Annotated in this window: 49 protein-coding genes and 2 tRNA genes (1 of these 51 running past the window's edge); 33 read left to right on the forward strand and 18 right to left on the reverse strand. The window is 34.9% G+C overall.

Annotation, left to right across the window (positions count from 1 at the left end):
• The first annotated feature begins 97 nt into the window (after positions 1-97).
• From LF845_RS04585 to LF845_RS04655, 15 genes are all read left to right on the forward strand, one after another.
• Positions 98-1,180 (forward strand): TRAP transporter substrate-binding protein, encoded by a 1,083-nt coding sequence (locus LF845_RS04585; RefSeq protein WP_242819825.1) that lies wholly within the window; start codon positions 98-100, stop codon positions 1,178-1,180.
• Between the two features lie 66 nt (positions 1,181-1,246).
• The gene (locus tag LF845_RS04590) at positions 1,247-1,741 is read left to right on the forward strand and encodes a TRAP transporter small permease subunit (protein ID WP_242819826.1); all 495 of its coding nucleotides are present in this window, start codon (positions 1,247-1,249) and stop codon (positions 1,739-1,741) included.
• Position 1,742: 1 nt separating this feature from the next.
• Positions 1,743-3,068, forward strand: coding sequence for a TRAP transporter large permease (locus tag LF845_RS04595; protein ID WP_242819827.1), 1,326 nt, complete (start codon positions 1,743-1,745; stop codon positions 3,066-3,068).
• A gap of 20 nt (positions 3,069-3,088) precedes the next feature.
• Entirely contained in the window at positions 3,089-4,465 is a 1,377-nt protein-coding gene (locus LF845_RS04600; RefSeq protein WP_242819828.1) for an FAD-binding oxidoreductase, read from the forward strand.
• Entirely contained in the window at positions 4,466-5,692 is a 1,227-nt protein-coding gene (locus tag LF845_RS04605) for a (Fe-S)-binding protein (RefSeq protein ID WP_242819829.1), read from the forward strand.
• Positions 5,692-6,399 carry a FadR/GntR family transcriptional regulator gene (locus tag LF845_RS04610; protein ID WP_242819830.1) on the forward strand — a complete coding sequence of 236 codons (708 nt, stop codon included), beginning with the start codon at positions 5,692-5,694 and terminating at the stop codon, positions 6,397-6,399. The genes LF845_RS04605 and LF845_RS04610 overlap by 1 nt, the downstream gene beginning before the upstream one ends.
• Before the next feature lie 78 nt (positions 6,400-6,477).
• A complete protein-coding gene (locus LF845_RS04615; protein ID WP_242819831.1) occupies positions 6,478-8,307 on the forward strand; it encodes an amino acid permease in 1,830 nt (609 codons plus the stop codon).
• 116 nt (positions 8,308-8,423) lie between these two features.
• On the forward strand, positions 8,424-9,206 hold the full coding sequence (locus tag LF845_RS04620) for a ParA family protein (protein ID WP_242819832.1): 783 nt from the start codon (positions 8,424-8,426) through the stop codon (positions 9,204-9,206).
• Complete coding sequence (locus LF845_RS04625; RefSeq protein ID WP_242819833.1) at positions 9,184-10,038, forward strand: ParB/RepB/Spo0J family partition protein; 855 nt, start codon at positions 9,184-9,186, stop codon at positions 10,036-10,038. Before LF845_RS04620 ends, LF845_RS04625 begins: the two co-directional genes overlap by 23 nt.
• Positions 10,031-10,402, forward strand: a complete 372-nt coding sequence (locus LF845_RS04630) for a bactofilin family protein (RefSeq protein WP_242819834.1) — start codon at positions 10,031-10,033, stop codon at positions 10,400-10,402. Before LF845_RS04625 ends, LF845_RS04630 begins: the two co-directional genes overlap by 8 nt.
• A 1-nt stretch (position 10,403) precedes the next feature.
• On the forward strand, positions 10,404-11,153 hold the full coding sequence (tpiA, locus tag LF845_RS04635) for a triose-phosphate isomerase (RefSeq protein WP_242819835.1): 750 nt from the start codon (positions 10,404-10,406) through the stop codon (positions 11,151-11,153).
• A gap of 8 nt (positions 11,154-11,161) precedes the next feature.
• Positions 11,162-11,482, forward strand: coding sequence for a preprotein translocase subunit SecG (gene secG, locus LF845_RS04640; protein WP_242819836.1), 321 nt, complete (start codon positions 11,162-11,164; stop codon positions 11,480-11,482).
• Positions 11,482-13,122 (forward strand): peptide-binding protein, encoded by a 1,641-nt coding sequence (locus LF845_RS04645; RefSeq protein ID WP_242819837.1) that lies wholly within the window; start codon positions 11,482-11,484, stop codon positions 13,120-13,122. Before secG ends, LF845_RS04645 begins: the two co-directional genes overlap by 1 nt.
• A gap of 7 nt (positions 13,123-13,129) precedes the next feature.
• Positions 13,130-14,113, forward strand: coding sequence for an ABC transporter permease (locus tag LF845_RS04650; RefSeq protein WP_242819838.1), 984 nt, complete (start codon positions 13,130-13,132; stop codon positions 14,111-14,113).
• Positions 14,113-14,934 (forward strand): ABC transporter permease, encoded by an 822-nt coding sequence (locus LF845_RS04655; protein ID WP_242819839.1) that lies wholly within the window; start codon positions 14,113-14,115, stop codon positions 14,932-14,934. Before LF845_RS04650 ends, LF845_RS04655 begins: the two co-directional genes overlap by 1 nt.
• Here LF845_RS04655 and LF845_RS04660 read toward each other — a convergent pair.
• Positions 14,931-16,523: a LysM peptidoglycan-binding domain-containing protein gene (locus tag LF845_RS04660; RefSeq protein ID WP_242819840.1), complete on the reverse strand. Its 1,593-nt coding sequence runs from the start codon at positions 16,521-16,523 to the stop codon at positions 14,931-14,933. The genes LF845_RS04655 and LF845_RS04660 overlap by 4 nt on opposite strands.
• 144 nt (positions 16,524-16,667) lie before the next feature.
• Between LF845_RS04660 and LF845_RS04665 the strand changes: the two genes are divergently transcribed.
• Together LF845_RS04665 and LF845_RS04670 are read left to right on the forward strand one after the other, a co-directional pair.
• On the forward strand, positions 16,668-18,134 hold the full coding sequence (locus tag LF845_RS04665) for a hypothetical protein (RefSeq protein WP_242819841.1): 1,467 nt from the start codon (positions 16,668-16,670) through the stop codon (positions 18,132-18,134).
• A gap of 15 nt (positions 18,135-18,149) precedes the next feature.
• The gene (locus LF845_RS04670) at positions 18,150-19,622 is read left to right on the forward strand and encodes a DNA recombination protein RmuC (RefSeq protein ID WP_242819842.1); all 1,473 of its coding nucleotides are present in this window, start codon (positions 18,150-18,152) and stop codon (positions 19,620-19,622) included.
• On the opposite strand, the gene LF845_RS04675 is transcribed toward LF845_RS04670, so the two are convergent.
• Positions 19,593-19,931, reverse strand: coding sequence for an AzlD domain-containing protein (locus LF845_RS04675; protein WP_242819843.1), 339 nt, complete (start codon positions 19,929-19,931; stop codon positions 19,593-19,595). The genes LF845_RS04670 and LF845_RS04675 overlap by 30 nt on opposite strands.
• Positions 19,915-20,601, reverse strand: a complete 687-nt coding sequence (locus tag LF845_RS04680) for an AzlC family ABC transporter permease (RefSeq protein WP_242819844.1) — start codon at positions 20,599-20,601, stop codon at positions 19,915-19,917. Before LF845_RS04680 ends, LF845_RS04675 begins: the two co-directional genes overlap by 17 nt.
• Positions 20,602-20,700: 99 nt before the next feature.
• On the opposite strand from LF845_RS04680, the gene LF845_RS04685 reads away from it, so the two are divergent.
• Positions 20,701-21,252 (forward strand): helix-turn-helix domain-containing protein, encoded by a 552-nt coding sequence (locus LF845_RS04685; RefSeq protein ID WP_242819845.1) that lies wholly within the window; start codon positions 20,701-20,703, stop codon positions 21,250-21,252.
• Here the strand turns inward: LF845_RS04685 and LF845_RS04690 are convergent.
• The 3 genes from LF845_RS04690 to serA are packed head-to-tail and all read right to left on the reverse strand — an operon-like array spanning position 21,238 to position 26,033.
• Positions 21,238-23,988 carry an ATP-binding protein gene (locus tag LF845_RS04690; protein ID WP_242819846.1) on the reverse strand — a complete coding sequence of 917 codons (2,751 nt, stop codon included), beginning with the start codon at positions 23,986-23,988 and terminating at the stop codon, positions 21,238-21,240. The two genes, LF845_RS04685 and LF845_RS04690, sit on opposite strands and share 15 nt — an antisense overlap.
• A gap of 30 nt (positions 23,989-24,018) precedes the next feature.
• Complete coding sequence (locus tag LF845_RS04695) at positions 24,019-24,411, reverse strand: secondary thiamine-phosphate synthase enzyme YjbQ (protein WP_242819847.1); 393 nt, start codon at positions 24,409-24,411, stop codon at positions 24,019-24,021.
• Positions 24,411-26,033, reverse strand: a complete 1,623-nt coding sequence (serA, locus tag LF845_RS04700; RefSeq protein WP_242819848.1) for a phosphoglycerate dehydrogenase — start codon at positions 26,031-26,033, stop codon at positions 24,411-24,413. Before serA ends, LF845_RS04695 begins: the two co-directional genes overlap by 1 nt.
• Before the next feature lie 118 nt (positions 26,034-26,151).
• Between serA and LF845_RS04705 the strand changes: the two genes are divergently transcribed.
• Together LF845_RS04705 and gdhA are read left to right on the forward strand one after the other, a co-directional pair.
• Complete coding sequence (locus LF845_RS04705; protein WP_242819849.1) at positions 26,152-27,006, forward strand: DMT family transporter; 855 nt, start codon at positions 26,152-26,154, stop codon at positions 27,004-27,006.
• A gap of 229 nt (positions 27,007-27,235) precedes the next feature.
• Complete coding sequence (gene gdhA / locus LF845_RS04710) at positions 27,236-28,582, forward strand: NADP-specific glutamate dehydrogenase (protein WP_242819850.1); 1,347 nt, start codon at positions 27,236-27,238, stop codon at positions 28,580-28,582.
• A 25-nt stretch (positions 28,583-28,607) separates the two neighbouring features.
• Here the strand turns inward: gdhA and LF845_RS04715 are convergent, their stop codons facing one another.
• The gene (locus LF845_RS04715) at positions 28,608-31,184 is read right to left on the reverse strand and encodes a PEP/pyruvate-binding domain-containing protein (RefSeq protein WP_242819851.1); all 2,577 of its coding nucleotides are present in this window, start codon (positions 31,182-31,184) and stop codon (positions 28,608-28,610) included.
• A 260-nt stretch (positions 31,185-31,444) separates the two neighbouring features.
• Between LF845_RS04715 and LF845_RS04720 the strand changes: the two genes are divergently transcribed.
• From LF845_RS04720 to LF845_RS04730, 3 genes are read left to right on the forward strand one after another with little or no spacing between them, the layout of a single operon-like run.
• Entirely contained in the window at positions 31,445-32,551 is a 1,107-nt protein-coding gene (locus LF845_RS04720; protein ID WP_242819852.1) for a class II glutamine amidotransferase domain-containing protein, read from the forward strand.
• Positions 32,539-34,182 carry a glutamate synthase-related protein gene (locus tag LF845_RS04725; RefSeq protein WP_242819853.1) on the forward strand — a complete coding sequence of 548 codons (1,644 nt, stop codon included), beginning with the start codon at positions 32,539-32,541 and terminating at the stop codon, positions 34,180-34,182. Before LF845_RS04720 ends, LF845_RS04725 begins: the two co-directional genes overlap by 13 nt.
• A gap of 14 nt (positions 34,183-34,196) precedes the next feature.
• A complete protein-coding gene (locus LF845_RS04730; protein ID WP_242819854.1) occupies positions 34,197-36,527 on the forward strand; it encodes an FAD-dependent oxidoreductase in 2,331 nt (776 codons plus the stop codon).
• Positions 36,528-36,536: 9 nt separating this feature from the next.
• Here LF845_RS04730 and LF845_RS04735 read toward each other — a convergent pair whose 3' ends face one another.
• Positions 36,537-37,367 carry a PHP domain-containing protein gene (locus tag LF845_RS04735; protein WP_242819855.1) on the reverse strand — a complete coding sequence of 277 codons (831 nt, stop codon included), beginning with the start codon at positions 37,365-37,367 and terminating at the stop codon, positions 36,537-36,539.
• Positions 37,368-37,519: 152 nt separating this feature from the next.
• Here LF845_RS04735 and LF845_RS04740 point away from each other — a divergent pair, with 152 nt between their 5' ends.
• Positions 37,520-38,914, forward strand: a complete 1,395-nt coding sequence (locus tag LF845_RS04740; RefSeq protein ID WP_242819856.1) for a PAS domain S-box protein — start codon at positions 37,520-37,522, stop codon at positions 38,912-38,914.
• A gap of 17 nt (positions 38,915-38,931) precedes the next feature.
• Here the strand turns inward: LF845_RS04740 and LF845_RS04745 are convergent.
• From LF845_RS04745 to metH, 6 genes are all read right to left on the reverse strand, one after another.
• Positions 38,932-39,017: transfer RNA gene (locus LF845_RS04745), tRNA-Leu, on the reverse strand.
• A 103-nt stretch (positions 39,018-39,120) separates the two neighbouring features.
• Positions 39,121-39,534 carry a (deoxy)nucleoside triphosphate pyrophosphohydrolase gene (locus tag LF845_RS04750; RefSeq protein ID WP_242819857.1) on the reverse strand — a complete coding sequence of 138 codons (414 nt, stop codon included), beginning with the start codon at positions 39,532-39,534 and terminating at the stop codon, positions 39,121-39,123.
• A gap of 33 nt (positions 39,535-39,567) precedes the next feature.
• Positions 39,568-40,338 carry an EFR1 family ferrodoxin gene (locus LF845_RS04755; RefSeq protein WP_242819858.1) on the reverse strand — a complete coding sequence of 257 codons (771 nt, stop codon included), beginning with the start codon at positions 40,336-40,338 and terminating at the stop codon, positions 39,568-39,570.
• A 29-nt stretch (positions 40,339-40,367) separates the two neighbouring features.
• Positions 40,368-40,441, reverse strand: a tRNA-Arg gene (locus LF845_RS04760).
• Entirely contained in the window at positions 40,441-41,214 is a 774-nt protein-coding gene (locus LF845_RS04765) for a patatin-like phospholipase family protein (protein WP_242819859.1), read from the reverse strand. The genes LF845_RS04760 and LF845_RS04765 overlap by 1 nt, the downstream gene beginning before the upstream one ends.
• A 2-nt stretch (positions 41,215-41,216) precedes the next feature.
• Positions 41,217-44,570: a methionine synthase gene (gene metH / locus LF845_RS04770; protein WP_242819860.1), complete on the reverse strand. Its 3,354-nt coding sequence runs from the start codon at positions 44,568-44,570 to the stop codon at positions 41,217-41,219.
• Between the two features lie 162 nt (positions 44,571-44,732).
• Here metH and xerA point away from each other — a divergent pair, with 162 nt between their 5' ends.
• From xerA to recO, 8 genes are all read left to right on the forward strand, one after another.
• Positions 44,733-45,626 (forward strand): site-specific tyrosine recombinase/integron integrase, encoded by an 894-nt coding sequence (gene xerA, locus LF845_RS04775; RefSeq protein WP_242819861.1) that lies wholly within the window; start codon positions 44,733-44,735, stop codon positions 45,624-45,626.
• Positions 45,623-48,253 (forward strand): CBS domain-containing protein, encoded by a 2,631-nt coding sequence (locus LF845_RS04780; RefSeq protein ID WP_242819862.1) that lies wholly within the window; start codon positions 45,623-45,625, stop codon positions 48,251-48,253. Before xerA ends, LF845_RS04780 begins: the two co-directional genes overlap by 4 nt.
• 6 nt (positions 48,254-48,259) lie before the next feature.
• Complete coding sequence (locus tag LF845_RS04785) at positions 48,260-49,222, forward strand: PhoH family protein (RefSeq protein WP_242819863.1); 963 nt, start codon at positions 48,260-48,262, stop codon at positions 49,220-49,222.
• Positions 49,212-49,667 (forward strand): rRNA maturation RNase YbeY, encoded by a 456-nt coding sequence (gene ybeY / locus LF845_RS04790; protein ID WP_242819864.1) that lies wholly within the window; start codon positions 49,212-49,214, stop codon positions 49,665-49,667. Before LF845_RS04785 ends, ybeY begins: the two co-directional genes overlap by 11 nt.
• 84 nt (positions 49,668-49,751) lie before the next feature.
• A complete protein-coding gene (locus LF845_RS04795) occupies positions 49,752-50,450 on the forward strand; it encodes a diacylglycerol kinase (protein WP_242819865.1) in 699 nt (232 codons plus the stop codon).
• A 9-nt stretch (positions 50,451-50,459) separates the two neighbouring features.
• Positions 50,460-51,746, forward strand: a complete 1,287-nt coding sequence (locus LF845_RS04800; protein WP_242819866.1) for a hemolysin family protein — start codon at positions 50,460-50,462, stop codon at positions 51,744-51,746.
• Positions 51,739-52,620, forward strand: a complete 882-nt coding sequence (era, locus tag LF845_RS04805; RefSeq protein WP_242819867.1) for a GTPase Era — start codon at positions 51,739-51,741, stop codon at positions 52,618-52,620. Before LF845_RS04800 ends, era begins: the two co-directional genes overlap by 8 nt.
• 21 nt (positions 52,621-52,641) lie before the next feature.
• On the forward strand, positions 52,642-53,334 hold the full coding sequence (gene recO / locus LF845_RS04810) for a DNA repair protein RecO (RefSeq protein WP_242819868.1): 693 nt from the start codon (positions 52,642-52,644) through the stop codon (positions 53,332-53,334).
• Here the strand turns inward: recO and LF845_RS04815 are convergent.
• Both LF845_RS04815 and lysS read right to left on the reverse strand, forming a co-directional pair.
• Complete coding sequence (locus LF845_RS04815; RefSeq protein WP_242819869.1) at positions 53,326-54,228, reverse strand: GGDEF domain-containing protein; 903 nt, start codon at positions 54,226-54,228, stop codon at positions 53,326-53,328. The two genes, recO and LF845_RS04815, sit on opposite strands and share 9 nt — an antisense overlap.
• A complete protein-coding gene (lysS, locus tag LF845_RS04820) occupies positions 54,221-55,693 on the reverse strand; it encodes a lysine--tRNA ligase (RefSeq protein ID WP_242819870.1) in 1,473 nt (490 codons plus the stop codon). Before lysS ends, LF845_RS04815 begins: the two co-directional genes overlap by 8 nt.
• 89 nt (positions 55,694-55,782) lie before the next feature.
• On the opposite strand from lysS, the gene LF845_RS04825 reads away from it, so the two are divergent.
• On the forward strand, positions 55,783-56,271 hold the full coding sequence (locus LF845_RS04825) for a metallophosphoesterase (protein WP_242819871.1): 489 nt from the start codon (positions 55,783-55,785) through the stop codon (positions 56,269-56,271).
• Positions 56,272-56,277: 6 nt separating this feature from the next.
• Here the strand turns inward: LF845_RS04825 and leuB are convergent, their stop codons facing one another.
• Together leuB and LF845_RS04835 are read right to left on the reverse strand one after the other, a co-directional pair.
• On the reverse strand, positions 56,278-57,354 hold the full coding sequence (gene leuB / locus LF845_RS04830; protein WP_242819872.1) for a 3-isopropylmalate dehydrogenase: 1,077 nt from the start codon (positions 57,352-57,354) through the stop codon (positions 56,278-56,280).
• Positions 57,355-57,432: 78 nt separating this feature from the next.
• A protein-coding gene (locus tag LF845_RS04835; protein ID WP_242819873.1) for an LptF/LptG family permease crosses the window boundary here: on the reverse strand, positions 57,433-57,671 show its end. It continues 841 nt past the right edge of the window; 239 of the gene's 1,080 nt are visible here — the last part of the coding sequence; its start codon lies off the right edge, out of view — the gene reads right to left on this strand; the stop codon is at positions 57,433-57,435.

Below are 57,671 nucleotides of genomic sequence, written 5' to 3' on the forward strand. Positions count from 1 at the left end.
ATAGTTTAATAAAAAAATATTGACATTATATAAAAACATATTTAAATGGTAATACCAATTGGTAGTAATACCAAAAAAATAAAACTGGGAGGTCAGTATGAAACGTTTTTTAACTCTTTTAATGGCTGTGGCTTTATGTGTATTTATGACAACTTCAGCCTTTGCCGCAAAAACTTACAATTGGAAAATGGTAACAACTTGGTCAACTGGTATTCCTTGGCATCAAACAGTTTTACATTTTGCTGATACTGTCAAAAAAATGACAAATGGTGAGATGGAAATCAAAGTTTTTCCTGCTGGGTCTATCGTTCCGGCATTTCAGGTTTTTGATGCTGTAAGAAATGGTGTGGCTGAGATGGGGCACGATTGGCCAGGGTATTGGAAAGGTAAGGATGAGGCTTTTGTAGCTTTTGCATCTGTTCCTTTTGGATTAAACAATATTGAATATACTATTTGGCTTATGAATGCTGGTGGGATGCAGCTTGCTGAAGAGATATATGGTAAATATGGTCTTGTTCCACTTTTAGGTGGTAACTCAGGTCAGGAAATGGGATTTTTTACCAAAAAACCATTAACCAAAGTTGAAGACCTTAAAGGGATGAAAGTAAGAACAGTTGGTTGGGCTGCTGACATTTTAAAAGATATGGGAGTTTCTGTTAGCCCTCTTCCTGGTGGTGAAATATATTTAGCATTTGAAAGAGGAGTTCTTGATTCTGCTGAGTTTTCTGTGCCTTTTATTACCTATCCAATGGGCTTTCAGGAGATAGCTAAAAATGTGATGGTTCCTGGATGGCATCAGCCTGGGGTACAGCTTATGTTTACAGTGAATAAAAAGGCATGGGACAGTCTACCTGAACACTTAAAAACAGCATTAAAAGTTGCATCATATGAGACCCAACTATGGGATATCGCCAGAAGCGAAGCAGGTAATGCAGAGGCTATTAAAAAGTATAAGCAAGAAGGTGTTACATTCAACAAGCTTGATGACAATTCCCTTAATGAGCTTAGAAAGACTACAAAGAAATATTTGGACGGGTTAAGAGCAAAAAATCCTAACCTTGATAAAGTGTTAGGTTCACAGGATGAATTTGTTAAAAACTACTCAGAGTGGAAAGATTTGAGAAGCGGCGTTTCTGCCTATCCTTATGAAGACTATATAAAAGGTAAACATTACGAATAATTGAAAGATGGGGCTTATTGCCCCTCTTCTATTTAGAAAATTCATTAAAACTTTGGGGTAAATATTATGAGAAGTTTAATAAAACTTATTGATGGCTTAACTGAAATTGTAGGTAAACTGGTGTCATATATTGTGTATGCTCTTCTTATTGTTGTGGTTTATGAGGTTATAAGTAGAAAAATTTTTAACAGTCCAACAGTTTGGGCATTTGAATTAAGTTATATGCTTTATGGCGCTATGTTTATGTTGGGCTTTGGGTATGCTTTAAAGTATGGCTCTCATGTTTGTATAGATGTAATTAGTAACAAATTCCCTCCTAAAACTAAAGCAGTATTAACTATGTTTACCTATTTGATATTCTTTTTTCCATTTGTGTATTTTGGTGTTAAATCTTCCTGGCAGTTTTTTAGTCAGTCTTGGGTTATGAGGGAGTTAAGCCAATCTCCCTGGGCTCCACCTATATATCCATTTAAATTTCTAATGCCTTTAGGTTTTTTTCTTTTAGGCCTACAAGGGATATCCGAATTTATTAAGCAAATTTATAACTTAAAAGGTGAGTAATATGAGTGCTGATTCTATTTCATTTGTAATGTTTGGGGTTTTACTTGTTGCTGTATTTTTAGGCCACCCTTTGGGAATAACTCTTGGCGGTTTAGGTATATTTTTTGGTGTAATTAGCTATGGCCCGGGTACATTATTTATTCTTGCAAATAAGACATACGGTTTGATGGAAAATTATGTTTTAGTAGCTATACCACTTTTTATATTAATGGCACAATTTTTAGACAAATCAGGTATTGCAGAAGAACTATATGAAACCATGTATGTCGTTCTTGGTCCTGTTAAAGGTGGGTTAGCGCTTGCTACAATTGTAGTATCAACTGTTTTTGCTGCTACAACAGGGATTATTGGTGCTTCAGTTGTTGCTATGGGTTTGATGGCTGCACCTACGATGCTGGCAAAAGGTTATCAAAAAGAACTAACTGCAGGTGTAATAACGGCTGGTGGGACACTTGGTATTTTAATCCCTCCTTCAATAATGCTTGTAGTTTATGGCGGACTTATTGGTATGTCTGTTGGAAAGTTATTTTTGGCAGCATTTATTCCGGGTTTTCTTCTTTCAATGCTGTATCTATTATACACGTTTATATATGCTACAATAAAGCCTGAAGTTGGGCCACCACTCCCTAAAGAGGATAGACTTGCCATCAGTTTAGGGAAAAAAATTGCAATGACCTTAAAGTCAATTATACCTCCAGTTTTTCTTATTTTAGCTGTGCTTGGAAGTATTGGGGCAGGTATAGCTACACCCACTGAAGCTGCAGGGCTTGGTTGCGTTGGTGCCTTGATATTGGCATTCATAAATAAAAGAGTGAACTTTGAACTCTTTAAATCAGCTGGTGCTGCAACATTAAAGATAACATGTATGGTAATGCTTATTTTTGTTGGGGCAAACTTTTATACATCTATTTTCATGGGTATTGGTGGAGGAGAAGCATTTACAAATATTTTATTTTTAATAAGTGATAATAAATGGGTGATTTTATTTGTAATGATGTTTATATTATTTTTACTAGGTATGTTTGTTGACTGGCTTGGTATATTACTTTTGTGTGTACCTATATTTACTCCTATTGCAGTCGACCAATTAGGGTTTGATCCACTTTGGTTTGCGCTAATAGTTTCAGTTAATTTACAGATGTCCTTTTTAACACCACCTTTTGGGTATGCTTTATTTTATTTTAAAGGGGTAGCCCCTGAGGGTGTAACAATGGGGCATATTTATAGAGGTATTATTCCTTTTGTTATAATACAAATGATAGGACTTGCACTTTGTATAATTTTTCCTGAAATAATTACATGGTTACCTAATGCAGTATTTAAATAGTAAAAATTAAAGAGGTTTATATGCTTAACAAATCTTTGGTAAAAAAGTTTGAAAGTATTTTAGGTACAAATAATTATTTTACTGAGCCTGAAGATACTATGTGTTACAGCTATGACGCATTTTCAGCAGAGCCCGTGCAGCCCGATATAGTCGTGAAGCCTGAAAATGAAGAGCAGATAAAATATATTATTAATATATGTAAAGATGAAAATATCCCAATTGTCACAAGGGGTGCAGGGACTAATTTAAGCGGTGGCACTGTGCCTGTTAAAAAAGGGTGCGTGCTGCTTACCACAGGCCTTAATAAAATTTTGGAAATAAATGAAAACGATATGTATGCTGTTGTCGAGGCAGGTGTTGTGACAGCTAATTTGGCAAATGCGGCCATAAAAAAGGGGCTTTTTTACCCGCCTGACCCGGGTAGTATGAATATCTCAACGATAGGTGGCAATGTGGCTGAAAATGCCGGGGGGTTGAGAGGTCTAAAATACGGTGTTACCAAAGATTATTTGATGGGTGTTGATTTTTACGATATGGATGGCAATTATGTGAAAGGGGGAGGCAAAACAGTTAAGCTCGTCACAGGCCTTAATCTGCCAGGCTTAATGATTTCTTCGGAAGGTTTGCTTGGTATAATGACAAAGTTTGTTCTAAAATTAATCCCTAAACCAAAATTCAGTAAATCTATGTTGGTCATTTACGATGACATAATCAAGGCATGTGAAACGGTTTCAGAAATTATTGCTGCTAAAATTTTGCCTGCGACCCTGGAGTTGTTAGACAGCTTTACAATAAAAACAGTGGAAGAGGCCACAAAAATAGGTTTACCAACTAATGCTGATGCACTTTTGCTCATAGAGTTAGATGGTCATGAGGCTGAAGTGTTGGAAGATTTTGAAGTAGTAAAGGGGATATGCGGCAAATTAGGTGGCAATATCAAAGTTGCTGAGACTAATGAGGAAAGGGATAAATTGTGGGAAGCAAGAAGAAAGGCGCTAAGTAGTCTTGCAAGGCTTAAGCCAACCTTGATTTTAGAGGATGCTACTGTTGTTAGAAGTAAAATCCCTGAAATGATGAAAGCTATTAACGATATTAAAAATAAATATAATCTTGTTATCGGTACATTTGGACATGCCGGGGATGGTAATTTGCACCCTACAATTTTAACTGATAAAAGGGACAAAGAGGAGATGGAAAGGGTTGAGAAGGCTATTGATGAAATATTTACAAAAGCCCTTGAGCTTGATGGGACTTTAAGCGGTGAGCACGGTGTAGGGTTTGCAAAGGCAAAATATCTTGAAATGGAAGTGGGTAGTGGGACTATAGAGTATATGAAAAAGCTAAAAAAAGGGGTTGACCCGCAAAATCTTTTAAATCCGCATAAGATGGGGTTATAAATGGATGATTTGATTAAAGAGTTAAAAGAGTTGGAAGAGCTTGTACTTCAATGTATGAAGTGCGGTACATGTCAGGCTCATTGCCCTTTGTATCAGAAAGATTTACTTGAAAGTACTGTTGCAAGAGGCAAAATTTCTCTTATCGAATCGGTATATGAGGGGCGTCTTGACAAGGCAGGCAGTATTTTAAAACACCTTGATTACTGTATATTGTGCGGAAGATGCAAGGAAAATTGCCCAAGCGGAGTGAAAACAGATGAGATATTTTTAAGAGCTAAAGCAGTATTGAGGAAAATAGAAAAACTGCCATCTTGGGGGAAGGTTGTTTTAAAAATAGTTATGGAAAAGCCGGATCTTCTGGCAAGAGTTGCTCCGCTTATGCACATTGGACTTAAATTTGGAGCCAAAAGGGTAAAAGATGATATTTTTAAACCACTATTGGGCTCTTTTTCCAAAAGAAACATAAAACAGGTGGCATCAAAACCTTTTACAAAGACCCATGGGGGATTGCACAAAGCTGATAATGAAAAGATGAAAGTTTACTTTTATCCAGGCTGTGCAGCTAATTTTCTTTTTCCTGAATGGGGAGAAGCAATTATAAGTGTTCTTAATCATTTTGGCGTTACTGTTTATGTACCGGAAATAAACAAATGTTGCGGTATACCTGCTGCTACACTTGGCGAGCTTGAAACTTATAAAAAAATGGTTAACGAAAATTTAGATGAAATAAATAAGAATGACAGCGAATATGTGATTACCTGCTGCCCTACCTGTCAATATGCTCTTAGCGAAATGGGACCTAAACTTACTGATAAAAATCCTGATAAACCATTTTATGATATTTTAATGTTTCTTAATGAAATTTTAAAAGTAAAGTTTAATGTAGATTTAAATGAAAAATTTTCACTTCATACGCCCTGCCATTATCTAAGTTCAAAAAAAGCTAATTTAAAGAAACATTTGGAAGAAAATTTTAAAGGGGATTTTGTTGTACTTGAAAATCAAAGCTGCTGCGGTTTTGGTGGGACTTTTAATATGAAAAAATATGATGATTCAAAGGCAGTGGGAATGAGCAAGGCTGAGGAAGTTAACATTAAGAATATTAAAAAATTGTTTACTCCTTGCCCAGGCTGTGCTATGCAATTGACTGATGCTGTTGTAGAAGTCGGTAGCGATGCAGAAGTAGAGCATCCTATAATGTATTATGCCAGGGAGCTTGAAAAATAATGGTTTTTAAAAAGATAAAGCCTAAGAAGATAAGTGATGAAATATATGAACAAATTAAAGAGTTAATTTTAACAGGAAAATTAAAGCCGGGTGAAAAATTACCGCCTGAGAGGGAGCTTGCTACGACTCTTGGAGTGAGCAGGCCATCTATCAGGGAGGCTTTACAAAAACTTGAAGCTCAAGGTTTTTTGGAGCAAATTCAAGGTGATGGCACCTACGTAAAGGTCGCTACTTCCGAAGCGTTTGATAGTTTTCTTGAGGAATTTGCGAGAAAAGATAATGCTATTTTTGATTTAATGGAAGTAAGGCGTATTCTTGAAACATGGGCAGCATATACTGCAGCCGAGCGTGCTGATGAAAAAGAGATTGCTCAGATGCAAGAATATTTAAATGAGATGAAAGATGCAAAAGATTACGGGCAGATAGGGTATATTGCAGATGCAAACTTTCATTCTACTATCAGCTATGCAACTCATAATGTATTGTTAATACATATTATGAATAATATTTATGAGTGGATTGAAAAGGTAAGCTATGAAGTCCGCTCACGGATGTACACTGACGAAAAGAGCCACGAAGAGCTTTTTAATCAGCATTCAGCAATCTTTAATGCTATCAAGGATGGAAAACCGTTAGCGGCTTACAATGCTATGAATCTGCATATGGATTATATTGTTAAAGAGCTTAATAAGGTTTTTAAAAAGTAAAATTTCTTTGCCTTAGTAATTTTTTCTGCATTATATTCATTCCTTGAAAATAATTAATTAGTCTGGTATTGAATTATTATGAGTAAGCTTGAAAAAGGTCTGAAATTAATTGATATATATTCTATTGCTATTGGCTCAATGATAAGCTCCGGGGTATTTTTACTGCCAGGAATTGCATATGGTATATGTGGCACCACTGTGTCGATATCCTATCTGTTTGCTGGATTAATGTCTATTCCCGGTGTTTTGAGTATTTCTGAGCTTGTTACGGCAATGCCAAAGGCTGGTGGTGGATATTTTTTTGTTACAAGAAGTTTAGGGGCAGGTGTAGGTACTGTTGCAGGTATTTTAAGCTGGTTTTCCCTTATATTTAAGGCAACATTTGCCCTGATAGGTCTGTCTGTTTATTCTGAAATAATTTTTAGTTTGAATCCAAAATTAATAGCTATTCTTATCTGTTTGGTCTTTTTAATTATAAACTACTTAGGCGTCAGTAAGGCAGGAAAGGCTCAATCGGTCTTGGTTTTGCTCCTGTTTGCAATTTTATCTTACTTTTTTTTTAATAGTGCTGGAAACATTGATTTTGGTAATTACTCTACATTTATCAAAGACTTTGATATATCCAGGATTTTATCTGCATCAGGTTTCGTATTTGTCTCCTATGGAGGACTTTTAAAAGTAGCAAGCCTTGCGGAAGAGACCAGAGACTCGAGGATGATTCCAAAGGGCTTGATAGGTGCGCTTTTAACGGTAGCAGTATTATATACATTAATAGTTTTTGTTACGGTAGGGGTTTTGCCCGGAGAGAATCTTTTTAATTCCTTGACACCTATTTCCGATGCTGCATCTGCCTCAATGGGGATAAAAGGAAAAGTATTGCTTTCCATAGCTGCAATTATTGCATTTACTTCTGCTGCAAATGTAGGGATAATGTCGGCATCAAGATATCCATATGCATTAAGCAGAGACAATATGTTTCCAAAGATTTTCCAGAGATTATCGGCAAAATATAAGACACCTTTTGTTTCAATAATTGTTACCGGTCTAATAGTAATTTCAGGATTATTTTTAAATTTGAATCTGTTAGTAGAAGTGGCTTCCACCTCCCTTATACTTACATATATTTTGGCTAATTTTTCAGTTATAGTAATGAGAGAAAGCAGGCTTACCAACTATAAGCCTCAATTCAGGGCGCCTATGTATCCTTATCTGCAAATTGCAGGGATAGTTTTTTATCTTTTTCTTATTTATGAAATAGGACTTGAAGCAATAATTGCAACAGTGGTTTTTATGATAATCAGTTTTTTTGTATATATTTTATATGGAAGAGCAAAAAATAACCAGGAATATGCCCTGCTACATGTTATCGAAAGAATTTTAAATAAGGAATTGACGGGAATAAGGCTTGAAAAAGAACTTAGAAACATTTTAAAAGAGAGAGACTCAATAAAAGAGGACAGATTTGATAAACTTGTAAAAAAAGCCCTTGTTTTTGATTTTGAAAGTAGCATGACATATGAAAAGCTCTATAAGGAAATTTCAGATAAACTTGGTCAGAGGATTGGTCTTTCGGGTGGAGAAGTTTACAACCTGTTGTGTGACAAAGAAAAAAGATACTCCAGCGTTCTTGGGGATAATATTGCCATTCCTCACGTAATAGTTGAAGGGGAGAAGATATTTGATGTGGTTATTGTAAGAAATAAAGAAGGGGTAGTTTTTGAGGAAAATAAGAAAATCAATGTGATTTTTGTGCTTATTGGAAGCAGAGATGAAAGGAATTTTCATCTTAAGGCTTTATCGGCAATAGCGCAGGTTGTAAATAGCAAGGATTTTTATAAAAAATGGATGGAAGCAAAAAACCCACAAGTTTTGAAAGATATTGTTATGTTAAGCAAAAGACAAAGGTAATCAGGGGATAAAACACAGGTTGCAAAAAAGTTTTGACAACTTTTGTCTAAAAATATATTTATACAAACCTTGTTTAACTTGATTTTTGGGTATTAATATTTTAAATGTATAAAGTTATGGGTAAAATAATTGCGATAGCAAATCAAAAAGGTGGAGTAGGTAAAACTACTACCAGTGTAAATTTGGCTGCGTCTTTAGCCTTTGCAGAGGCACGTGTCCTATTGGTTGACATGGACCCTCAGGGGAATGCTACAAGCGGATTGGGCTTTATCCCTTCTGAGCTTGAGAAAAGTGTTTATAATGTCATTATTGATAGCATCCCTGTCAAAGATGTGATGTTTAAAACTAAGGTGGAAAATTTATCAATTATTCCAAGTAAGATAGATTTAACTGCTGCGGAAATTGAGCTTGTGACAGTTTTGTCAAGAGAAACAAGATTGAAAAGGTGTTTGGAGTCTATAAAGGAAGAATTTGACGTGATAATTATAGACTGCCCTCCATCTTTGGGACTTTTAACTGTAAACTCTTTAACGGCGGCTGATAGTGTATTAATACCGCTTCAATGTGAGTATTATGCACTTGAAGGCTTAAGTCAGCTTTTAAACACTGTAAAACTTATTAGGGAGAGTTTGAATCAAAATCTTGAACTTGAAGGGATTTTACTGACAATGTATGACCCGAGAAACAATTTGTCAAAAGAGGTCTACAAACAGGTAAGAAGTTATTTCAGAGAGAAGCTTTTAAAAACTATTATTCCGCGAAATGTCAAGCTTAGTGAAGCTCCAAGTTATGGTCAACCTATTTTGGATTATGATATAAAATGCAAAGGTGCTGAAAGTTATATTGAGCTTGCCAAAGAGCTTTTAGGAAGGATTAATGAGAAAAAATCCGTTAGGTAGAGGGCTTGAAACCCTGATTCCAAAAGATGATACTGCTGTTAATAAAAAATCTCCCGTTGAGCTTGATATTACGGATATAATACCAAATCAGGATCAACCCAGGAAAGTTTTTGATTCTGACAAGTTAAATGAGCTTGCCGAATCTATAAAAAGTAGAGGGCTTGTACAACCTATAATAGTCACTAAAACCGGTGATAAATATACTATAATTGCAGGTGAACGTCGTTGGAGAGCTTCAGGTCTGGCGGGGCTTAAGAAAATTCCAGTCATTATAAGAGATATCTCTGATGAAAGAGAGCAGCTTGAATTGGCACTTATTGAAAATATCCAGAGGGAAGATTTAAACCCCGTAGAGCTTGCAAATGCTTATAAAAATTTGATGGAAAAATTTTCTTATACTCAGGAAGAGTTATCTAAAATTGTCGGAAAAAGCAGAAGTGCCGTTGCAAATATTTTAAGGCTTTTAAAGTTGCCACGTGAAGTAATTGAAGCGATATCTAAAAATATTATCACCGAGGGGCACGCAAGAGCGCTTTTGGGCCTTGAAAACAGTTCGGAAATTGTTGAAGCTTTTAAGGTAGTAGTCAAAAAGGATTTGAGTGTCAGGGAAACTGAAAATCTTGTTAAGAGAATAAAAAAAGGTGAGAATAAAGATATTAGTGAACAAAAAGAGGATGTTTTTATTCAATCTTTAAAGAGTGAGTTTGAATCATTTTTTAGGGCAAAGGTAAATATTAAAACAGGGAAAAAAGGTGGCACAATAGAGATAAAGTTTAACTCCAATGAGGAGTTAGATACTATCATTAATTTAATAAGGGGTCAAAATGATTAAACCAAAAGGTGAAGTAAACGATATTAATGCTTTTTTAGGCACAAATACCAAATTTAATGGGACACTGATTTTTGACGGATTAGTTAGAATCGATGGTGATTTTGAAGGGAATGTCAAAACAAAGGATACCCTTGTAATAGCAAATTCAGGAAATGTTAAGGCTGAGATAGAGGCGGGCGTTATTAAAATATCCGGTAAGTTTGACGGCACCATAAAAGCAGCTACAAAAGTAGAGCTTTTAAAACCTGCGATTGTAAAAGGAACCATAAACACCCCTGCCATATCTATTGAAGAAGGGGTAATGTTTGACGGACAATGTATTATGAGTGCTAAGCCCGGCACAAATGTTACAAAAGAGGGTTAATATGAGAAGATCGGTCATTGCCGGCAACTGGAAGATGAATCTTGGCTTTGGTGAAGCGGCTGATTTGGTCAATAGTCTGACAAAGTTGAATTATAATACTGAGCAAAAAGATGTTATTATCGCCCCGTCTTTTGTGTATTTATCTGAGCTTGGTAAGATTGCAAAAGATTCAAATATTAAGGTATATGCCCAAAATTTCTATTATGAAGATTCAGGCGCTTTTACAGGGGAAGTTTCCATAGAAATGCTTAAAAATATTGGTGTGGCAGGTTCTATTGTAGGGCATTCCGAAAGACGTATGATTTTTCATGAAACGGATGAAGTTATTAATAAAAAGATTAAAGCGGCTGTTGCACATAAATTTCCTGTTATTTTTTGTGTTGGGGAAACATTGGAGCAGAGAGTAGCCGGGGTGCATGAAGAGGTTGTTACTGCTCAAGTCGGGCTCGGCCTTGAGGGTATCTCTGAAAAAGATATGGAAATTATAACAATCGCATATGAGCCTGTATGGGCAATCGGCACAGGGAAAACAGCATCGAGTGATGATGCGGAGAGTATGCATAAGGCAATTAGAAATTTTCTTGGCAAAAAATACAACAAAGCTCTTGCAGATAATGTAAGAATATTGTATGGGGGTAGTGTAAAACCCGAAAATATTTCTGAGCTTATGGCTATGGAAAATATTGACGGTGCTCTTGTAGGTGGAGCGAGCTTAAAGGCTGATTCATTTGCAAAAATAATTAATTATTGAGGTGATAAATGTATCCGGTAATATTAGGGTTTCATATTTTTGTATCTATTTTATTGATTATCGCAGTACTTTTGCAATCAGGGAAGGGTTCAAGCCTTAGCGAGGCATTTGGTGCTGGCTCTTCCGACATATTTGGCTCTGTTTCTCCTGCCAATATTATGAATAAGATAACTACTATACTTGTAGTTATATTCTTTTTTACATCTATTGCACTGACAGTAATTTCTTCAAAGGGGACAGGCAATTCGATTACCAATAAGTTGCCGGCAGCTGCTGCACCTATTGGTGAGCAAAATACTACTCCGCAAGTGCCGTTAGAAAGTAAATAATGAAAAGGCAAATTTGCCTTCTCATTTTACTTGTTTTTATAGCTGTTTTTGGCTGCTCGGAAAACTCTGATAAAGGTGAAGCAAAGAGCAAAACTGGTTTGGCGGCAGTAGCCAAAACTTACGGGGATGCATTGGTTGATGGGTCAATAGGTGACGCCAGTAACCTTATCCCTATCCTTGCCACTGATAGCTCTTCTCATTCTGTAGCCTCGTGGATATATAACGGACTTTTGAAGTATGACAAAAATCTAAAATTAGTTGGTGATTTGGCTGAAAACTATTCTGTTTCGGAAGATAAAAAGGTAATTACCTTCAACTTGAAAAAAGGGATTAAATGGCATGACGGCGCCCCTTTTACATCTGAGGATGTCAAATTTACCTATGAGCTGATAGTTGATGATAAGACACCAACGGCTTACGATTCTGATTTTAGAATAGTCGATCATATCGAGACTCCCGATAATTATACGGTTAAGGTTTTTTACAAACAGGCTTACGCTCCCGCTCTTGCAAGTTGGACGACGTCAATATTACCTTCCCATCTTTTGAAAGGGGTTGAAGTTACTAAATCCCCTTTACAGAGAAAACCTGTCGGCACAGGCCCCTATAAATTTTTAGAGTGGAAGCCCGGCAACTCAATAACGCTTGTGGCAAATGAAGAATATTTTGAAGGAAGACCTAATATCGAAAGGTATGTGTATCGGATAATTCCCGATTCAGCAACAATGTTTCTTGAACTTTTGAATGGGACTATTGATATGATGGGTTTAAGCCCTCTGCAATTTGCAAAGCAGACGGACAATCCGAGATTTAACGCTAAATTTAATAAATATAAATATTTATCAAACTCTTATACTTATGTTGGATACAATTTGAAAAACCCGCTTTTCAAAGACAAAAGGGTAAGGCAAGCACTCACATATGCCACTCCAAAAGATGATATTATTGAGGGTGTTTTGTTTGGTCTCGGTCAAAAGGCAACAGGGCCATACAAGCCTACAAGTCCTTGGTATAACCCAAATGTTAAAAAATATGAGTATAATATAGAAAAAGCAAAATCCCTTTTGGCTGAAGCCGGTTTTAAGGATACTGATAATGACGGAATATTGGAAAAAGATGGCTTAAAGTTAAAGTTTACGATTATTACTAATCAGGGTAATTCTTCAAGAAGTATGGTAGCCGAAATTTTACAAAACAGTTGGTCTAAGATTGGAGCAAAGGTTGATATCAGAATCTTAGAGTGGGCTACTTTTATAAACGAATATATTGATAAAAGAGATTTTGATGCGGTGATTTTAGGCTGGTCTATCCCTCTTGAGCCTGATTTATACGATATTTGGCACTCTTCAAAGTGTGAAGGGAAAAATTTGAATTTCATCTGTTATCAAAATAGCGAAGTGGATAAGCTTATCGAAGAAGGAAGGGTCGAGTTTGATTTTGAAAAGAGAAAAGCGATATACAATAAGATACAGGAGATACTTGCAGAAGAACAGCCTTATACGTTTTTATATGTTGGGGAGTCATTAATTGCCTTAAGTAACAGATTTGAAAATGTTGAGCCTGCGCCTGCCGGCTTGATGCATAATTTTATTAAGTGGTACGTGAAAAAGGAAAATAGAAAATACATTTTCACACAGTAGGTAAAATATGCTTATTTACCTGATAAAAAGACTTATTGGAATGATTCCGCTTATTATAGGGATTACTTTCATAAGCTTTATCGTAATTCATCTTGCTCCGGGCGACCCTACGCAATTTTTATCTTCAATGAATCCGAAAGTTTCCGAAACTGCAAGGGACAAATTCATCAAGATGTATAACCTTGATAAACCTGTTCATGTGCAGTATCTATTATGGCTAAAAAAGTTTGTAAAGTTTGACTTTGGCGAGTCTTTTTCACAGGACAGAAAAAAGGTAATCGATAAGGTCTTGGAACGATTGCCAGTAACTTTGTGGTTAAATATTGCCTCATTGGCTTTAGTATTTATTATTGCATTGCCACTTGGTGTTTTATCGGCATATATGAAAGATAGTGTATTTGATAAGGCCTTGACAATATTTGTTTTTGTAGGTTTTGCGATACCGACTTTTTGGCTCGCACTTTTATGTATGTACTATTTTGGGGTAATATTAGGGATATTACCGATTTCAGGCCTTACTTCATACAATTTTGCAGAGCTTACGTTTTTTGGCAAGATTGCAGACATTGTAAAACACGCTTTTTTGCCTGTCGCTTTATCTGTGTTTGGCTCACTTGCAGGGTTAAGCAGATTTTCTCGCAATAGCATGCTTGATGTGCTAAATGAAGATTATATTTTGGCAGCCAGGGCAAGAGGGATACCTGAGAATAAAATTATATTTAAACATGCCTTAAAAAATGCGCTTCTCCCCGTAGTTACTATTTTGGGTTTATCTATACCTGGCCTTATCGGCGGTAGTGTGATTTTCGAGTCAATTTTTAGTATCCCCGGGATGGGGCAACTTTTTTACCAATCCGTAATGATGCGCGATTATCCCGTTATTATGGGTATATTGGTTATTGGTGCATTTTTGACGCTTTTGGGGAATTTACTTGCGGATATCATGTATGCTGCAGTTGATCCGAGAATTAGATACAGGAAAAAATCATAATGAAAAAGAAAAATTTTTTGTTTTGGGCAGGATTTTTTATAGTTTTATTTTTTATACTTGTGTCTGTTTTTGCGCCGCTAATTGCTCCTTATGACCCTACAACGATAAATATTAAGGAGATATTCCAAGCTCCATCTTCAAACCATATCTTTGGGACAGATGAGCTTGGAAGGGATGTTTTCAGTAGAGTGGTCTATGGTACAAGAGTTTCACTTTTTGTGGGTTTTGTTGCTGTTTTTATTTCAATTGCCATAGGAACTATTTTGGGTTTAATTTCCGGTTATTATGGTGGCATTGTTGATACTATTGTTATGCGGTTTGTGGATATTATGCTATGTTTTCCATCATTTTTCCTGATTTTAGCTGTAATTGCATTTTTATCACCATCTTTGACCAATGTAATGGTTATTATCGGCCTTACAAGCTGGATGGGGGTGGCAAGGCTTGTCAGGGCTGAGACGATGAGTATAAAGCAAAGAAGTTTTATTATTGCGGCAAAAGTGCAGGGGCTAAAGAATTCAAAAATACTTTTCAAACATATATTGCCAAATGTGGCTTCCCCTATATTTGTAACGGCTACTTTGGGGGTTGCCGGAGCGATATTGACAGAGTCCGCATTAAGCTTTCTTGGACTTGGTGTCCAGCCTCCTACGCCATCTTGGGGCAATATTCTTACTTCAGGAAAAGATAATATAATGTTTGCCTGGTGGCTTTCCCTTTACCCGGGGATAGCAATACTTGTAACTGTTTTGGGGTATAATCTTTTAGGTGAAGGGCTGAGGGATATCTTAGATCCAAAATCTAAAAAGTTTGGCAATTAATTTATAGTCAATTTTTTCCCAGGGTGGAGTTCTGCAGTTTCTAAGTTGTTTATTTTCATTAATTTTTCAACTGACGTATTGAATTCTTTTGCTATATCCCATAGCGTATCACCTGTTTGGACAGTGTATTTTCCATCAAGAAGTTTTCTTTTGACTACATTGGTTTTTTTCTTTTTCCTGGCAGTCTTTTTGTCTTCATCATTAGAAACTATAACCGGCTGGCCAGGTCTAATGAGTCTTGGGTTAATACCTTTATTAAGCTTGATTACATCATACAAACTTAGCCCATATTTGTGTGCAATTGTATAGAGACTTTCTCCACTCTTTACGATATGTACCCTTGGTGCATAAATTTTAACATCATCGATAAAATCTTGCGCATAGGCCTGTTTCATAAAATCCTTTTCCGGGATGAAAAGGTAAGTATTATAAAGTATTCTGCTGTATTTCAGTCCATTTACTTTCATGATATCATTTTTGTCAGAATTGAATTTTTTTGCTATTTTTTCGACATATTCACCTTGCTTTGCTTTGTAAATTTTCACTTTCAACAATTCTTTTGGGCTCATTTTTGCTATTTTTTCAGACAAATATGATTTTGTTCCGTATGGAATTTTAAGGCTATACTCGTCATTTGGTGGAGTTATAGGCTTTTTTAAATCAGGGTTTAGTTCTTTTAATGTATCGATGTCTGTATTTATCATATCAGCAATTACGTAGAGGTTAACGGGTTGTTTTAAATTGATTTTCTCATAAAGTAGCGGAGATGTTGATGGCGGCTCAAAACCATATTCAAGATAATTGTAGTAAATAATGGAAAGAGCGATAAATTTTGGGACATAATCTTTGGTCTCGACTTTTAAATGTCTCTTTTTTGCAAGCTCAAAAAAGTCAGTTGTTTTATATTTTTTCAACCCTGAATATACCTTATAAAAGCCTGCATTGTACGCAGCTATTGCAAGATACCAGTCACCTAAGTTTTCATATAAATGTTTTAAATGCTTTGCAGCTGCAATTGTAGCTTTTTCAAAATCCCTTCTTTCGTCAATCCAGTAATTGATATCAAGTCCATAAATGTTTCCTGTGGAAGGCATAAATTGCCACATCCCACCTGCGCCAACAGGTGAGTATGCATCTGTTTCATAGCCGCTTTCGGCAAACGGTAGTATCGCAAGCTGAGCAGGAAGCCCCTCACGTCTTAGTATGTCTTTGACAAGATATATGTATTTGTTTGACCTATCAAGGTAGTTTTGAAAAGTGTTGGGATATCTTTTGGTATACATATTTAAATAGTATCTGACTCGCGGAGTTATCACAGGGGGGATATCATATTCTTTTGACTTTACTATGTACTGATAATTTAGAAAAAGCTCTTTTTCATCAAAAAGATATTCATTTATAGCAGGTGAGGGATATTTTAAATTTTCTAAAGAAAAATCTTTGATGATTTTGGCAGGTTTAGGCTTTTCAGACATTTCCTCCATCTGGGGAGCCTGAGTGTTTGGTACATATGAAATTTGCGTTTTTTTGATCGGTACGCAGGCAAACAAAACAAAAGCGACAGACACAAATACTATAAATCTTCTCATCTGTATTTTTATACTTTAATATTTATAGTTTTGCAAATAATTTTTGTATTAATATTGGTAGATCATTGATTGTAAAAGAAGTGCTACACACCGATAAATCTTGAATATGTTTTATATTATGTTATAGTGAGTTATGGAGAATGTATGGAAAATATAAAAGAGCTTATCAGAATACACGACAAATCACAGTTTGAAATCAAACTTGGCTATCTTATTGATTCGAAGAAGAGAAAAACAGAATATGACATAAACCTATATCTGTTTTTGCCTAAAAACTTAGGTATAGACGGTTATTCATATCCAAAGGAAAACTTTTACAGAAACTTATACAGCTATGTCAGGCTTATTACCCCAAAAGATTCTTTGAGAAATTTAAATGAAAGACTTAGTAAGGTGTTGGATAAAATTGGTAATGAAAAGTCAGAAATAGACAGTCTTTTTAATTTTTTAAATTATGAAATTAAAATAACTATTTGTGGTTTCAAGTCTTTTCTAAGAGATTTTGTAAAACTTGTATCTGAATCCAATGTAACTGAGAATGAAGTTGAAATTTTTATAAAAGATGTGTCAGACTTCAGGGAGACTGTAAAGAAATTTAACAGATTTATCCCTGAAACAAATAATATAAAGATTAAAGAGCTTTTTCAGTTTATGGACGAATATTCAAGCTTTCTTGTAAGTGTCTATCTTATAAGGTTGTTTGAAATTTTATCAAAAAATCAAAGCGGTCTTTGTGAAAAATTAAGCACGGCTTTGCAAAGTGAGGTGGCCTACAGAAAAAATAATGGGTTGTCCTATACTACGGAAGATGATTTGAATAATGAACTTTTGATATACAAGTATTCTGTATATAAAAAATACTTCTATAATATTCTTTTCCTGAAGTTAAAAAAGAAATCAGGTGATGTAGAATTCAGACATTTTGCATATGCGATTGCAGCAGGTATTTCTATGATTTTTGCAACTGCGGCAGCTTTTTTTGCCCAGATGAAGTATGGAAACTTCACAACATCCTTTTTTATAGCCCTTGTCATAAGCTATATGTTTAAAGACAGGATAAAAGACTTTTTCAGGACAATTTTTGATAAATCTTTTTTGTCAAAAAAAGTATATGATTATAAAAACAGAATATATGACCTTGAAAGGTTTTGGCTATTTGGTTTTTACAAGGAGAGGGTAAGATTTTTAAAGAATAAGGAGTTGCCCGATCATATAATTTCAAAAAGATTGCAAAATACCCATTCAAGCCTTTCTACATGGTATCTTGGTGAAAATGTCCTGAAATATGAAAGAAAAATCAAACTTTACAACGACATCATCAAAAGGTCTTTCAAGGATAAAATAGAGGGGATTAACGATATAATCAGATTTGATATAGAGGATTTTACAAGGAAAATGGATGACCCTAAATCCTATCTTTACTTTATTGAAAATTGTAGTGTTAAAAATATAAGAGCCACAAAGACTTACCATCTAAACCTTGTAGGTGAATTCAAAACACCGGAAAAACACTTTTTGTTTAAAGTAAGACTTATTCTGACTAAAAAGGGGATAAAAAGGATTGAAATCCCCGTTGATGAAAAAAATGTTATTGTTAAGAAAAGTAGTTGATGAAAAGGGGCGGGTATGGGTTTTAATTATTTGACTTTTATGTTAGCGTTGGTTTTATTGATAAACCTTGTTTCATTGATTTTGATACTTGGCAGATACGGCTCTTTGAAAAGAAAGCTTGAATCCTTTGAAGTTCGTAACAGTACTCTTGATGAAAACGTAAATTCAAGGCTAAAAGAGTTTAGGGAAGATTTGAACTCCAATTTTAGGAATTTTAGAGAGGAAAGTCAAAGCTCATTTAAAAATCTTTCAGAAATTATTGGCAGACATATCGAAGCTCTTACGGAAAATCAGAGAAATAAATTTGAAGATTTTAACAAGATGCTTGCTGAAGATGTAAAAAAAGGGGAAGAGCGAAGCTTGGTAATGCAAAACATTATAAAAGAATCCTTAAGTATGATAATTAAGTCTCATGATAAATTTACAGAAGAGGTTTCAAAGACGATAAAGGAGCTTACTTTATCTATGAAATCAGAGCTTGGAGAAGTAAAATCGGAACTTGGTAAGTCTTTGAAATCTTTTGAAGAAAAAGTAGATTTAAATCTTGAACGGATGAGAAGGACCATAACGGAAGTGCTGGAAAAACTGAGAGAAGACAACGAGAAAAAGCTTGAAGAGATGAGAAAAACTGTTGATGAAAAACTCCATGAAACCCTGGAAATGAGACTGTCAAACTCATTTAAGGTGGTAAGTGAGCGTCTTGAGCAGGTGCATAAAGGTCTTGGTGAAATGCAGAGCCTTGCAAATGGCGTGGGCGATTTAAAAAGAGCGCTTACTAATGTAAAAAACAGGGGAATTATTGGTGAGGTTCAGCTTAAAAGAATTTTGGAACAGATTTTATATCCAGGCCAATATGTAGAAAATGTTAAGACAAAACCAACGTCCAATGATGTTGTTGAGTTTGCGGTAAAGCTGCCGGGGGATGATGAAAAGAGTCAGGTATGGCTTCCCATTGACTCAAAATTTCCTGTTGAAGATTATTACAGGCTTCTTGATAGCATCGAGGATGGGGATGTGCAGAAGATTCAACTTGCCACAAAACAGCTTGAAAACAGGGTGAAACAGTCGGCAAAAGATATTTCGTCCAAATATATAGAAGTGCCGTTTACCACCGATTTTGCCATTATGTTTGTTCCTTTTGAGGGTCTTTATTCGGAAGTTTTGAGAATTAACGGACTTTTTGAAAGCATACAAAGAGATTACAAGGTTGTGATTACAGGTCCAACAACAATGGCCGCATTTCTCAACAGTCTTCAGATGGGATTTAAAACACTTAGTGTGGAAAAATCAGCCCATAAGGTTATGAATCTTCTTGCAGTTGTTAAGTCGGAGTTTATAAAATTTGGGGATGTTCTTGAAAAGGCCCAAAAGAAGATAAAAGAAGCCGGAGATAATATAGATAATTTGGTGGGTGTAAGGACGAGAAAAATTCAGAAAGCACTTGAGGATGTCGAAATATCAGCTGATAAGTCTATTGATGAAATTTAGTCCCCATAAAATTGCAAGTCCTGAGCAGATTGTAAGTATTATGTTTTTGAACCTGTATGCTATAAAAAGTGCAAATATCATCGCATAGACTTTGAAGTTGTCTACTGAAATACTGTTAATCCCCTTGTTAAAAACCCCACCTGTAATTATTGCCGCAAAAATACTTGCAGGCATGTAGCTCAAAAATTCTTTCATATTTTCAATAAGTGTGTCGTTTGCAAATTTGAGAAAAGAAAACCTTATCAAAAATGTGATAACGCCGCAAATTACCATAAGAATCCATATATCTATACTATTGTAAAGCTGCATTTTTAATCCCCTTTTTATAAATTTTACCTGCAAATACTCCGGCAAAAACTGCTACAAAGAAACCTAAATTAAGCGGAATCTGTTTTAACAATATCATACAAGCCCCTGACACTATGGCAGTTATAATAAATCTCTTTTCTTTCAGAAAATTGACTAAAATTGCCATAAATGTAAGGGGTATTGCAAATTCCAGAGAAAATGAAGATGGGATTGTTGTACCCAACAAAATTCCAATCAGGGTTGAAATCTGCCAGACAGTCCACATTGTTATCCCTGCACCCATATAATATTTAAATTTATTTACACTTTTGTCGTTTGCTATCTTTGATATGGTTACTGCATAAGCCTGGTCTACAAGAAAATATGACATAAAGGCCTTTTTGGCCGTAGAAAGGTCTTTGTAATAAGGGGCAAGTGAAGCACTGTACATTGCCATTCTTAAGTTTATCATAAAGACAGTAGCAATAATGATGAGCCATGAGCTGTTGCTATTTAACTGCTCAATAAAAGCTATTTGAGATGCACCGGCAAAAATAATTTGTGACATTGTAAATGACTGTATGAAAGACAAACCGGATTTTGCCGCTGTGACACCGTAAATAAGTCCAAAAGGGGAAACTCCTGTAATAAATGGGGATACATCTTTTACCCCTTTCAAAAAATCATTCATATTTATCACCTTTCAAATATATCTTGCAATATGTTGCACAAAAAGTTACTATATGAAACAGATACTCTATGTTTAATATATTGTCAAGGAGAATGTTATATGGAACAAATATGCAGCGATATATCTGAAAATTTAAAAAAAATAAGGGCTGAAAGAAATCTTACTCTTGATCAGCTTTCGGAGATTACAGGGGTCAGTAAAAGTATGCTCAGACAGATAGAAACAGGCAATTCCGTACCTACCATTGCCACTGTATGGAAAATTGCCAACGGACTTAAAATATCCTTTACTGCCCTTTTTACCAAATCCAGCAATGATGTCAGGGTAGGGAAGATAAAGGACAAAAATTTGCTTGAAGAGGTTGAAGGTGGTTATAGGGTTTATCCCGTTATTTCATTTGACCCAAAGAGACCTTTTGAAATGTATTTTCTGGAAATGGATGCAGGTGTAAAATATAATGGTGAACCCCACTCAGGAAATGTCGAAGAATTTATAGCGGTTTTTGAAGGTATTCTTAAAATCAATGTCGACGTCCATGACCATATAGTAAACGAAGGGGAATATATAAGCTTTTTGGCGCAAAATCCCCATATTTATGAAAATATCTCGCCAAAAACTCTTAAGGCTGTGATGGTGCTAACCTATTTTTAAGTAACTGTTCAAAATAGATGTTATATTTTCAAAAGAAAAAGGCTTACCCAGGTAATCTTTAAAACCATAATTTTTATAATTGCTTATTGTATCATCGCTTGAATATCCCGAAGTTACAACAAGATAGGCATCATTTTTAATTTGTAGGATTTTGTTTGCAGCTTCCTGCCCACCCATACCATCTTTAATGGTAAGATCAAGTATAATCAAATCGTAATTATTGTTTTTAACCTTTTCTATTGCTTCCTCTCCATTTTTTGCAAGGTCAACTCTGCAGCCAAGAGTGTCAAGGAGCATACTTAAAGAATCTCTCAGATATTCCTCATCATCCATATATAAAATATTTAAGTTATAATTATTTTTGATAACTTTTTGGGAAGTGTTATCTTCTTCATTTGAAGATTGAAAGGAAGCTTTGATAAATATAACAAATTCTGCACCTTTTCCTTCTTCGGAATAAACGGAAATTCTTCCTCCGTGCTTTTTTATGATTGAGACTGAGGTAGCAAGCCCAAGACCATTGCCATCAGCTTTTGTAGTAAAAAAAGGTTCAAAGATTTTATCTTTGATATCTTCAGGTATCCCCGGACCATGGTCTCTGATAGATATGAGGATGTAGTCCCCCTCATCAAGATTATATGAATTAAGTGAGGGGAGAGTTGTTTTGCTGACGGAAATGTCTAATTTCCCTTTATTGTTCATGGCATCTCTTGCATTGATTACAATATTTGAAATTACCTGCGAAATCTGGTCGTAATCAATCAGCGCAAGAGGAAGATTTTCTTCCATTTTTAAAGTAAGATTTACAGAAGTACCGGTGAGAATAAATTTTACTGTTTCTTCAATAAGATAGACAATGTTTGCTGGTTTTATGACCGGTGTCCCCCCTTTCGAAAATGTAAGAAGCTGTTTTGTAAGCGCTGTGGCCCTTTTTAAAATGTTTTCTAAAGAGTTTAATTTGCTTTCATCAGGTTTTTCACCACTTATTTTACAAATGCTCACATAACTGCTTATGGCTGCTAAATAATTGTTAAAATCGTGAGCTATTCCGCCAGCTATTCTTCCAAGTGATTCAAGATGTTGATTTTTAATTATTTCTGCTTCAAGTTTCATCTTTTCAGTTACATCTGAAAAGATGAATACAGCGCCAATAATTTTACTGTCTATATCATACAGTGGCGCTACACTGTCTTCAATATTAAATCTTTTGCCGTTTTTGTTTGTCAGAATGCAGTTTACTATTACTTTACCCATAAGCCCTTTATGAAAAATTTCTTCAAAAGGAACAACATAGTTTTTATTTTGAACTGTTTTCAGGTCAAATTCCTCAAAAAAATCCTTTCCTAATAGCTCATGTTCACTTTTTTCAAGTATCTTCTCACATGTCCTGTTTACAAAGGTAATTTTTTTCTGCAAATCCACCACCACAACTGCATCGGCAATTGATTTCAATATGATTTGCAGCCTGTCTTTTGAGCGTTTAAGTTCACTTTCAAGGGATTTGATTTTAGTAATGTCTATTGCCAAAAACAGGACGTAGTCATTCTCATCAAACTTTTCAATAGGGGACATTTTTCCGATAAATGTTTTTTTACCACCAATCACATCAAGCTCATACTCAAATTCGACGGTTTTTTTATTTTTAATGCTCTCAGATATTCCCATCATTGCCAGTTTTGCAGTTTCCGGTGGCAGAATATCTGTAATATATTTTCCGAGCAAATCTTCTTTTTTTGCATAAAGCAGAGCTTCATTTTCAGTAAATATTTCAACATATTTCCCATTACTATCAAGGACGAAGGCTACTTCAGGCATTGAGCTGATAAAGGTTTTAAGTTTGTGAGCGTATTCATTTGCCATTCTGGTGGTATCTCTAAGCTCTTTTGTTTTTATTTTTACCTGAATTCTTGATAAAATAATTATTATAAAAGCAATTAATATAACAAATACCAGAATATAGAGGATTTTTAATATTTTTTGATTGATTTTACTTGTGTGTTCAAAAAGGGTATTTAACCTTTCATAATAAAATGAATCTGGGTTACTTTTAAGGTTTTTAAGCCTGTTATTGATTTTTTCTGCAATATTTTTATCTATATTTTTTGAAAAGGCAAAGTGTACGTTTATCGGTTTTAAGACTATATTGGTTGTTTCTATATCTGAGTCTTTTATATAAGGGGAGTATATTCTGCTTATAAGTCCTGCATCAGCATTGCCTTCAGCTACCACTTTTGCAATTTCAGGATAGCTTACATGGGAGTCATCAAAAGTCACACTTAAATGAAAAGATGTTAGTATATCTTTTAACCCATTTTCTCCTACATAAAAAATATCATTCTTTTTTACGGCTATTTTTTTATCTTTGAGGTCTATTATGGATTTTATTTGTGCATTTTTATTGGTGATTATTTGCCCCCAGTTTGTAAAAATAGGCTCATCTGAAAAGTCCATAATAGACAACCTGTTTTTCGAATATCCTATTGGCAGCAGCACATCTATTTCGCCGGTCTGAATTTTTTCATAAAGAGAATCCCACGTGTCGACTATAAACTGATAATCTATACCTTCAGCTTCTGCTATATGCTTAAACAAATCCGGAGCAAGTCCTGAAACCTTATCTTCATTAATTATTGATAATGGTGGGTTATTCCATACCCCTACCTTTAATCCGGCATGGTCTGCATAAGCTGCAGCAGTCAAGAGCAATATAAGGAGAACAAAAAAATATCTTTTCATAGACAAATTGTATCATAAAACTATGAAAAATCAAATAAATTTTATGTAAATTTTTCTTTTCCTCGGGCCGTCAAACTCACAGAATAAAACTCCCTGCCATGTTCCGAGGAGAAGTTCATTGTTTTCAATGATAATATTTTGTTCGCAACCAATTAATGATGATTTCAGATGGGCATCTGAGTTTCCTTCAAAATGACTAAATTTGTAGTTTTGCGGGATTTTTTCATTTAAAAATTTCAGTATGTCTGTTTTTACATCCGGGTCGGCATTTTCGTTGATGGTTATCGCACAGGTGGTGTGAGGGGTAAAGACGATGCAAAAGCCGTCTTTTACCCCCGCTTTTTTTAGTGCATTATTTACAAGATAAGTAATATCAACAAGCTCAGCTCTGTTGCCTGTTTGAATTTCGTAAGTAAAAAGCATTAGATTTCAACCACTTTAGCCTCAATCATCCCATCAATTGCTATTATTTTATCTATTACAGGTTTTGGTATTTTGTTGTCTACTGACACAAACGCCATTGCATTACCACCTTTTTGTCTGGAAAGTTCAAAACCCGCAATATTTATATCGTTTTCCCCAAGTATTGTTCCAACTTTTCCTATTACACCTGGTCTGTCGACGTTTCTAAAATATAGAAGAGTGCCTGCAGGTATAACGTCAATCCTGAAGTCATCGATAAAAATAATTCTGCCTACATTATCTGAAAAGACTGTACCTCCGATTACAAGCTCCTGCTGGTCTGTTTTTATGTTAAGTACAACAATGTCATTATATTTTCTGTATACATCTGTTTTTATTTCACTGACTGTAATATTTCTGTCTTTGGCAAAATATGAAGCATTTATGTAAGAGATTGTCTCTTTAAGGGATACTTCAAGAAAACCTTTCAAAGCTGCAACAGTATAAGGCTGATATGAAAATGGAACATCAAAGGTCCTTTCGCATACGTCATCTTCAAATTTTTTCCCTACAAGAGTTATCTTAATTTCTTCTGGTCTTCCTTTTATTATTTGAGCAGACAATTTTGCCATTTTTTCGGCAATGTCAAAATAATTTTGTAGCTCTTCAGGTAGCTGAGATTTCATAAAAGGTATATTGACAGCATTTATGTAAGATTTTCCATGAAGGGCATTTATGATTTGTTCGCAAATTATTACAGCAACCCCTTTCTGGCCTTCGTGGGTGTTGGCTCCTATGTGGGGGGTTACAAAAATATTGTCGAGTGTCAAAAGTTTGTTTTCGGTAGCAGGTTCTTCTTCAAAAACATCAACTGCAGCAGAAAAAACTTTGCCATTTTTTACTGCATTGTAGAGGTCATTTTCATTTACAATTCCTCCTCTTGCGCAGTTTACTATAATTACTCCGTCTTTCATCAAATTGATATGATGCTCTGTAATCATATTGTGGGTTTCGTTTGTAAGTGGTGTGTGAAAAGTGATTATATCAACCTGTTTTAACAAATCCTCAAGATTGTCATACAGTTTTACGCCAAGAGATTCAGCCTTTGACTTTTTGATATATGGGTCGTAAGCTATTACCTTCATCCCGAAGCTTTTTGCTCTGATTGCAACATTACTGCCAATACGACCAAGCCCGACTATTCCCAATGTCTTGTTGTAAAGCTGTATTCCCATAAATCTTTTTCTATCCCATTCTTTGTTTTTTAGTGAATTATTTGCAAGAGGTATCTTTCTTGCAGCAGCAAGCATCATCCCCATTGTAAGCTCGGTTGCTGCTAAAGTATTTCCTGTGGGGGCATTCATAACAATAATCCCTTTTTTGCTCGCAGCTTCGATATCTACGTTGTCAAGACCTACTCCTGCACGTCCTATGATTTTTAGTTTACCGGGATTTTCAATTAAATCTTCGGTAACGGTTGTACCACTCCTTGTGATTACCGCATCGTAATTACCGATAATAGGCTTTAAATCTTCATTTGTAATGCCCGGTTTTATTTCATACTCTACACTTTCTTCCCTATCAAGAATGTCCAGACCTTCTTGAGCAATGTTGTCTGTGATTAATATTTTAAATTTTGCCATTTTATACCTCTCAGATATGTTTTATTTTAGATAACAAAATCAGTATATTTAATCAATTATATTTTTATTGTATTTGACATTAAAGCTGTTTTATGTAACATACAGGGGAAGAGGATTTATGAATAAAGGTTATTTATTAGTAATTTTAGCAGCAATGTTGTGGGGGACGACGGGGACTTCTCAAGGGATTGCACCTGTTGGATTATCATCATCCGTAATTGGTGCGTTTAGAATATTGCTTGGCGGGATTATATTATTTGCTTATGCAATAATCAGAAAAGACTTTCCAAGCTCGTCAAAATGGAATCTTAAAATTACTTTTCTTGGCATAGTGACTGTTGCTCTATATCAGTTAAGCTTTTTTTACGGGGTAAAGGAGGCCGGAGTTGCTGTGGGGACGATGGTTGGGATAGGTAGTGCTCCTATATTTGCCGGGATACTTTCTAAAGTAATTTATAGAGAAAAGTTAGGCAGAGTTTGGCTAATTTCTACTTTATCAGGTGTATTGGGAATAGTTTTTATAGGTCTTGAAATGATACAGGGTGAAACGAAGTTTAATATAACAGGTATAATGCTTTGTCTTGGTGCAGGACTTTCTTATACCCTTTATACATTGTCGAGTAAGGAGCTTTTGAGAGAGCACAGTGCGAATGCAGTAATGGGAGTTCTTTTTTTAGGTGGAGCGCTGTTTTTATCACCGGTCCTATTTTTTAATGATTTATCGCCGATATTTTCTTTAAAAGGGATGGTAGTTGTGATTCATTTAGGAGTATTTGCTACGGCTGTGTCATATTTTCTGTTCGCGAGAGGTCTAAAGTTAATTAAAGTTTCCGAAACTGCTACCCTTTCTCTGGCAGAGCCTTTGACAGCAACATTTCTGGGGATAACTGTTTTAGGTGAATCTCCTGCCATTTTTAGTATTATTGGGATGGTTCTTATTTTTTTGGGATTATTAATATTAGTTAAAAATTAATAGTTGTCTTATTTTGTTATTTTTTAGGATAATTTGTCATTAAATAAAATAGGGATTAAAAAGTTATTGTTGTCAATATGTTAAGTTTGACAGTAAAAGGTAAAGAGATGTTTAAATAATATTATAAGGTTTGTTCGTTATGTTTTGTTAAAAAAATATTGATTATGTTTAAAAAATCTTATAAATAAAGGCAGTGTTTTTTTCTTTAAATTATATCGGGGGGTGACCTATGGAGAACGTAAGAGGTAGAATTGAGCAGATTTATCAAAATGTTGTAGCAAAAAATCCTGCTGAGAAAGAGTTTCACCAGGCAGTCTATGAAGTATTGGAATCTATAGTGCCTTTGTTGGATAAGTATCCTGTATATCTTGAAAACAGAATTGTTGAAAGGATTGTTGAGCCTGAAAGAGTAGTCATGTTTAGAGTACCATGGGTAGATGATAAAGGTGCTATACAGGTAAATAGGGGTTTCAGGGTTGAATTTAATAGTGCTTTGGGGCCATATAAAGGCGGTCTTCGTTTTCATGAATCAGTTTATCTTGGTATTATTAAATTTTTAGGGTTCGAGCAAATTTTCAAAAACTCACTCACAGGTCTTATGATGGGTGGTGGAAAAGGTGGCTCAGATTTTAACCCTAAAGGTAAGTCTGATAATGAAATTATGAAATTTTGCCAAAGTTTTATGACAGAGCTTTACAGACATATTGGTGAGCATACCGATGTACCCGCTGGTGATATAGGTGTTGGTGGAAGAGAGATTGGATATCTTTTCGGTCAGTATAAAAGAATTACAAATAAGTATGAAGCTGGTGTTTTGACTGGTAAAGGTTTAAGTTTTGGAGGTTCTTTGGTTAGGACTGAAGCAACCGGTTATGGTGCGGTATTTTTTACGGATGAAATGTTAAAAGCAAGGGGAGAGTCTTTTGAAGGTAAAACATGTGTAGTGTCTGGCTCAGGTAATGTTGCAATTTATACTACTGAGAAGATTCACCAGCTTGGTGGTAAGGTTGTAGCAGTTTCTGATTCCAGTGGATATGTTTATGATAAAAAAGGAATAGATTTAGAGTTGCTAAAGCAATTAAAAGAGATTGAGAGAAGAAGAATTAGAGATTACGTAAACTATCATAAAGATGCTGTTTATAAAGAAAATGGAAATATTTGGGAAATACCTTGTCAAGTAGCTATGCCTTCTGCTACCCAAAATGAACTTAATGGTGAAGATGCTAAGTTATTAGTCAAAAACGGTTGTATAGCAGTAGGAGAAGGTGCAAATATGCCATGTACTCCGGAAGCTGTTGATGTATTTATAAATAATAATGTATCTTTTGGACCTGGTAAGGCTGCTAACGCTGGTGGTGTTGCTACATCTGGTCTTGAAATGCAGCAAAATGCCGGAAGAGATAAGTGGACATTTGAATATACCGAGCAAAGGTTAAAGCAGATTATGGTTAATATATTTAATACTTGTAATGAAACAGCAGAGGAATTTGGCTATAAAGGTAACTATGTGGTAGGAGCAAATATTTCAGGATTTAAAAAAGTAGCTGATGCAATGCTTATGTTAGGAGTAATTTAAATAGAATCAATTTTTGGAGAGGATTTTATTCCTCTCCATTTTGTTTGAAAAATCCGGCGACTTGTGACTTTATGTCGGAAAAAACAAATATGTTCTGATCTTTTAGATCGTAAATATCGAGAATATCTGCAAAGTTTTTGTTTTGATGAGCATTGGTAGATTTTAATTTTGATATTTGCTCAAAATTTATCAATGATTTTTTAGGGTATACTACCATATAGAATATACCTGTTTCTACAAGGTCTTGAAAAAAATGTGTCCCAAATGATAGCTCAGGAGCTAATTCAGAGTCTGAAAATCCCATCTCTACTAAAACCTGCATTTTATTTAATTCTGAAAAGGCTATTGGCATACCCAAAGATGGAGTGGTGGTGCCTATTCTTCCAGGCAAAACTAGTGCTATTTTTTCATTTTTGGGTATGTTATTGTTTAGTTCACCAATGTATCTTGATAGAGCATATCTTTCGTTGTTGTTAAGAAGTTTATAATTTTCTTCAGATAGATATATCATTTTATCTAACTTATAGAAGATACTTCCTCCCATAAAATTTCCTTCAATTTTCAGAATAGGTGTTAGTTTTTTTATAAAATCTGTATTTAGGTTATGACCGCCTAAACTTTTTGACTGCAGCGGTCTACACTGAACAATATTTATTCTAAATGTGTTATTTTTAAAGAAATTTACTGTATATTCCATATCTACAGGATTTCCATAGGCTTTTTCGACAGTTTTTAAGACTTTTTTCATTGTGGAAGCAAAATCTGTTTCAGCTAATAGTTTTTCAAAACTTATATAGTAGACTTTGTCTTTTTTACCCCTTTCATTTAAAATATTTTCTGTTTTGTAGTCTCTTGATGTTAAGAAATACCTTGCCTCATTACTAAGGCTATTAATTAATTTGAAAAGAGGGTAATGTGATTTTGTAATTTTATTTATTTCTAATACATCAGCATCTTTTTGAGAATATTTTCTAATTTCATCTATATTAGAATGTATAGAAAGTGTTGGACAAGTAAGAGAAATTAATTTTGAGTAATCTTCGGCATTTGTGTTAACTGCTCTTGTTCCAAGTCCACAAACAACCCTGAGCATACCATCATTAGGGTCAATATCAGGGTGCCATACGTATGTGTTATAAGATAAGCCTACTCCTGCCATATCAGGAAAAAATAAATTTTCATGAAATGACCCCGATACTCTTTGTACAAGTACTGACATTGTTTCTTCTACCTTGTCCAATCCTCTTTCTTTTCTGTATGCAAGAGCTTCTTTTGTCATTACACTTGAGTAGACTTTTTTCAGTAGAATTAGAAAGTCTTCTAACCTTCTTTTGGGCGACCCTGAAGTGCAAGAGAAAAAGCTTTCATATTTTCCTGCAAAAGCATTTCCAAAACCGTCTTCTAATAGACTGCTTGATCTTATGACAATGGGGTACTGACCGTAATATGATAGCATCCATATAAACTTATCTAAAATGTGAGGAGGAAACTCCCCTTTTAAGAAGAGCCTTTCCAGTTTTTCTCCGAAAGGGAAATATCCTTCTTCTGTTTTTTGAGATACAAATATATCCCACCATCCATTATAAATAATATATTCATAAAAAACATCCGAGCCTATAAAAAAAGAATCGTGTAGCTCGTTGTATAGTGCAAATTTAGGGTAATCTGTTTCTAAAATTTTTCTTGCCAAAATCATTCCTACAGCTTTGCCGCCAATAAATCCGGTACCAATCATTCTGTTTTTTATTAATAAAACATCATTGATGGTAAGGTATTTTTTCAATAGCTCTACAATCTTCTTATCTTTTGAAAACATTACATTAAAAATCTTGGTGAGAATATTTTCTTTTAAATCCTTATCTTTTGAAAGTGATATTTTTCTTGCAGTTTTAAAAAGGCGTTCCCATGCGTCAGGGATTTTTGTATATTCAACGTCAGATAAATAACAGTTAGAAGAAAAGATAGTGGAGGCTTCGAAGCTATTTATGACTGGTTCAAAATTGTCCTCATTGAGAATTTTATGCGGTAAAAACATTTGTGGAGAACTTCTTTCAAAAACTTTTATAGGGTGAACATAGTATACTCCATTAAATTGGTACACATCTATAAATATTTGGGTGGTGGATTTTAATTCCATAACCGTAGTGTGTGAGTGAAAGTTTCTATAAATTGAAAAATAGGCTACGGTTTCTTTTAAGTATAACAATGGGCAAATCAGTTTGAAGAAATTTGCTATCATCCAGTCTGCAGCCCAAAGGTCAACCAAGTCTGAAAGACAGTCAAAAACATAGAAAGTCTCTTTTTTACTGTATTCGATTAACCTGTAAATATCGATAGTAAATGATTCAAAACTTTCAGTTCTTGGTTTGAATATGTTGACCTTTTTCATAGTTTCTTTGCTGAAAAGTGGTTGTTTGTTAGAAAAATTTATATATGTGGCATTGTTTGATGTTTCTGCTAATTTTTTAGCAAATTTCTCAGCAAAATATTTATATTCGTTTATGCTTGTTATCTGCCAAACTACATTGTCTCCATATCTTAAGAATTCAATAACTTTATCTAATCCATTTAATCCTGAATTAACAGGCTCTTTGTGGTACATATAGGACACCCCTTTATTTTTTAGATTACTGCTTGTTAAATACTACCCGATATCTTTTTAATTTCAAGTAAAACTAAGATTAGAGGGGTAAAATTTGTTTTGGTTGTTATAAGTTATTTATATAACAGTGATTATTATGGGGAGATAAAATTTATACTAAAAATCGAAAGAATAAAACTTATTATGCCTAATAAAATTAGGCTTGGCGTTTATTTTGTCTTATAATATAAGATTGTATACAAAATACAAGGAGGTTCTCGATGTGTCGAATTGGAGCAATAAAATCTAAAGAGTATGTACACCCTTCTGTAGCCTTAAGATTAATGAGGTCTCAACAGAAAGGGCATGATAACTCCGGTTTTGCTATGATAATGCAAGATTTGGGAGGAGTGTTTGAAGGCTATAAGGGGCTTCCTATCTTGTCAATGGCTTGCACTGATGAAGGGATAAAGGTAGCTGAAGATATATTACATAGAAAAGGTTTTGTAAGGCTTTTTCAGTGGGCTCCTCAAGTATTTCCAAAGCCTGGGCTTAAGATTGAGCCGATGCCAAACTACGTATTTCAAGTGTATCAGTACCCAAAATTATACAATTATGCTCCTCAGGAAGAGAAAGAAGAACTTTTAGTAGATATGCGTCTTGCAATCAGACATGAGCTGGAAAATCATGACCTTGGTTACGTTTATTCATTTTGGCCTGATATTTTGACCCTTAAAGAGATTGGAGACCCGTCAGATATTGGCGAATATTTTAATCTTTGGGAAGAAAACGACTACTTTAAGGCTAAGATTATTACTGCTCAGTGTAGGCAAAATACAAATTATGATATTGTAAGGTATGCGGCACACCCGTTTTTTCTTCAGGGTTACACAGCACTTGCTAATGGTGAAAACACATTTTACGAGAAAAATAAAAACTTACAAAAGAAGCTTTATAAAGGTTACATAGGTTTTGAGTCTGACTCTCAGTGCTTTTTATATACTTTACATTATGTGCATAAGAAACTTAAGTGGCCTTTAATTTATTATAAACACACAATAACTCCTATCCCTTTTGAAGAGCTCTCTCAACGGGAAGACGGACACATACTTGCAAATATCAGGGCTAGTCTTGCTCATTTGGAAATAAATGGACCAAATACCATTATTGGCGTTTTGCCTGATGGAACACTATTTACTTGTTGTGACTCAAAAAAATTAAGACCAGTTGTGGTAGGCAGAGATGAGAATACCGTGGTTATAACTTCTGAGGTTACAGGAATTAATGATATTCTGCCTAATCGTGACTGGCAGGATGATATTTACCCCGGGGAGAGGGAGATGGTTGTGATTAATGATGAGCTGGAGGTAGTAAGATGGCAACAGTAAAAGTTAATCAACTGGCAAAAGATGATTTGTTTTGGCAAATAGATTATAAACACGACAGATGTACTTTGTGTGGCAAGTGTGTTGCTTCCTGCCCGTTTCAGGCTATTGAAGCAAAGGTAGAGAAAAGAAGAAAAGTAGTAAGCGAAGATATTACGCCTAATCCAAAGGTATATTTTCAGACGATACCTGTAATCAAGCAGGTTATAAGTGAATATAATTTTTGCAGAGGTTGTGGGATTTGTGAAAAGGTGTGCCCTAATGATGCCATTAAGCCTGTCAGAAACTCCGATCATAGATTTCAGGCAAAATATAGGGCAACTGTTGCCGACCCATTTAAAAGGGGAGGTCGCTCAAATCTTGAAACTGATGGCAGGACATTGGATAAAATCAAAGTGGGTAGAATTTCTCAGATGACTGACCCATCATTAGATGCGCAGAGGCATACTTTTGACATGAGAGCACCCTTTGGAAGAGTGCTTGCTCCGAATGAGATTCCTCTTGAGGTTGACAGCTGTGGGAGACTGGTATTAAAAAATAATCTCCCGCCGGTTAGATGGATTTATCCGATTATTATTGGAGATATGTCTATTGGAGCGCTTTCTTGGAGGATGTGGGAAGCTCTTGCCATAGCTACGGCATATCTAAATGAAGAGGTTGGCATCCCTATCAGGATGTGCTCAGGTGAAGGTGGAGTCCCTGTCAGGCTTCTAAAATCAAGATTTTTGAAATATATTATTTTGCAAATAGCCTCAGGTCACTTTGGGTGGAACAGAATTGTAAATGCTATGCCTCATATGGTGGAAGATCCTGCAGGTGTGCTTATAAAAATAGGTCAAGGTGCAAAACCGGGCGACGGCGGACTTTTGATGGCAAAAAAAGTAGCCAAGCATATTCAGGAAATTAGGGGTGTGCCAAAAGCAGACCTTTTGAGCCCTCCAAATCATCAGGGGCTTTATTCCATAGAGGAAAGTGTTCAAAAGATGTTTTTATCTTTTAATGCAGCATTTAAATTTAGGGTGCCTGTTGCGATAAAGGTGGCAGCAAGTGCTACAAGTGTTTCAGTTTACAATAACTTATTACGAGACCCGTATAATATCGTAGGAGGATTCTTTCTTGACGGTATAGATGGTGGTACCGGTGCCGCTCATGAAATATCCCTTGATCATACCGGTCATCCGATTGTTTCAAAGTTAAGAGACTGCTACAAAGCTGCACTTCACCAAGGTAAACAAGGGCAGATACCTCTTTGGGCAGCAGGTGGAATGGGTAAGAATTGGAACTTGGCAGCGGATGCTTTTAAAATGATTTGCCTCGGTGCAAACGGGATATTTACCGGCAAACTTATGCTCCAATTGGCAGGCTGTGTAGGCAATGATATGGGCAAATGTAATGCATGCAATACAGGGCTTTGTCCGGTAGGTATATGTACTCAAAATCCGACACTTGTTAAAAGGCTCGATATAGATAAAGTCGCTGAAAATATTGTAAATTACTTTATCGCAGTTGACCATGAGCTTAAAAAATTGATGGCACCTGTAGGTAACAGCTCTTTGCCTGTGGGCAGATCTGATGCACTTATCTCCACAGATAAGTCTGTAGCTGAAAGATTAGATATAAATTATGCTTGTTAACTTGGGGGATTGTGATGAGTAAGAAGATTTATATTGAAGGGATAAGAAATGGCAAAAGGATTTCTACACAAACTCTTTTGCAAGAAATATATCAAGCTTTGGATAAAGGGATTAATGAAATAGTTGTGGATGGCTGCGGCCAGCATGACATTGGTGGGCCGTTGTGGTCAAAAGATGGGAAACCATTAAAATTTGTAGTCAAAAATCCGGGTCAGAGAGTTGGTTCGATGGGGATGCAGGGGACTACGATTATTGTGGATGGTCCAGCTCCGGCAGATGTCGGCTGGCTTAATGCCGGAGCCGAAATTATTGTTAAAGGTGATGGAGGCGATACCACAGCTCATTGCGCTGCAACCGGTAAAATTTTTATAGGTGGGCGCGTCGGCACTCGCTCAGGTGCTATGATGAAATATGACCCGAAGTTTCCAAGACCTGAATTTTGGGTATTAAAAAATACCGGTTCTTTTAGCTTTGAATTTATGGGTGGTGGGATAGCAGTTGTATGCGGATATGACTGTGAGGATATGGATTCTGTTCTTGGATACAGAAGTTGTGTTGGTATGGTAGGCGGGACGATTTATGTTAGGGGGAATGTGAAGGATTTATCAGATGATGTTTGGTTAATGGATTTGACTGATGATGACTGGGAGTTTTTGGATAAAAATCTGCCTATATTTTTAGAGAAAATTGAAAGGCCAGGGGCACTTGGTAAAATTTCTAAAAGAAAAGATTGGAAAAAAATTGTAGCAAAGACATATGAAGAAAGAACCACTAAGTCTTTGATGGCAATTAATGAATTTAGAAAAAATAAGTGGGTTGAAGGTGGTATATTCGGAGATTTACTTTATGATAACTATGAAGTTGCTGAATTTGTTGAAAGGAAAGATTTAAGGTTAAGATACCCTGAATGGTTAAATGCCAATTATTCAGCACCTTGTGAATATAACTGCCCTACGTATATCCCCACTCAAAAAAGGATTTCTTTGCTTAGACAGGATAAAGTTAAAGAGGCTTTAGAGTTAGTGCTTGATTATAGTCCTTTTCCTGCATCAGTTTGTGGGCAGGTATGTCCAAACCTTTGCATGGATGAGTGTACAAGATTGTATGTAGATTTGCCTGTAAGAATTAAAGAATTAGGACTATTGAGTGCTGAAATTAAAGCTAAAAAATGTGAAACTACTAAGGATGAAAAGGTTGCAGTAATTGGGTCAGGTGCATCAGGTCTTGCATGTGCATATCAGTTAAGACTTATGGGATATCATGTTGAAGTATTTGAAAAAGATAGTGTGCTTGGCGGTAAGTTAATGCAGGTTATTCCCGAAGAAAGACTCGATAGAAAGATTCTTGAGACTGAGATTCAAAGGGTGCTTGATACGGGAGTAGTGGCACATACAAATGTTAACGTTGACAAGAAAAAGTTAAGAGAGCTTGATAAAGAGTTTGACGCAATAGTCTTGGCTGTGGGGGCTCATAATCCGATTGTTTTGCCTGTTGAAGGGAGTGAGAGGCTTGTCAAAGGGCTTGATTTCTTAAAGGCAATAAATAAAGGTGAAAAACCAAAAGTTGGAAAAAATGTTGTGGTAATCGGTGCGGGCAATGCCGGGATGGATGTGGTGATTGGTGCTTATGAAATGGGTGCAGAAAAAGTTGTAGCTATTGATATTCAAAAACCTGCTGCTTTTGAAAAAGAGATTGAGCATGCCAAAAAATTAGGCGCTGAAATATTATGGCCTTGCTTTACCGAAAAGATCACTGATAAAGGGGTCGTGCTGAAAGATGGCACTTTGATACCTGCAGATACCGTTATTGTGTCTATCGGGGACAGGCCTGATTTCTCAATGCTTGAAAGGGAATACCTGGATGAGAAGGGAAGAGTGTTAATCAATGAATATTTACAGTCAACTGTTAATCCAAAGATATTTGTGCCGGGGGATGCAATAAAATTGGGTCTTTTTACCCATGCACTTGGTGACGGCAGAAAGGTAGCCTTAAATATAGATAGAATGTTTAAAGGGATAGCGCTCAGCAAATTTGAGAAAGCACCTAAGATACCTCAGGATAAAGTAAAAAATGAGTATTATCACCCTATGAATGCTCAGGCTGTTTCTAAAATGCAGACAGAGGATGAAACAAAAAGGTGTATGAGTTGCGGTTTTTGTCGTGATTGTCATTTCTGTGAAGAAGTTTGCCCCGAGCAGGCAATTAGCAGGATAGAGAAATCTGATGGCAACTTTGAATATTTAAGTGATTCTAATAAATGTATTGGGTGTGGTATTTGTGCCGGTGTCTGCCCTTGTGGAATATGGGTTATGAGAGACAATATTGAAAAATATATAGAAAGTTAAAAGGCAGGGTTACCTGCCTTTTATTTTTTCAATCTTATTAAGGTATTCTGCTGGTAACGTACAACTACCTAAATTGCCAAGGGTAACATTGTCCTTATTATCTCCGTGGAAGTCGCTCCCGCCTGTAACAAGCAAGTCATACTTTTTGGCAATTTCTATATAATGTTTGCAATCCTCTTTTGAATGCAGCGGACATATCGCTTCTATCCCTTTTAATCCTAAGTCCACTAATTGTCTTATAAAGGTGTCAAACTTTTCATTATCAAGCCCCAAAGTTATCGGATGTGCAATTACCGGGATTCCACCTGATTCAATAATTAATTTGATAGCGTCGTCAGTATTGAGCTTTTCTTTGCTTTCGTAAAAAGGCTTTCCTTTTGCTAAATATTTTTCAAATGCTTCTTCAACAGATGATACTATACCTTTTTTTACTAGGAATTTGGCAATATGCGGACGTCCTAACTCCCCTTTGTTATCATGTGATATCTGCTCTTGTGTTATCTTTTCATGAAAAAAATCAGATAGCTTGTTTAATATTTTTTCATTTCTCTGCTTACGATAAGTTTTTAGCCTGCTCAGATTTTCTCTTAATGGTCCGTATTTGTGATTAACGAACAAGCCCAACATATGAAAAGTTCCATTTTTAATTTCAAGGCTTATTTCAACACCCGGTATTTTTTTAAGATTAGATTCACAGCATAAAAAGTCATCAATGCCGTCTATAGTATCATGGTCAGTCAGTGCCAATATTTTTATGTTTTTAGTCTCTGCAAGTCTACATAATTTTTCTGGGGTAAAAGTTCCGTCAGAGTAGGTTGAATGTGTATGTAAATCAATCATCTGTATTTTCCTTTATACAAGAGTTATTTTTTCTAATCCATAATATACAGCCTTGTTTTAGTCAAGCAAAGTTGTAAACTAAAATTATCCTTCTTTGTAAATATTAACTAAAAAAGTCTTGTATAACAATTAAAATTACAATAGTTTATTATATGAAAGAACAACTGAGTTTTATTTTAAAAAATATTCATGGCGTAATTTTCCTTATAGATTTAGATGGTAAGTTTGTGCTTTCTGAGGGTTTGGCTTTAAAAAGGCTGGGACTTAAGGCAGGTGAGATTGTTGGTCTTTCAGTCTATGATGTCTATAAAGACTATCCTGATATAGTTAAATCAGTTAAAATTGCACTTCAAGGGGAAACAGTAAAGAAGAAAATTAAAGTTAATGATTTGTGTTTTGACGTTATTTTTTCTCCCTATATTGAGGATAACGTCGGGCAGACGGGAGTAATCGGGCTTGCAACCGATATTACAGATATTGAGTCGACAAAAGCGGCAATGGCAGATAATAAAAATAATTTCAAAACAATAATAGATTTGGCACCTGAATGTTTTTTGATGGGAGACCCAAAAGGGAATATTATTTACGTAAATGATAAAGCTGAAGAGATAACCGGTTATTCTGCAAAAGATATTTTAAATAAAAATATTTCAATACTTTTTACTGAAGAATCTCTAAAGGAAAGGCCTTTGAGATATGACCTTTTGGAAAAAGGAGAATCCGTAATTTCCGAAAGACAGATAAGAAGAGCTGATGGCTCTGTTGCTACCATTCAGTCTAATTCAAAAAGGATGTCAGATGGTACACTGGTAGCGTTTATAAGGGATGTTACAGATTTGAAAGAGATGCAAAAAAAGATTGAGTTGGTATCTAAACTTGATTCCTTAGGTTATTTGGCAGCAGGTATTGCTCACAACTTTAATAATCTTATGACAGGTATTTTTAACTATATCGCAATAGCAAAGCTTAACACTCAGGAAACAGCAACCAAAGAAACTTTAGAAAAAGTTGAAAATCTGATTGATGAAGTGAGAAAGCTGACAGGTAAACTTTTGACCTTTTCTAAAGGTGGTTATAGTAAAAAGATACCACAGAATATTGAAGCGGTTGTATCTAATATTTGTTATGATATCCTTGATTATGTGAAATATGATGTAAAAAATAATATGCAGACATCAACAACTTGTAGCTTTGACAGAGGGCAAATTGAATTGGTTGTCAAAAATATTATTGATAATGCAATGGAGTCAATGCCTAACGGTGGAGAATTGGTGATAGACTCTGAAAGAATAAATTTGTCAGAAAATAATAAATATGACTTAATAAGTGGTAGCTATATTAAAATTTCTGTAACTGACAGTGGATGTGGGATTAAAGAGGAAAATATGGCTAAGATTTTTGACCCTTTTTATACAACTAAAGAAAGTAGTGAGGGGATAGGGCTATCACTTGCTCACTCAATACTTAAAAAGCACGACGGCGCAATACATTGCTTTTCAAGCAGTGAAAGCGGGACTACATTTGAGATTTTCCTTCCAGTTTGCTGAAAATATGGAATTTAATATGCCCAAGGGGGGACTTGAACCCCCACAGCCTATTATAGCCACAGGATCCTGAATCCTGCGTGTCTACCAATTCCACCACTTGGGCGATAGAGCTTATCTGTTTGGTTTTCAGCGGTTTATAGGAGTTTTCTGCTTATTTGTCAACTGTTAAAAATCTATTTTTTACCAATCTGTTAGCTATATAACTATTATTCTTTTTTTATCGTATTTTTGATACTTTCTATGTTTTCCATTATTTTTTGAGCAATTGGCACATCTGCCGGGGCTAAATTATATTTTGTTAAATCATCTGCTTTTACCCACTTAATTTTGTCGTGAACGGTTAATTTAAAATTTCCTTCTTTAATATTTGTTAGAATAGCAAATAGATTTACAGTTTCATCTTTATAGTTGTAAGTGCTTTCAGCTATGATTTTTCCCGCTTCGGCAATAATACCAAGCTCCTCATAAAGCTCTCTTTCAAGGCATTGTTGTAATGTTTCTCCATATTCAACCTTACCGCCAGGAAATTCCCAAAAGCTTTCAAGTCGTTGTCCCTTTTTCCTTCTTGCTAACAGTACCTTATCATTTTTAATAATTACTGCAGCAGCAACTAAGATCATCTAATCTCCATTAGTGTTGAAAAAATCTATACTTTAAATAAAAATTTCAGGCTCCTTTCTTATCTGACAGTTTTTATAAAGCATTTCAATTCTCTCAAGGGTGGCTTTTGTGGCGATGTAGCGGGCTTCTTTAGGACATTTTTTTATACAGGCGCAGCACATTATACATTTTTCACTGTCTGATATTACTTTATTGTTAATAGTGATGGCATCTGTCGGACAGACTGCACTGCAAGTGCCACATAGTTCACAAATGTCAAATTTTGTTAAAGGGGTTGCCCCTTTTATCCCTATGCGCTCTTTGTAAGGTATATTTCCTTTCATATTTGGAGTTTTTAAATCATTTTGTGCTAATTTTTTTGTTATCTCTTTTCCAAAATTAAAAGCTGCAAGTTTATCATTATCATCAGGTCTGTTAATGGCTATTGGCTTTTCATTGCTTGAATAAGAATGCTCACCTATAAAAGCTCCGCCTGCTATAACCTTAAATCCTGCTTCTTCAATCAAATCTTTCAGCTCAACAAGAGCGTCTTCATATTCTCTGTTTCCATACACTACGACAGCAACAGCAGGAGTTTTATCCCCCTTTATATTTTTAATCCTTTCTGCCGCTACTATAGGGACTCTACCGGCATATACCGGCACTCCAAATATTGCAACACCATCTTTAATAGTTGTAGTTATTCTTGAGTAGGCTGGTGTTGTATCATAAATCTTTATCTGTTTTCCTATCCCTTTTGCAATATTTTCAAGAATAGTTTTTGTTGTGCCTGTCGGTGAAAAAAAGATAAGATGAGTATTCACTATAATCCCCCTTTTCAAATTAAAATTTACGGGCGGTGGGAGAATCGAACTCCCGGCCTTAGGTTCCGGAGACCTACGCTCTATCCAACTGAGCTAACCGCCCTAAATGACTTTTATTGCTGCTCTGTACCCTTCTTCTATAATAATTTTTGCCTTGTGATAGTCAAACATACCTATATTTTTAAGGTTAGGCTCTATTAAAATTTTAGGTGGGTGGCATTCCAATGAGTATTTTGTTTGATAATAATTCATAATGCTGGAAGACTTGTAAAATGTTGTAACAATATTAGGCAAATCACCATTAATATTATTTGAAAGATGTTTGTTAAGATTTATGGAAACTATTCTCTTGTAACCTTTTTCCCTTAAAACTTCATTTGGTAAAGGCATACTCACTGCCCCATCAACGTATATGCTACCATTAATTGTTGCAGGGGTAAATATACCGGGGATAGAGATACTTGCCCTAATCGCATCAATCAGACTCCCTTTTTCAAAAACTACTGGCTCACCTGTATTAAGGTCGGTAGCGACTATCATTAGTTTAATATCAGCATCCTCTATGTTTTGTTCGCCTAATGTAGACATAAAAAATTTACAAATTTTATCTCCATCCATAAGCCCTTTGGAAGGGAATAGGTTTATGTCAAAAAGTGAGAATACCTTCCTTTTGTCCAATGATAAAACATAATTTTTATAATCTTCAAGCTTGCCAAATGCGTAGTAAGCACCAATAACTGCTCCGATACTTGTACCTGCAATGGCATCAATCTGATATTTTTTTTCACTTAGTGCGTTGATTACTCCAATATGTGCAAGCCCTTTTGCCGAGCCACTACCCAGCGCTAATGCTACCTTTTTTCTATTAAAAAACATATTCACTCCGTAAAATATTCAGCGTTAGGATTGTAAAGAATAATTGCGCTTGTGGAAAATTCAGGCACCATCAAAAATGTCTCCGTAAGGTTTACGCCGATTGATTTCATATTTAACAACTTCCCTATAGTTTCATTCCCTTGTAAGTCAGGACATGACGGATAGCCGAAGCTGTATCTTTTACCTTGATACTTTTGCCTTAAGATTGATTCAATATTTTTATCATATTCATTATCAATCTTTAACTCTTTTCTTATTTTAAGATGCCAATATTCTGCTAATGCCTCTGTAATCTCTGTAAAAAGTCCGTGATAAAGAAAATAATCTTTATATTTTGATTCATCGTGTAACTTTTTGCAAAACTCTACTGTTTTTTCACCAATAGTTACTACCTGCATAGGTAAAATATCAAATTCATCATCTTTAAAATAGTCTGAGAGACAAAGATACGGCTCTTTGGCCTGTCTTGGAAATTCAAATTTTGCTATCTCTGACTTTGATTCGTCATAAATTTTTAAAGCATTATTTTCAGCCTTGCAGTAAAAGTATCCGTAACTAACCTTAGGGACTATAATGTTTTCACTAATTACTGTTTCTAACATTTGATTAAAAGTGTCATTTGTGGTGTTTAAAACTTCATCGAATTCACTTTCAGTCATGTTATTTTTCTTAAAGCCCCATCTTGTGGTAAATAGTGTATATTTATTTATATAGTTGCTAAATTCTCTGATTTTTATATCCTCTACACTTCTATAGCCTATAAATGGCGGGTTTATGTTAAGATTAACTGTCCTATCGATACGAGTATTTTCTGATTTTAGAGTAGATTTTTTATCTTTATTTGATTTACTTGCTTTTCTAACTGTAACTTTTTCTTCTGAAAGATAGGTAATTGCATTGAAGGCATCCCTGCAATAGAAAACTGCTCCAGGGATAATCGGCTCACATTCATTTACTACATATCCTTCAGTGAGGGCTGCTCCCCCTAAAAGGATTTTTAGATTCATGTTATGCTTACTTATCTCTTCAAGATTTTCTTTCATAATGAGTGTTGATTTGACTAAAAGACCGCTCATCCCAATTGCATCCGCGTTTACTTCCTGAGCTTTTTTAATCATATCCTGCACTTCAACCTTTATTCCAAGGTTATATACTTCATAACCGTTATTACTTAATATTATATCAACAAGGTTTTTTCCTATATCGTGCACGTCCCCTTTTACTGTTGCAAGGACAACCCTCCCTTTAACTTCGGCGGTATTTTTTTCCATAAATTTTTCAAGATAATTTACAGATTTTTTCATTACTTCAGCGGATTGCAATACAAATGGAAGCAGCATTTTACCGCTGCCGAAAAGCTCCCCTACATGTTGCATTGCGGGCATGAGTATTTCGTTTATGATATGTACAGGTGTGTATTTTAATAGAAGGTTGTCCAAAACCTTTTCAAGCTCAGTTAAATCCCCTTTTATAAGTTTTGACTTTATTTTTTCTTCGTCAGGTAAGTTTTCATCAACCTTTTTATCCTTGAAAGTACCTTCCCTTTTGGAAAAATATTCTATAAATTGGTCAAGGGCTTTTTCTTTACCATCAATAAGATTATTGCATAACTTTAATTCTTCTGGATTTATATTTGTTTCAGGGATGACTTTCACTGCATGAACAATTGCCATGTCAAGCCCTGCCTTAACAGCCCTTGATAAAAATACGGAGTTTAAAATTGTCCTACTGTCGGCAGAAAGTCCGAAAGACACGTTACTTACCCCAAGGACAGTCTTTGCTCCTTTTAAGTTTTGTTTAATCATTTTAATCGCTTCAATGGTTTCAAGAGCTGCATATGTTAGTGTTTTATCGCCGCTGCCGATTGAGAAAGTCAATGGGTCAAATATTAAGTCTTCAGGATTGAGGTTGTATTCGTTTACCCATATGTCATAAATCCTTTTGGCAATGCTAAATTTACTTTCTGCATCCATTGCCATACCTTTTTCATCAATAGTTAGAGCTATCACTGCAGCAGGAAAATATTTTACAATTTTCAAGATTTGATGAAGCTTTTCTCCACCATCTTCAAGGTTGATTGAGTTAATTACAGGTTTGCCTGCATACCTCTTTAATGATTCTAATATTGCATTGGGGTCTGTAGAGTCTATTACAATTGGAGCGATTAATTTTTGATTGAGCATCGATACAAATTTTGAGATGTCTTTAATTTCATCCCGTCCGGCATAAGCTACACATACATCAATCAGATGTGAAGCACCTTCTTGGTCTTTTGCTACCTTTAACATCCCGTCAAAATCATCTTTTAACAATAGTTCCCTAAAAGCCTTACTCCCGTTTGCATTTGCTCTTTCTCCGATAAGAGTGGGCGGTGGGTCTTGTGTGAGGCTTGTGCTTGTGTAAAGACTTGATACCAGGCCTTTTGCGGAAAAATTATCATCTTTTACCGAAGGCGTTATTGTTTTTAATTTTTCACTAATTTTTTTAATATGTTCATAAGTAGTGCCACAACATCCGCCAACTATATCTATGTCATATTTTTTAACTAAATCGTACATGATATCAGCCATTTTATCCGGAGTCATGTTATAAACAAATTTACCATTTATTGTTTCGGGTAATCCGGCGTTTGGAATGCAAGAGATTTTGGATTTGAAATTTGCCCTAAAGTCAGCCAAAAATCTCTCCATCATGTCAGGCCCGAGTGAGCAGTTTATGCCAAGTGAAAAAATTGAATAATCGGCAAGGGATGCAATGACAGCGGAAATATCCGAGCCTAAAAGCATAGTGCCGTTTTGCTCCAATGTGACTGAAACCATTACGGGTAAATCGATATATTTTTCATTCATTGTGTCAAATACTGCGTTAATGGCAGATTTTACTTGCAGGATATCTTGGCAGGTTTCTATTATAAAAAGGTCGATACCCCCATCAATAAGTGCATTAGCTTGTTCCTTGTACATTTGATAAAGGTCATCGTAAGAAATATGGCCAAGACTTGGAAGTTTAGTCCCTGGGCCCATTGATCCAGCCACAAAACAGCCAAATTTGTCAGCCGCTTTTCTTGCAATTTGCGCCCCTTTTAAATTTATCTCATATACCCTATCCTCAAGTCCAAATTCTGAGAGGACAAGCCTTGTGCCTCCAAAAGTATTTGTTTCCAACACCTTTGCACCGGCCTTCAAAAAATTTGAATGAATTTCATAAATTATATTTTCATTGCAAACATTTAAGTATTCATTGCATCCGGGGTAGCCACCGAAGTCCTCTTCTGAGAGCTCGTAGGTCTGAATTGTTGTCCCCATAGCGCCGTCAAAAATTACAATATTCTCTTTTGCGTAAGTTCTAAAGTCCATTTTTTCTCCAATTTATCTTTGTTACAAAATCATATAGCCTTTAATTATATAGAGTTTTTACCATGAAATCTATTGTTTTATTATATTTTTTTGTTAGATATGTAAAGTGTATTGATTTTAGTTTATTACGTGTTAGAATATACCGGTGAAAAATTATACTGTATGAATAATAAAATAGGCGATTTCAAACTTTACCTTTCTCATGAATTAGGTCTGGCAGATAATACAGTGATGGCATATCTGAATGATATAAATCACTTTTATGATTTCTTTAACAATAAAAATATGCAGGTGAAAAGTACAGATATAGTTAACTATATGAATAAATTAAAGAGTGACGGTTACTCCATAGAAACGATTTTAAGACGTCTGTCCGGGCTTTCTGCTTATTTTGATTTTTTGATTAAGGAAAGATTGATTGACAAAAACCCTATATCTTTTATCAGCAAGCCAAAGGGGTGGGATAAGTTACCTAAATTTTTGAATTTTGACGAAGTTGATAAGATTCTTTCAATTTTTAATACAAATGACCCGCTCGAATATAGAAATAAGATTTTAATAGAGTTTTTGTACTCCACAGGGTGCAGAGTGAGTGAGATTTTAAATATAAAAGTAAGTGATGTAGATTCAAAGCGTGGATTTGTAAGGGTCGTAGGTAAGGGGAATAAGCAAAGGATTGTCCCCCTTTACAATAAACTTGTTGAAATTTTACCTTCCTACTATAATATAAGGCATACATATTTTGTTAAAGGCAGGGACACGGGTTATCTTTTTTTGAGTAGAAACGGTAATAAGTTATCAAGGGTGATGTGCTTTAATATATTGAGGGATGCTTGCGAGAGAGCGGGGATTAGAAAAAAAGTTTCTCCCCACACGATAAGACATTCTTTTGCAACTCATCTTTTGACAAATGGAGCAGATTTGAGGACAATTCAGATATTATTGGGGCATTCAAATATTTCCACTACAGAAATATATACTCATATTACTGATAACAAGACGAGAGAGATATTAACACAATTTCACCCTCGATTTAGGAATAGAGGTAAAAGTTGAAAATAGTCCTTACTCACCACAACCCTGATTTTGATGCAATAGCAAGTAGTTATGCAGCATATAAATTTTATGGCTGCGATAAAATTTTTCTTGGGCACAATGTTGACTCCACTGTAATAGAGTTTTTGAATGAGTCGGGACTTGAAAAATCTTTTGAAATTTTGACGGAAAGCGATGTTGAAAAATTTGATGAAAAGATTGAATTGCTTGTTATTACTGATTGTAAGTTTAAAAGCAGGCTTGGTTATCTACAAAAGTTAATCGATTTGTCTGAAAAAGTATATATTTACGATCATCATAGTGGTAATGAGTGTGATATAGAGAATAATCTTTTGGTGTTAAAGGTTATAGGGGCAACAACCTCTATACTTGTAAATGAAATAAACAAATCCGGCATAAAATTGACCAAAGAGGAGTTAACTCTTTTTTTGCTTGGTATTTATGAGGATACAGGTTTTTTGAGTTTTAATACTACTACACCTGAAGATATTTCGGCTGTGCATTTTTTACTGTCCGAAGGTGGAGATATTTCCAAGGTTAGACAATATATCAAAAGGGAGCTTAGTAAAGAACAGCTCGTAATCTTAAACGAGCTCATTATAAATATGAATCTTTTTATTTTAAATGGTATTGCTATTGGTGTTTCCTTTGCTTCTTTTGAAGAGTATGTGCCTGAAGTGTCTATTTTGGCTAATAAAATTATGGACATGGAAAACCTCGAAGTATTTTTTATGCTTGTAAGGCTTGGAGATAGGACTTTATTGGTTGGAAGGAGCAGGCTCGATTATATAGATACCTCAGAAGTGGCAATGAGTTTTGGTGGAGGAGGACACCCGTCAGCTTCAAGTGCAATAATTAAGGATTTGACTTTAAATGAGGCTTATGAAAAATTAAAAATGCTTATAAAGGACATTATCAAGCCCCAAAAACTTGCAAAACATATAATGACTTCCCCTGTAAAATATGTATCTTATTTTCAGACATTTAATGATGCTTTAGATCTGTTTATGAAATATAACCTGAATATGATGCCTGTTGTCAAAGACAATAAGGCGGTAGGGCTTATTTCAAGGAAAGATATATTACAAGGGATAAAACATGGGCTGAAAGATGAACCTGTTAATAATATTATGCAGATTGAATTTGAAACCGTTGGCTTAGACGATAGTTTGAGTGTTGTTGAAGATATTATGTTGCAGAAAAATCAAAAACTGATTCCCGTTGTTGACAAAGGTAAATTGGTAGGTGTTATAACACGTACTGACCTTTTAAGACTTATGAAAGAGGAGACAAGCAGAATCCCGAGATATTTGAAAAGCAGGGCAGACAGCCTTATGTTAAGTAAAAAAGTTAATGTTAGGAATATATTAAAAGACAGACTCCCAGAGCAGTATTACAATCTCTTGGAAGAGTTGGGAGATTTGGCTGAAAAGGACGGCATAAACGTTTACGTGGTAGGTGGATTTGTTAGAGACCTTTTGATGAAGAATGAAAATTTTGATATAGATATAGTGGTTGAAGGGAGTGCATCTAAATTTGCCAAAAAATATGCCGATTTAAAAGGTGCAAAAATTGCTATCCACAAAAAGTTTGATACGGCGCAGGTGATTTTTAAGGATGATTTGAGGATTGATTTTGCCACATCAAGGACAGAGTATTACACTTTTCCTGCGGCAGCACCTGAAGTTGAATCATCATCGATAAAAAATGATCTTTATCGTAGAGATTTTACTATTAATGCGATGGCTGTGAAGCTTAATAAGTCAGAATTTGGGCTTCTTTTGGATTTTTTTGGCGGTAGGAGAGATATTAAAGATAAGAAAATAAGAGTGTTGCACAACCTTAGCTTTGTGGATGACCCTTCGAGAGGTTTTAGAGCGATACGTTTTGCCGTAAGGTTCGGTTTTGAAATTGGCCCTCATACGAAAAAATTACTAAAGCATGCGGTTAATATGGGGCTTTTTGATAAAATATACGGGCAAAGACTTTTTGTGGAGCTAAAGTATATTCTCAGTGAAGATAATTATCTTGATGCCGTTGAGATGATGAAAGATTACGATATACTGCAATTTTTAAATAAAAACATTGCCATGAATGAAAGTAAGTATGAATTATTTGAAAACCTTGAAAAAATTTATAGTTGGTATAACTTTCAAGTCGGTAAAAATATTAACGCTTATTTAGGTAGATTTTACGTGTTGTTTAGTGACTTAAAATATAAAGATTTGAAAGAGCTTGCCAAAAGGTTTGAGTTGAACCACAATGAAAAAAAACTTTATATTGCAAATGCCTTGAAAGCAGACAATGTAAGTATAAAGATAAAAAGAAATGGTAATATCAAGCCGTCTGAAATATGCAGACTGTTTAGTGGGCTGACAGATGAGGGGATTATGTATGTTGGTGCAATATTGGGTGAAAATTATGAGTATATTGTAAAAAATTATTTTAATATTTACAAAAATATCCAGCTAAATATAAATGGCGATGATTTGATTAAAATGGGCTACAAACCATCAAGAAAATTTTCTGAAGTATTACAGAAACTGCTTGATATGAAAATAGATGGAGAAATAATTTCAAAAGAAGATGAAGTAAAAAAGGCAAAAGAGTTATTCAAGGAGAGTTAATATAATATGCAGACTACAAAAGTGTTTGTGATAGAAGAGGCACTTGTACCGGCAATTCTTGGACATAAAGATAAGTATCTTAAGTATATTCAAAAGAGTTTGGATATATCTGTTGCGGTACGTGGTAATGAGTTTAATTTGAGCGGAGACAAAGGGCAAGTAGAGAAAGGGTTAGCCCTTTTTAATAATCTTAGGGAAATTGTATTAAAATCAAATTTGTCTATGTCAGACCTTGAAAGTGCGGTAAGGATGGTAATAGAGGACACTAAAACTCATATTTCAGAGGTATTGACTGATATTGTAAAGGTTTCCGGACGCGTTAAGAGTGTAGTGCCTAAAACACCTCGTCAAAAGACATATGTGCAATTTATAAAAGATTATGATGTAGTATTTGGAATAGGGCCTGCCGGTACGGGCAAGACTTATCTTGCTGTTGCAATGGCGGTTAATATGTTTTTAAATAAAAAGGTTAGCAGGATTATTCTTACAAGGCCTGCAGTTGAGGCCGGTGAAAGACTTGGCTTTTTGCCGGGAGATATTGCCGATAAGATTAACCCTTATTTGAGACCATTGTATGATGCCCTTTACAATATGATGGATTTTGAAAAGGTTGGCAGTCTTATTGAAAAAGGGGTGATAGAGCTTGCACCTCTTGCATTTATGAGGGGTAGGACACTTAACGATGCATTTATTATACTGGATGAAGCCCAAAATACGACCGTTGAACAGATGAAAATGTTTCTGACGAGGCTTGGCTTTAATTCAAAAGCTGTGATTACAGGGGATATTACTCAGGTAGATTTACCTTCGGATAAAAAATCGGGGCTGATAGTGGTCAGAGATATTCTAAAAGATGTGGATGGTTTAAAATTTGTGGACTTTACCAAAAGTGATGTTATAAGACATCCGTTGGTGCAAAGAATAATTAACGCTTATGAAGAGTATGAGGCTAAAAAAAATGGGAATTAAAATTTATTTGACTGACGAAGTTGAATCAGGTTTTTCGGAAAGTTTTATAAAAGAGATATCTGAGAGGGTGCTTGAGAAATTGCAAATTAACAAAAATCTGAAAGTTTCTGTCTTAATAACAAATGACAGTGAAATACAAACTATTAATAATGAGTATCGCAATATTGATAAGCCTACGGACGTTTTGTCATTTCCTCAATTTGAGAAAACAGAAGATATTTTGGATGATTCGTTGTTAGGGGATATAGTAATTTCAATAGATACCTTAAAAAAGCAGGCCAATGAGAATGAAATAGATGTAAAGCGTGAGGCTGCATTTTTGATAATTCACGGCTTTTTGCACCTTTTGGGGTATGACCATATGGATGAGAAACAGGAAGAGGTGATGTTTGATTTGCAGGAAAATATATTAAAATCTTTGGTGGATGATGGAGTTATTCCGTAGTGCATGCAAATAGTGTGGATTTTAGTTTAATAATGTGTTATTTTCATAGTATGATTTTTTTTAAATTTTATATAAAAAGATAATATGAAATCGGATAGTTGGTCGAAAAGTATAAGTGTTGCCATAGAAGGCATACTATATGCCGTTAAAAGCGAAAGAAATTTAAAAATACACATTCTGATTTCTATTGCTGTTTTAATTATTGCACTTTTTTTGAATATTACCCCTCTTGAGTATATTATATTAGCTATTACAATAACTTTAGTTATCTCATTTGAGCTTTTTAATACCGCTATAGAAAAGATTACCGATGCTATATTTAAAGAAAGGTGCGAAGAGGCAAAGAGAATTAAGGATATTGCGGCAGGCGCCGTGCTTATGGCCGCATTTGGTGCGGTTTATATTGGGTATTTTACGGTATTTAAAAGATTAAAGGATAACACACACCTGTTATTAAAGGATACTCCCGATTTTTCTGAGCATGTAGCTATTGTTTCTATCGCAATTGTTGTTTTTCTCGTGGTTTTAATTAAAAGTTATTTTAATAAAGGTGAGCCATTGCACGGGGGGATGCCGTCCGGTCATGCAGCGGTTTCTTTTTCCGTACTTGTTTCGGTTATTTTTATCTCTAAAAATTTTGTGTTGAACGTATTGGTATTGCTTTTAAGTTTGTTAATAAGTATTTCAAGAGTTCAGATGAAAGTACACACAGTCGGTGAAGTTATTTTCGGAGGAGCTTTGGGTGCATTTACAACTTTTATATTATATAAAATTTTCTCGTGAGGTGAAGAGTTGGATAGTCTGTTAGGTGAACTGATTACCATCGGAGTATGTATAATTTTTTCAGGATTTTTTTCTTCTTCGGAAACTGCGCTTACTTCTTTAAGTGAATTAAAGGTCAAGCATTTGCTTCAGGAGAAGGGGGAAAAGGCTAAAGATTTGGAACTTTGGCTTATGCATCCTAACAAAGTGCTGAATACTATTTTAATTGGTAATAATATTGTAAATATTTTTGGCTCTGTTTTGGCAGCCGAAGTTTCAAGTAAGATTTTTGGTAGCAATGCAATTGCTATTGCAACTGGTATAATGACATTTTTAGTAATTATTTTTGGTGAAATTGCTCCTAAAACATTTGCAAAACACAATGCAGAATCATTGTCATTATTTGTTATTAAAATACTCAAAATCTTTTATTTTTTATTTTATCCTATATCTTTTGCTTTAAATAAGCTTGTAAAAATGATTATTAAGCTAAGTGGTGGAAATGTTGAGCACAATGGCCCTAAAATTACTGAGGATGAAATAGAATTTTTGATTTCTGTGGGTGAAAAAGAAGGTGTGCTTGAAAATCAGAAGAAGGAGATGCTTCACAACATTTTTGAGATAAGTGACACTTTGGCAAAAGAGGTTATGGTCCCAAGGACAGACCTTGTTGCTATAAAGTATGGCACAGGTATAGATGAAATTTTAAATATTTTGGCTAAGACTGAATATTCAAGAATCCCTGTCTACGATGGAAAGATGGATAATATTCTTGGTATTCTTTATGTGAAAGACTTACTCAAATATGTTAATGAAGATATTAAAAAACTTGATATTAAGACTATACTCAGAAAACCTTATTTTGTGCCTTCTACAAAGAGAATTGACGACTTGTTAAGAGAGTTTCAGCTTCATAGAATTCACTTTGCCATAGTTGTGGATGAATATGGTGGCGTTGATGGTATTGTGACATTGGAAGATATATTAGAAGAAATTGTTGGTGAAATAAGGGATGAGTATGACAAAGATGAAAAGGACGAGATAATTCAGGTGGATGAAAATATATATGAAGTGGACCCAAAAATTGACATTGATGATTTTAATAAATTTTTTGGTCTGAAAGCTGAAGATGATTTGGATTATGAAACTTTAGGTGGACTTATATTCGACCTTAGTGGCAGAATTCCTGAAATAGGTGATGTTTTTAGTATTGGTAATCTTGAGCTTCTTGTTAAAGAGAGGGAAGGTAGAAGGATAAAAAAAGTGATTGTAAAAGTTATAAAGAATAATAAGTCTGAAGAGCAAAAAAATGTTTAAGTTTGGTACTGTTGCTATAATTGGCAGACCTAATGTAGGCAAATCAACACTTCTCAATAAAATATTAGGAGAAGATTTATCAATTATTTCAAGTAAACCGAATACGACACGAAATTCAATCAAAGGGATAAAGACCGGTGAAGATTATCAGATTGTTTTTCTTGATACACCGGGTATTCATAATGCAAAAGACAAAATAAACCAACTTATGGTCAAGCAGGCGATTGATGGTCTTTCCATGGTGGATTTGGTATATTTTATGGTTACACCGGATGAGATTTTTGGAAAAGAATACAAGTTTATCACTGAAATACTCAATAAAGTAGATGCAACAAAGTTTTTGCTGATAAATAAGGTTGATGCCCACGATAAAAAAGATGTGGTAAAAGTGGCAAATAAAGTTTTTGCTGATGGGGTTTTTAAATTTGTGTTGCCGATTTCTGCATTGGAAAGCACAAATGTAGATAAGCTTCTTGAATTGACAGTTGAGCACCTGCCGGAAGGTGTAAAGCTTTACGAAAGTGAAGAGATAACCACTATCCCTGAAAAATTTCTCATTTCTGAGTTTATAAGAGAGAGTGTTTTTAATCTTTTAAAAGATGAGGTCCCTTATAATGTAGTTGTTGAGTGTGAAGAGGTTGAAGACAGGAGTGAAGAGCTTCTTTATATTGCAGCTTCAATTATTGTAAACAGGTCTTCTCAAAAAGGGATAATAATAGGTAAACGTGGAGAAATGCTAAAGAAAATAGGCAAGTATTCAAGAGAAAAGCTTGAGGCATTTTTTGGTGTTAAAGTATACCTTGAGCTTTTTGTCAAGGTTAAAGAGGACTGGATGAATAGGGATGAGTATCTTAAAATTCAGGGGCTGATATAATCAAAAAATTAAGGCTTTGAGTTGAGAAGGGTTGTTTCTGAAGGTATCATTTATAAAATAATTAAATACTCTGATTATTCAGCTATAGCATTTTCATTTCTTAAAGATTATGGAAAAGTCAAGTTATTCATCAACAAAGCTTTTACAAAGAAAAAGGGGCTTAATAAGTTTTTGCCCGGTGAAATAGATTTTCAAAAAAAAGACGAATCCGATTTAAATAAGTGTTATGGCATTAAGTATGATACTTCTAAATCATATTTTATTGAAAATCCTGAAATATTTATTAGGCTGAATATAGTTTTTAATGTTATTGATATTCTTTATTATGATGAGGAGCAGGACGAAACTCTGTTTAAATATATTTATTCTTTAAATGAAAAAAACATGAGCAGATGGACAATATATGTATTAAATTTTATTTTAAAAAAACAGGGAATAGGCAAAAGTTACGACTTTTGTGAAAAATGTGGTGAGAATGTCAATAAAATTGTTCTTCATAAAGGTATGTTTTCGTGTGAAAAATGCGAATATGATGGTTTACATCTGAGCAAGGAGTGCACAAAGATACTGCAGAAAGTTTATACTCAGGAGTTTAAAGAGCTTGCCATCTCAAAAGAGGATGAAATATCAATTTTGGAATTTTTACTCAATTATATAGAATCGGTGACTTCAAAAAAGATTAAAGGTCTGTCTGTTTTAAAAGAGTTAGGCTAACGTAGTCTTGTTTCTGCCACTTCTTTTACTATAGTATAGTGCGGTATCAGCAGCATTAGTAATCTCAGATGGAGTATCCATTGATTCATTAACCTCAGCAAGCCCAGCACTAAAGGTAACACCAAAACTACCTGAATCTGACTTAAATTTTATTTTCTTAAACTTTTCTCTTAATCTATCAATAATAGCTTCTGCTTCAAATTTATTAATATCACTAAAAATGATAGCAAACTCTTCCCCACCATACCTTGCAGGGAAATCATTTTTTCTAACACACTTTTTGATTATATCAGCAAACTGTTTTAAAACCTCATCCCCTTTTAAATGGCCATAAGTATCATTTACCTTTTTAAAAAAATCCAAATCTAACATAGCAACGCTAAAAGTAGTCTTATTGTGTTTATAGCTTCTAAATAGTTTGCTTAATCGGTCTTGAAAGGCAGTATGATTATAAAGTCCTGTTAACCCATCTTTAGCTATCTGCTCATATAAATTTTCATGCCTTTCAAGCATATCAACTGAAGATATAGCTAATCCAAAAATCTTATCTTCATATTCATTAAGTTTCAAAATTATATTTTCATAAAAGTCTACAATAAAGAGAATAAATTTACTACAAAACTCTGCCTCTTTAATGAATCGTTTTTTTTCAAGGAGTAAAATATTAGAATTCTTTGGAAACTCTTTAGTTTCTTCACTAGTAAAAAACAAAATTATATTTTCTTCGGATAAAATTTTAATTTTTTCATAGGAAATACACCCTTCTTCAATAAATAAAACGTGATGATGTACTTTATGACTACCTAACTCCGCAATATCATTATTTAATATTTTTTTTAAAACTTCTCTTAAGTTTTCATCATTAATACAATAATAACTTTTTATATCACTCATCTATCTCTTCAGGACGCAAATGTGGAAACAGTATAACCTCTCTGATAGATTGCTTATTTGTTAAAAGCATTACAAGTCTATCCACTCCAAGACCTTCACCTGCTGTAGGCGGAAGTCCATATTCAAGAGCTCTCACATAGTCTTTATCCATCATACTTGCTTCTTCATCCCCTCTGTTTTTTGCTTCCACCTGTTTTTCAAAGCGTTCAAATTGATCGATAGGGTCGTTAAGCTCGTTAAAGCCATTTGCAATTTCAAAGCCGGCTATAAAAAGCTCAAATCTTTCTGTCACTTCAGGGTTTTCAAAATTAGACTTGGCAAGCGGTGAAACCTCTTTTGGATAATCTATTATAAAAGTAGGGTTGATAAGCTTGTCTTCTACAAAAGCTTCAAATATCTCAAGTACTATTTTACCTCTTCCCCATCCATCTTCTACTTTAATCCCTTTTGATTTTGCAACAGCTTTAGCCTTATCAAAAGTGTTTATGTCACTGCGTTTGATATCCGTATACTTTTCAATTGCATCTTCAAGAGTTAATCTTGGCCAAGGTGATTTGAGGTCAATCTCTTTTTCTGCAAAGGTAATTTTATCCGTGTTAAGTATTTTGTTTGCAAGACTTGTAATTAACTTTTCAGTCATATCCATCAAATCGTGGTAGTTAGCATAGGCCATATACCATTCTATCATAGTAAATTCAGGATTATGTCTTGTTGATATACCTTCATTTCTAAAGTTTCTGTTTATTTCAAATACTCTCTCAAATCCGCCAACTACAAGCCTTTTCAAATAAAGCTCAGGGGCAATTCGTAGATAAAGAGTCATATCGAGTGCATTGTGATGCGTGATAAAAGGTTTGGCGGTAGCACCACCTGCAACCGGATGCATCATAGGGGTTTCCACCTCAAGAAAATCAAGCTCCGCGAAGAAGTTTCTGATTTCCTGTATTATTTTACTTCTTATCTTAAATACATCTCTGGTTTCCTGATTCATTATCAAATCAAGATATCTTTGCCTTTGTCTTTTTTCGATATCTTTTAAACCATGGAATTTTTCGGGTAAATCTCTTAAGGTTTTAGTAAGAAGACTAAATTTGCTGCAAAATACGGTTATTTCACCGGTTTTTGTTTTAAATACAAACCCTGTAGCACCTGCAAAGTCGCCAACATCTGTACTTTGAAAAACTTCAAAATCTTCGTCACTTATTTCACCTTTTTTAACATAAACCTGAATTGACCCTGTTCTGTCCCTCAAAGTTAAAAATGAAGCCTTTCCAAAGCTTCTCATCGCTACGACTCTTCCCGCTACGGTTACAATATTTTTTTCCTCTAACAGCTTATCGGGATTTTCGTCTTTAAATTTATCTACAATATTAATGTTGTCATCACTTACCTTAAAACTGCTTACATAAGGGTTTAAACCCATAGATTTGATTTTATTGAGCTTGTCAAAACGATGTGAATCCATTTTTAACCTCGTATTTTATTAATTTTGGACTTTATACATAAATGATTGTATAATTACAAGTAAAAAGAAGGATATGTTTGGAGGGCAATATGAGAATAGGTGTAATTTCCGACTCGCACGATAACTTGGAACATTTAAACAAGATAATTGATATTTTTAATGGTAAACAAAAAGTTGACCTTGTTATACATTGCGGAGATGTTTGCTCACCTTTTGCCGTGAATATATTGAACAGACTTAATTGCGAGTATTTTGGTGTTTTCGGAAATAATGATGGTGAGATTTTGGGCATCCAAAAACTTTCAAACTGGAGATTTTCAAAACCTCCTATACTCAAAACTATTAATAATAAAAAAATTATTATATTTCACGAAGGGAACATTGTGGAATTTATTGATGAAAGCATAGATTATGTGTTGTTTGGACATACTCATACCCCGATGCTTAAATTTAAAGGGGAGCAAACTATATTAAATCCCGGAAGTCTTTCAGGCTATGTGACAAAAAATAGTACATATGCAATCATTGATTTACTTGAAAATAAAACAGAAATTCTAACATTAGAAAGCGGGGAATAGCCCCGCTTATATAAAAGAAATTATTTTATCTCCAAAATCGGTTGTATTGACCTTTTGTGTACCTTCATCTGAAAAGTATATATCACCTGTCCTAAATCCCGCTTCAAGAGTTTTAGCTACTGCATTTTCAATATCAGCTGCAGCTTCTTCCATTTTGAAAGAATACCTTAACATTAAAGCTGCAGAAAGAACTTGAGCAGTAGGGTTTGCAATATTTTGCCCGGCGATATCAGGTGCTGTCCCTCCAATCGGCTCATAAAGCCCGAAACCACTTTCATTTAAGGAAGCAGAAGGGAGCATTCCAAGTGAGCCGGTGAGCATTGCAGCTTCGTCACTAAGAATATCCCCAAACATATTTTCAGTAACAATAACATCAAATTGTCCGGGATTTCTGACAAGTTGCATCGCGGCATTGTCGACATACATATGATTTAACTCAACATCAGGAAATTCCTTTTCTCTAAGCTTTGTAATTACTTCTCGCCATAATACACTTGTCATGAGTACGTTTGCCTTATCTACACTTGTTACCTTACTTTTTCTAAGTCTTGCCGCTTGAAATGCAAGCCTACCAATTCTTTCTATTTCAGGCTTGCTATATCTCATTGTATCGACAGCCTCTGTCTTTTCTGGGTTTATGGATTTAGGTTGGCCAAAATATATCCCGCCGGTTAACTCTCTAAGTATTACAATGTCAAGACCGTTTGGAAAAAATTTATCTTTTAAAGAGCATGCTTCCCTGAGAGCGTCAAATACTTTGACGGGTCTGATATTGGCAAAAAGGTTGAAATGTTTTCTTAAAGGGAGTAATGCTCCTCTTTCCGGCTGTTTTTCCGGGGGTAAATTTTCCCACTTAGGGCCACCTACAGAGCCAAAAAGTATAGCATCTGCATTTTCACAAACTTTTATGGTATTTTCAGGAAGGGGGGTGCCATGATTATCTATCGCAATCCCTCCCACATCTGCAAATTCAAAATTAAACTTAAAAGAATATTTTTGAGCAATTTTTTCCAATACTTTTATTGCAATATTCATTACTTCAGGGCCTATTCCATCTCCAGGCAAAACTGCAACTTTATACATAAATTTACCTCCGATAAATTTTAGGATTAAGATAAACAAAATAGTGCGTAAAGTCAAATCAAAATAATTTCAGGATAACTAAAAACCACGCTCTTTTAAAAAGATTAAAGTAAAACCGATAACAGTAAAAAGTATGATAGGTAAAAAGTTAGCTATTAGCGGGCTAAGCGTACCTGCTTTGCTTATAGATATGAGTGAGGCACTTAAAATCCAATAAAATCCGCCGAGAGACAAGGATTTGGAAACAATTTTTATATATGAATACTGTCGTGAAAAAGACATGCATACTGGCAAAATTGTAAGAATAATAACCATTA

The sequence above is a fragment of the Deferrivibrio essentukiensis genome, from assembly GCF_020480685.1.
Taxonomy (GTDB): domain Bacteria; phylum Chrysiogenota; class Deferribacteres; order Deferribacterales; family Deferrivibrionaceae; genus Deferrivibrio; species Deferrivibrio essentukiensis.

What these genes read in the sequence shown, in the direction of transcription:
- LF845_RS04585 (WP_242819825.1), top strand. Translation starts at nt 98, where the DNA reads ATGAAACGTTTTTTAACTCTTTTAATGGCTGTGGCTTTATGTGTATTT.
- LF845_RS04590 (WP_242819826.1), top strand. Translation starts at nt 1,247, where the DNA reads ATGAGAAGTTTAATAAAACTTATTGATGGCTTAACTGAAATTGTAGGT.
- LF845_RS04595 (WP_242819827.1), top strand. Translation starts at nt 1,743, where the DNA reads ATGAGTGCTGATTCTATTTCATTTGTAATGTTTGGGGTTTTACTTGTT.
- LF845_RS04600 (WP_242819828.1), top strand. Translation starts at nt 3,089, where the DNA reads ATGCTTAACAAATCTTTGGTAAAAAAGTTTGAAAGTATTTTAGGTACA.
- LF845_RS04605 (WP_242819829.1), top strand. Translation starts at nt 4,466, where the DNA reads ATGGATGATTTGATTAAAGAGTTAAAAGAGTTGGAAGAGCTTGTACTT.
- LF845_RS04610 (WP_242819830.1), top strand. Translation starts at nt 5,692, where the DNA reads ATGGTTTTTAAAAAGATAAAGCCTAAGAAGATAAGTGATGAAATATAT.
- LF845_RS04615 (WP_242819831.1), top strand. Translation starts at nt 6,478, where the DNA reads ATGAGTAAGCTTGAAAAAGGTCTGAAATTAATTGATATATATTCTATT.
- LF845_RS04620 (WP_242819832.1), top strand. Translation starts at nt 8,424, where the DNA reads ATGGGTAAAATAATTGCGATAGCAAATCAAAAAGGTGGAGTAGGTAAA.
- LF845_RS04625 (WP_242819833.1), top strand. Translation starts at nt 9,184, where the DNA reads ATGAGAAAAAATCCGTTAGGTAGAGGGCTTGAAACCCTGATTCCAAAA.
- LF845_RS04630 (WP_242819834.1), top strand. Translation starts at nt 10,031, where the DNA reads ATGATTAAACCAAAAGGTGAAGTAAACGATATTAATGCTTTTTTAGGC.
- tpiA (WP_242819835.1), top strand. Translation starts at nt 10,404, where the DNA reads ATGAGAAGATCGGTCATTGCCGGCAACTGGAAGATGAATCTTGGCTTT.
- secG (WP_242819836.1), top strand. Translation starts at nt 11,162, where the DNA reads ATGTATCCGGTAATATTAGGGTTTCATATTTTTGTATCTATTTTATTG.
- LF845_RS04645 (WP_242819837.1), top strand. Translation starts at nt 11,482, where the DNA reads ATGAAAAGGCAAATTTGCCTTCTCATTTTACTTGTTTTTATAGCTGTT.
- LF845_RS04650 (WP_242819838.1), top strand. Translation starts at nt 13,130, where the DNA reads ATGCTTATTTACCTGATAAAAAGACTTATTGGAATGATTCCGCTTATT.
- LF845_RS04655 (WP_242819839.1), top strand. Translation starts at nt 14,113, where the DNA reads ATGAAAAAGAAAAATTTTTTGTTTTGGGCAGGATTTTTTATAGTTTTA.
- LF845_RS04660 (WP_242819840.1), bottom strand. Translation starts at nt 16,523, where the DNA reads ATGAGAAGATTTATAGTATTTGTGTCTGTCGCTTTTGTTTTGTTTGCC.
- LF845_RS04665 (WP_242819841.1), top strand. Translation starts at nt 16,668, where the DNA reads ATGGAAAATATAAAAGAGCTTATCAGAATACACGACAAATCACAGTTT.
- LF845_RS04670 (WP_242819842.1), top strand. Translation starts at nt 18,150, where the DNA reads ATGGGTTTTAATTATTTGACTTTTATGTTAGCGTTGGTTTTATTGATA.
- LF845_RS04675 (WP_242819843.1), bottom strand. Translation starts at nt 19,931, where the DNA reads ATGCAGCTTTACAATAGTATAGATATATGGATTCTTATGGTAATTTGC.
- LF845_RS04680 (WP_242819844.1), bottom strand. Translation starts at nt 20,601, where the DNA reads ATGAATGATTTTTTGAAAGGGGTAAAAGATGTATCCCCATTTATTACA.
- LF845_RS04685 (WP_242819845.1), top strand. Translation starts at nt 20,701, where the DNA reads ATGGAACAAATATGCAGCGATATATCTGAAAATTTAAAAAAAATAAGG.
- LF845_RS04690 (WP_242819846.1), bottom strand. Translation starts at nt 23,988, where the DNA reads ATGAAAAGATATTTTTTTGTTCTCCTTATATTGCTCTTGACTGCTGCA.
- LF845_RS04695 (WP_242819847.1), bottom strand. Translation starts at nt 24,411, where the DNA reads ATGCTTTTTACTTACGAAATTCAAACAGGCAACAGAGCTGAGCTTGTT.
- serA (WP_242819848.1), bottom strand. Translation starts at nt 26,033, where the DNA reads ATGGCAAAATTTAAAATATTAATCACAGACAACATTGCTCAAGAAGGT.
- LF845_RS04705 (WP_242819849.1), top strand. Translation starts at nt 26,152, where the DNA reads ATGAATAAAGGTTATTTATTAGTAATTTTAGCAGCAATGTTGTGGGGG.
- gdhA (WP_242819850.1), top strand. Translation starts at nt 27,236, where the DNA reads ATGGAGAACGTAAGAGGTAGAATTGAGCAGATTTATCAAAATGTTGTA.
- LF845_RS04715 (WP_242819851.1), bottom strand. Translation starts at nt 31,184, where the DNA reads ATGTACCACAAAGAGCCTGTTAATTCAGGATTAAATGGATTAGATAAA.
- LF845_RS04720 (WP_242819852.1), top strand. Translation starts at nt 31,445, where the DNA reads ATGTGTCGAATTGGAGCAATAAAATCTAAAGAGTATGTACACCCTTCT.
- LF845_RS04725 (WP_242819853.1), top strand. Translation starts at nt 32,539, where the DNA reads ATGGCAACAGTAAAAGTTAATCAACTGGCAAAAGATGATTTGTTTTGG.
- LF845_RS04730 (WP_242819854.1), top strand. Translation starts at nt 34,197, where the DNA reads ATGAGTAAGAAGATTTATATTGAAGGGATAAGAAATGGCAAAAGGATT.
- LF845_RS04735 (WP_242819855.1), bottom strand. Translation starts at nt 37,367, where the DNA reads ATGATTGATTTACATACACATTCAACCTACTCTGACGGAACTTTTACC.
- LF845_RS04740 (WP_242819856.1), top strand. Translation starts at nt 37,520, where the DNA reads ATGAAAGAACAACTGAGTTTTATTTTAAAAAATATTCATGGCGTAATT.
- LF845_RS04750 (WP_242819857.1), bottom strand. Translation starts at nt 39,534, where the DNA reads ATGATCTTAGTTGCTGCTGCAGTAATTATTAAAAATGATAAGGTACTG.
- LF845_RS04765 (WP_242819859.1), bottom strand. Translation starts at nt 41,214, where the DNA reads ATGTTTTTTAATAGAAAAAAGGTAGCATTAGCGCTGGGTAGTGGCTCG.
- metH (WP_242819860.1), bottom strand. Translation starts at nt 44,570, where the DNA reads ATGGACTTTAGAACTTACGCAAAAGAGAATATTGTAATTTTTGACGGC.
- xerA (WP_242819861.1), top strand. Translation starts at nt 44,733, where the DNA reads ATGAATAATAAAATAGGCGATTTCAAACTTTACCTTTCTCATGAATTA.
- LF845_RS04785 (WP_242819863.1), top strand. Translation starts at nt 48,260, where the DNA reads ATGCAGACTACAAAAGTGTTTGTGATAGAAGAGGCACTTGTACCGGCA.
- ybeY (WP_242819864.1), top strand. Translation starts at nt 49,212, where the DNA reads ATGGGAATTAAAATTTATTTGACTGACGAAGTTGAATCAGGTTTTTCG.
- LF845_RS04795 (WP_242819865.1), top strand. Translation starts at nt 49,752, where the DNA reads ATGAAATCGGATAGTTGGTCGAAAAGTATAAGTGTTGCCATAGAAGGC.
- era (WP_242819867.1), top strand. Translation starts at nt 51,739, where the DNA reads ATGTTTAAGTTTGGTACTGTTGCTATAATTGGCAGACCTAATGTAGGC.
- LF845_RS04815 (WP_242819869.1), bottom strand. Translation starts at nt 54,228, where the DNA reads ATGAGTGATATAAAAAGTTATTATTGTATTAATGATGAAAACTTAAGA.
- lysS (WP_242819870.1), bottom strand. Translation starts at nt 55,693, where the DNA reads ATGGATTCACATCGTTTTGACAAGCTCAATAAAATCAAATCTATGGGT.
- LF845_RS04825 (WP_242819871.1), top strand. Translation starts at nt 55,783, where the DNA reads ATGAGAATAGGTGTAATTTCCGACTCGCACGATAACTTGGAACATTTA.
- leuB (WP_242819872.1), bottom strand. Translation starts at nt 57,354, where the DNA reads ATGTATAAAGTTGCAGTTTTGCCTGGAGATGGAATAGGCCCTGAAGTA.